This is a genomic window from Paraburkholderia sp. RL17-373-BIF-A (assembly GCF_046030175.1).
Taxonomy (GTDB): domain Bacteria; phylum Pseudomonadota; class Gammaproteobacteria; order Burkholderiales; family Burkholderiaceae; genus Paraburkholderia.
The window spans coordinates 1-56,541 of sequence record NZ_JARESO010000048.1 but is presented as its reverse complement, the minus strand read 5'-3'; the positions used below and the strand labels follow the sequence as shown (position 1 = coordinate 56,541).

Sequence of the window (56,541 nt, the reverse complement as noted above, 5' to 3'; positions counted from 1 at the left end):
TTCAGATCATCCCGGGGGACAACAAACAGACGCTCGCGAAGTACCGCTCGCGCTCGCACGACATCTATATCGGCGAATGGTCTGCGGACTACATCGACCCGCACAGCAATGCGCAGGGCTTCACCTGGAATCCGGACAACTCCGACAAGTCGGCGTACAAGATGCTCGCATGGCGCAACTCGTGGAATATTCCTGATCTGACGAAGGAAACTAACGCGGCGCTCGCCGAATCGTCGACCGCGAGGCGTGCCGAACTGTACCAGACGATGCAGAAGCAGATGCTTGCGAACTCACCCTTCGTGATCATGTTCCAACAGGTCTCTCAGGTCGCCGCACGGCCGGGCGTGACGGGGCTCGAAGTGGGTCCGATCAACGACCTCGTGTCGTATCGCGACCTGAAGAAGCAGTAACGTATGCGGCGAAGGCGAAACTGTCCTGGTTTCGCCTTCGGCCGGGGGACCCATCATGTCGACTCCTCTCACGACTCTCGAACGCATGCGCGCGCTTTCGACTGAAAGCGCCAGCGTGCGCTGGACCTTGCGCCTCGTGCGCTGGATCTTCACGCTCGTGATTACCTTTACCGGCTTGCTGGCCGTCACGTTCGTGATCGGCCGCAAGATACCGATCGACCCGGTACTGGCGATTCTCGGCGATCGCGCCTCGGCGGCGGCCTACGCGGCGGCACGCCTGCAGCTCGGGCTCGACAAGCCGCTCACCGTGCAGTTCCTGATCTACGTGCGCGATGTGCTGCATGGCAACTTCGGCATGTCGCTGCTGACGGCGCACCCTGTCATCGAAGACATCCAGCGCGTGTTCCCCGCGACGCTCGAACTCGCGACCCTATCGACCATCATCGGTGTGCTGATCGGGGTGCCGCTGGGCGTGATCGCCGCCGTGCGCCACAACCGCTGGATCGATCATGTTGCACGTTTTATCGGTCTCGTTGGCAGTTCGGTGCCGGTGTTCTGGCTCGGACTGATGGGACTGCTGTTGTTCTATGCGAAGCTGCACTGGGTAGCCGGCCCGGGGCGCGTCGATCCCGTATTCGACGGTATGGTCGATACGCATACGGGCAGCCTGCTGGTCGATTCCCTCATCGCCGGCGAATGGGACGTGTTTTTCAATGCGTTCTCCCATATCGCGCTGCCTGCGTCCATTCTCGGCTACTACTCGGTCGCTTATCTGAGCCGGATGACGCGTTCGTTCATGCTCGAGCAGTTGAGCCAGGAGTACATCACCACGGCACGCGCAAAAGGCTTGCCCGAGCGCCGGGTGATCTGGCGTCACGCCTTCGGCAATATCGCCGTACCGCTTTTGACCGTCATCGCACTCACGTACAGCTATCTGCTCGAAGGTTCGGTACTGACCGAAATCGTGTTCGCCTGGCCCGGTATCGGCTCGTATCTGACTGGCGCGCTGCTGAATGCCGATATGAACGCCGTACTTGGCAGCACACTCGTGATCGGCGTCACGTTCATTGCGCTAAATCTGCTGACCGACGCGCTCTATCGTGTGTTCGATCCGCGCGCCCGCTGATGCCCCGCCGGTTTCTTTCGTGCTTCCCCCGTTCGATCAATCAACGCAAACGCAGGACTGGCCGATGAATGCCCCGCCCCGACGATGGAAAGACTGGCTGCTGAGCGACACGCCTGCGTCACGCAAACAGGCCGCGCTCGGCCTCGCTTATCGGCGCTGGCGACGCTTCGCGGGCAATCCGCTGTCTGTGTTCGGCTTTGTGATTCTCGCCTTGCTCATCGTCATCGCGGCAATCGGACCGCTGATCGCGCCGCACGATCCGCTGCAGCAGGTCCTCTCCGACCGCCTCCTGCCGCCGGGTTCGCCGTCACACTGGTTCGGCACCGATCAGCTTGGCCGCGACATCCTCTCCCGGCTGATCTACGGATCGCGGCTCACGCTTTCGATCGCGATTCTGGTCGTGGTGATCGTGGTTCCAGTCGGCCTCCTGATCGGCACCACCGCTGGCTTCTTTGGCGGCTGGGTCGATAACGCGCTGATGCGGGTCACGGACGTGGCCCTCGCGTTCCCGAAGATCGTGCTGGCGCTCGCGTTCGCGGCCGCGCTGGGACCGGGTGTCATCAACGCGGTGATCGCGATTTCGATTACGGCATGGCCGGCCTATGCACGTCTTGCGCGGGCGGAGACCCTGCGGCTCGTGCAAGCCGATTTCATTCACGTCGCGCGGTTGCAGGGCGCGTCGCAGATACGCATTCTCTTGCGCTATATCGTGCCGCTGTGCTCGTCGTCGGTGATCGTGCGCGCGACGCTCGATATGGCCGGCATCATCCTCACCGTCGCGGGTCTTGGGTTCCTCGGCCTCGGCGCGCAACCGCCGAGCCCCGAGTGGGGTTACATGGTCGCGTCGGGCCGCAATGTGTTGCTCGATTCGTGGTGGGTAGCCACCGTTCCGGGCTTTGCCATTCTGTTGGTGAGTCTCGCCTTCAACCTGCTCGGCGACGGTCTACGAGATGTCTTCGATCCGCGCCATGGAAACTGACATGCCAGCCGATATGACCCAGCCCCTGTGTGAAATCGACGACCTGCGAATCGGCTTTCGCGGTCACGACGGCGAATTGACGGAAGCCGTACGCGGCCTGTCGCTGACGCTCCATCGCGGCGAGCGGCTCGGCATCGTCGGCGAATCCGGCTCTGGCAAATCGCTGTCCGGGCGCGCGCTGCTCGGCCTGCTGCCGCCTGCCGCGCAATACCATGCGAAGGCGATGAAGTTCGATGGTCACGATCTGCTGGCGATGTCGGCACGCAAACGCCGGCAACTGTGCGGCCAGCAAATGGGCATGATCCTCCAGGATCCAAAATACTCACTGAACCCGGTGATGACCGTCGCGCAGCAGATGCGCGAGGCGTTCGAACTGCACGGCCCGAAGCTCGGCCGCCGCGAGATGCGCGAGAAGGTCATCGCGGCGCTGGCGGCGGTGCACATCCGCAATCCGGAGCGTGTCGCCGATGCCTACCCGCACGAGTTGTCGGGCGGCATGGGACAACGCGTGATGATCGCCATGATGGTGTCGTCCGGCCCACGACTGCTCGTCGCCGACGAGCCGACCAGCGCGCTCGACGTGCTCGTCTCGATGCAGGTGCTCGGAATTCTCGACGAAATGATCGAAAAGCACGACACGGGCCTCATTTTCATCAGCCATGACTTGCCGCTCGTGATGTCGTTCTGCGACCGCGTCGTCGTGATGTACGCGGGGCGCGTGGTGGAAACCTGTGCGGCCCGCGATCTCGTTCACGCCCAGCATCCTTATACGCGCGGCCTGCTCGCGGCGAGTCCACCGCTCATCAATCCTCCCGATGAACTGCCCGTGCTGAAGCGAGACGCAACATGGCTCACGCAATCGACGGGAGCGCCAGCATGATCGACGTCAACGCCCTGACGGTCCGCTTCAGGATTAAGACCGGTTACTTCGACGCAGTACGCGAGGCGAGCTTTCATGTCGGCGCAGGCGAAGTGTTCGGGCTGGTCGGCGAATCGGGTTCCGGCAAGTCGACGATCCTGCGTGCGTTGACCGGACTTGCGCCCATCGCCGGCGGTCATATGAAGGTCGGCTCACATGTTCCTGGAGAGAAGATCAACCGCTCCTTTCGACGCGACGTGCAGATGGTCTTTCAGGATCCATACGGCTCGCTGCATCCGCGCTTTACGGTTGATCAGACCTTGCGCGAGCCGCTGTCCATCAACGGCATCGACCGGCAGGACGAACGCATCGTGGATGCGCTGCGCGAAGTCGGCTTGAGTCCGGCGTATCGCTTCCGCTATCCGCATCAGTTGTCAGGAGGCCAGCGGCAGCGCGTCGCAATCGCACGAGCACTGATTCTCGAACCGCGTGTGCTGCTGCTCGATGAGCCGACGTCCGCGCTCGATGTTTCCGTGCAGGCCGAGATTCTCAATCTGCTGCGACGGCTTCATCGCGAACGCAATCTGACGATGATGCTCGTGAGCCACAACCTGGCCGTGGTCGGCTTTCTCTGCTCGCGCGTCGCGGTCATGCGCAATGGCGAGATCGTCGAGCAGTGCGATGTCGCTTCCATTCGCGCGCAACAGGTCGAGCATGAGTACACGCGCAGCCTGCTTCTCGCGACCGCGGGCTATCAGCGCAAGCCGGTTCAAGCATTATGAAGCGCATCTGTCCACGCGGGTCTTCAGAACGACCCACCGCCGCCCACTACGATATGTTGCCCGGCAATCGACCCACCATCCGGTCCGAGCAGGAATGCGCTCATGTCATTGCGTTGGGACTGATACTCACGACTGCAACACGAGAGAGTTCAGCCCTATGGCGTTCGGCCTCGGACGTCGGCGATCCGTGACCATGCTACGCATGCATTGCCGAATGCCATCGTTCTACAAAAGCCCAGCTTAATCGGCTTCCGCGGCCGCCTCGAAAGTTGCGTGGGCTGCCCTAACGGCATCGGCATGACTAGTAGTCCATTCGAACAGTGCACCGACCTGCTGTTCCAGCGTCCGGCCCAGTTCAGTGAACGCATATTCGACACCGAGCGTGCCCGAGGTCAACACTGTCCGGCGCACAAGGCCATTGCGTTCCAGTCGCCGGAGGCACTGCACCAGACTTTTCTGCGAAATTCCTTCGACGTCACGCCGAATCTCATTGAATCGGCGGCGGTACCCGTGGCCAGCGTCACCTGCACGTTGACAACCAGGCCGTACAGGTTGTCGGTCAATACATGACCCATACAACAGAGCATCGCACCCGTTCCTTTGCTCTTGTGAAACAGGCTTGCTCATTGCGCCGAGATTTACGCTCGCCAACGCGAGCAACAAAGCCAACTTTCTCATGTGTCGAATTCTTGTTAGTCGGCACGACCGGCGCGAGCGCTTTTTGTTATCTTCAGTGCCGCACAAGCGGCGTTACGCGCCAGATGTCACCGTCTCGACTATACGCAATCGCCTGCTCCAAGCTCCGCGCGTCACGCTTTACCATCTGCGATCCGTCACTACAAACCCCATCCCCATAAGGGTCAGCGTACTAAAAGGCTTCCGAATCGCGGCATAGACCTTCACGTTCTCTCGCGCATCTTTACCCACCGGTCAGTCTTGAAAAAGCACGCTGCCTTCAAACTGCGCGGCGACGGCATGCGCCTCGCCCGCATCTTCAGTAACGTGCGCGATCACGAAAGCGTGCTTGCTTGAGTCCCAAGCAAAGCCGTTACGCTACGCGAAACGAACGCGGCCATCGCCGCACTCAAATTTTGAGTCGCGAGACCTTGGTTCCCGAGAGCGACACATCTCCCATTAGACCGGCATTGGTCAGCACGATCGCATTGACTGGTGAAGTTGCCGTTGTCGTATCGATCGAACCGTTCGCACCGACTTTCAACACCGCAACCGACCCTTCTCCACCGACCGACCAGCCTTTGGAGTGGCGAAAGCTGTTGAGCGCATCATGGGTCATGAACAGGAAGATGATGGCCTTCGATTGAGCACCCGCCTGCAGGCCAAATGACCCCGATACCGTGTTGTAGTAGCCAACGGACTTCCCACCTACGCGCAATGCGCCTTCGCCGTACTCGCCACCGGCGACGAAGCCGACCTTGATCACCGATGGGAACACGAGCACACCGTTCGCCTTGTCGACCAATTCCCTGGACCCCTTGACGTTCGCGTACAGCTTCGACAAGGTCCCATGGACCTTTGCATCGATCGCCCGCCGCTTCGAATCGTTGGACTCGTTAGCAATGGCGTCCCTTACCGCCCCTAGGGGCACCGTGAGCGCAAGACCCGCGCCAACTAGTGCTGCGCCTGTCCGTACAAACACTCTCCTGTTCATCGCTACCTCCGTCGTCGTTGTTGGTTTGGCTAACTAATGGCACTGTTCATCCATAGTAAGTGGCTCAGCAGCAGGTGAATAGCCCCTCGAGGAAAACCGCAGTTCGTGTTCAGCCCCTATGGTATCTGTACGGTAGCGAACAGCAGTCACGAGAACTTTGGTGATACTGGCGTGCTTAATAGTGACCTCAAACGCATTTTCAGTAAGCGGTGCATCACGACCGTGGTTGACGGCGATGTGCGTCGCGTGGCGGCATTTGGTTGACGCCGGGCGCAGCAAAGGGGCGACACGCCACCGTAACAACTCGTCAACCCGATTGATCGGATGGTCTGCGATGTGGGTGATGATGACGTGACGCAGATATGCCTCGGGATCGATGCCGACGAGCTTGCAGGTGCCGATGAGGGAGTGCATCGACGCAGCACGCTCGCCTCCGCTGTCGGCGCCCATAAATAAGAAATTCTTCCTTGGCTGACGGTTCGTAGTGCGTTTTCCACGATGTTATCGTCGATCTGTACCACGCCGTCGTCGCAGTAATAGATGAGGGCTGCCACCGGCTCAGGAAGTAATTAATTGCCTTCGCCGTTTCCGACTGCAGCGGGAGGATCATTAGGTGACCCCGCAGCCATCCCCCAAGGTCGTCGAGTAACGGCCTTGCCTGCTCATCACAGTACTGTTTGAACAGCTTAGTTTGATCCCGACTCCACTCCGCTTTTCAAAGCGGTCGCTTGCTGAAATTTGCCGACGATGCGTCTTCGTGCGCACCATTATGGGGCTGAGTCTGCATGACTTCTTTAGGGTCGCGAAAAACCTGATCTGTCGGCTCACTACAACATGCAATCCATCCCGCTATCAATCGGATGGACAACGGTGAATAATAAATTTGCCAAAAAGAAAACTCTATATATGTAAAGGATTGCTGAGTTTATGCTGTCACGACCCAGAGATGCGGTGAGATTGACAGCCCGAGGTTTTCGCGATTTTTGTGCTTCGAGATCTGCGTTCTCCATTTTGTGAAGCTATTTCACCGGTAATTTTCTGGAGTGATGCAATGAAAAGAAACCTTATGGCGGCAGCCCTTCTGGGCGTGCTTGCGAGTGCCGCACAGGCCCAAAGCAGCGTCACGCTATACGGCCTGATCGATGCCGGCATCACCTACACGAACAGCCAACTCACAAGCCAAGGCGGCCGCAGCAACGTGCAGATGACGAGCGGCTCGGTGGAGGGCAGCCGCTGGGGCCTGCGCGGAGCGGAGGATCTAGGGGGCGGTCTGAAGGCAATCTTTACGTTGGAAAGCGGCTTTAACGTGAACAACGGGACCTTTTCACAAAGCGGTCGGGAGTTTGGGCGTCAGGCCTTTGTCGGCCTGTCGAGCGTCGACTTTGGTGCTGTCACATTAGGTCGCCAGTACGACAGCATGATCGATTATGTGGGGCCGTTGGCGCTGACTGGCACGGAGTATGGCGGAACGCACTTCGCCCACCCGTTCAACAACGATAACCTGAACAACAATTCCTTCTCGATCAACAACTCGGTCAAGTACCAGAGTGCGAACTATGCGGGTTTCCAATTCGGTGGGCTGTACGGCTTTTCCAACGCAGCAGGCGCCTTTGCAAACAACCGTGCATACAGCGTGGGCGCGTCGTACAGTTGGGGCCCCTTGAACTTTGGTGCCGGGTACCTTCACCTGAATAACGGCGCGAGCTCGCAGGCGGCGGCCAACTTCAATGCCAACGGCGCCGTGACGGATGGCCAGGCGCTCACTGCCGCGCGCCAACAGACGTGGGGAGCGGGGGTGAACTACGCGTTTGGACCGGCAGTCGTTGGTTTCGTATACACACAGACCAACCTGACTGAGATATTCCAGACTGGCTTGAGCACCCATATCCAGAACTTCGAGGGCAATATCCGCTATAACCTGACGCCAGCGATGAACGTGTCCGGAGCGTATACATACTCACGCGCGGGCGGTAACGCCGGAAGCGGTGCTCCGCACTGGAACCAGGTTGGCCTGCAGACGGGTTACAAGCTCTCCAAACGCACGGACGTGTATCTGCAGGGTGTCTACCAGTCAGTCAGCACGAGCCAGAACACCGCACTCGGGGTGGCGTTCATCAATGGACTGAGCGCGCCTTCATCGACCACCAACCAGGTCGAAGTGACGGCGGGCCTGCGTCATCGCTTCTAGAGCAAGCGCATGCACAAGCGCGACCTGCGAATTCGCCGGGTCGGGCGACATCGTGTATGCACTGCATTTGTGACACGCGGCGGGACACGTCAAGCACGGCCCGCCGTGAAGGCTAAAGGTTGTCAGCCGGGGGCGAACTTCCGTGAGTGAATACGTAGCAATCAGGTTGTCCTACAGCAGATGATGAAAAGACAGTTTATAGGACATGCGCAACGCAGCGGCCAGGCATACCCCGGACGCTTGGTCAACCCCACAATTCGAACGGACCACGCGAAAACGGAGCTTCGCTCAGTTCGCACTGGGCCGGTGGGCCTGCTGGATGATTCCGAAGCTTTCCGTGAAAACAGGCGGCTTCACGGCTTGCTGCAACAGTGCAATGAAGACGGGCGTGTTTGACTGCTTCCGATATTCTCGCGCCACACCTGACGCCCAGTGGTCACCTGCTTGTGGTGCCGGAGGACGCTGCGCCACTATTGACGAATGAAATACGACTGCCTTATTGCCGATGCGCCGCCGATGACGCGCGGGGAGTATCTAACGGCAGATGAGCTGGCCACGCTGTGGCGCGAGATCAATGCTGCCTTGATCCAGGAACTGGCGACCACAAAAGTCTCGCTTCAGGATTTCTTCAGGTTGCGCCACCCGGCCTGGAATCTCGTCAGCCGCGTGCATTTCAACCTCGCTGTCGCTTCGCAAACGTCCGTCCCTTTCTGCTGAAGTACACTATGGCGACATTCCCCAAAGAAAGCCGCTCGCACAAGGGTGCGGACCCCTCGGGCACAGAGGTGTATTCATCGCAGTCCCGGTCGGCAAAAAATCGCCCCGTGGTATGACTGGTCAGTTTCCAGGCATTGACCGATTGTTTAACGCCCGAACGGAGCGAAATCGATCCATGGATATGTTACAGGCCATCCGTGCCTTTTCTCACGTAGCATCAGTTGCCAGCTTTACCACGGCAGCACAAGAACTCAACCTCGTTACATCTCAGGTATCACGCGCTATAGCAGACCTTGAGACGCACTTGAACATACGTCTGTTGCATAGGACGACTCGGCACGTGGCATTGACGGAGGCAGGGGAGCGGTATCTTTCCCACTGCGAAGTGATTCTCAAACATTTGGAACAGGCGGAGGCTGAGGCGTTGGGAGTGAGCGCCGAGCCCTCTGGGACACTTCGGATCGGCGTCTCCGCGAGCTTTGACCGGCACCACCTACCGGGTCTGATATCAGGCTACCTGGAGCGATTTCCGCAGGTTTCGGTGAGCGTTACACTGGTGCAGCAGATACAGGAAGCGATGCTTGGCCATCACGACGTCGTACTTCTTTGCTCATCAGAACCGCCCGTACCCGGCATAAGCTCTGAGTGTCTTGGTGCGATGTCTTCGATCCTCTGTGCTTCACCTGTCTACCTGGCACGTTACGGAGTACCAAAGACACCTTATGACCTTAAGCAACATCGGTGCATTGATCTCGCTGGCGATGTGTCATCTGGGGAATGGCAATTTGAGGGGCCATTGGGTCATGAGGCATGTTCGGTCGGCCACACAGTTCTTCTGAGCGACCTATGCGACGTACTCAAAGATTCCATTCTGGCTGGTCTGGGCGTAGGCCCATTGCCCCTTCGGGTTGGAATGCAAGAACTGCGTGCTGAGTCAGTGGTGCGCGTCCTGCCTGAGTACAGGGTGAACACGCGTAATGTCCACGTGGTTTACTCATCTCCCCTGCCTCTCGATAAAAAAATAAGGACATGGGTCGAGTATCTGCAGGAAGTGTTGCCCCAACGTCTTGCTAGTGATGAGGCCGCGTTCGCGCCTCTTGCTGCGGCGTCGGCTGGCAACGGCATGTCCGCAAACGACATACAAAACTGAGGTACTGACGATACCTCGAAATAAACGCGACTTTTCGATTAGAGGGCTAGACTAGAGAGCCAATACCGGTCTCACTTTGAGTTCTTTGAGTGAGCGGTTATCGCTCACGGAGACGCGCCCTCGTGTGGGTGCAAGGAACATGACAAAACAAAAAAGCCAACCTTTGGGCTTGCACCCGTGGTTGGCTTAAGAGTGCGGCCCGACGTTTCGAGCCGTATGTCATGCGTTCTATTAGAACTTGTGACGGATACCCAGGCTGACGATTTCCTGACTGGACGAACCTGCTCCGAAGCCATACGAGCCAACCGATGCGCCTGCGTCGACGATGGCGCCCGTGCTTTGATCACGCTGATGGCCGCTTGCTTTCTGGTAAGCACCGATCAGGTACAGGTCGGTACGCTTCGACAGACTGTAGTCGCCGCCCAGCGAAACCTGGTTGTAGCTTGCCGACGCATCGCCAGAGCCGTGCGTGTAGGTGTAGCCCAGACCGAGCAGCATTGCCGGCGTGACCTGCCAGCCTGCGTAAGCGCCAGCAACCTGGTACTTCTGCTGCGACGCGAAGCCCGAGAATGCGTCCGGCTTGTACTGCGCGAAGCTGTAACGCACGTTGAACGTGAACGGACCCGTGACAAATTGGCCAGCTGCCGAAGTGATGTCGATCTGCTTGGCAGACTGGTACGCGCCGTTGATGTTCGAGCCGTCAAACGTACCGTCCGACGTCGCGCCCGAACCCCAGACGCCAGCCGGCGTTGCCGGAGTGAAACCGCGGCTTGCCAGCGTGTTGCCGTTTTCCATGCGGAAGTAACCAGCGGCAACGCTGAACGGACCGCCGCTCCACGTTGCTGCGCCTGCCCACGATTGGCCTGAACCCGTTGCGCCAGCGACGCCGCCGAGAGCGTACATGCCTTCGAACTGGAAGCCGCTCCACACCGGCGAGACGTATTTGATGGCGTTGTTCGTACGCGAGCTGTTGTCGTTGTTGTCAACGTCGCCCGGCGTCGCGAACGTGCTGCCGAAGTAGTTGTCAGCCGTCAGCGGCTGGACCATATCGACGAGCGGGTCGTATTGGCGACCCATCGTGAACGTACCGTAGGCGTCGTGCGCCAGACCGACATACGCCTGACGACCGAACAGGCGACTGCTTTGGAGGCTTTTGCCGTTATTCGGATCGAAGCCGCTTTCCAGCTGGAAGATCGCCTTCAGGCCGCCGCCAAGGTCTTCCGTACCCTTCATGCCCCAGCGGCTACCCTGCAGGTTGCCGGCTGCCAGCTGCCACAGGTTGTCGTTGGCCGTGTTGGCGTTGTGAATGTACTGGATCGATTCGTCGATCAAGCCATAGAGCGTCACGCTGCTTTGTGCATGAGCTGCGCCTGCAGCGCCAAGCAATGCCAGCGAGAGGGTCGACAATGCAATTCGTTTCATCCGTTTCTCCGCGCAGAATGATTCGCTTTGTTGTTACGAACGGGAGGGTAACTCGATATCCTTGGATTAACGAAGCGAAACAAAATTGTGTATCAAAATACTGACACCTATGCGCCTCATATTTGACTCGGACTGCTTGCCGTTTATTTTTTTCATGGCAACACGTAGGGATCCTAATAGGGTTTTCCCGGGGAACTTCTTCGCCCCGTTCTGAAAAGACCGCTACTGAAGCCTGTCAGTAGCCCACTAAACCGATAAGTTTGTATGGAGTATTTGCTGAATTTATATGTGCTGAAGTATCTGCTTCGAGTCTATCGGTCCCTAATTGCGCGACATAGGGAGCAACCTATAGGAACCAATGTCCACTGGGAAAGCGGAGCGCTTACTCATCGAGACGACGACCCGAATCTGGTCGAAGCCTACGCGCTGTTTTTCGAGGCGTACGGATACGCCATCCAGCCGGCAGCGGACGGCGTCGACGCGCTCGCCGCGTACTGCGTCTCGCACTGACGTCGTGATTCTCGACATCCAGATGCCAAGTATGGACGGTTGGGCGGTGGCGAGAGAAATCCGGCGCAGACTCTGCGCCAAAGCAACTTTGATCCGACCTATGCCAACGCCCCTGATCGCTCCAGCCGCCATATCCTCTGCGACCCATTCGCCCGTGATACAGCAGTACCTTCAGGGGTGACACTTCAATCCTCAGATGCGGTTTAACAGGTTCGTGTTCCTCAACCGTGCCATGCTCAGTCTGGAGGCTCATCTTGGCGCACCCGCTTCGCCACAAGCCCCGTTTCCCACGGACTACGTCACCTTGCCAGTGTCGGCAAGTCACCGCCGCTTCGGCTCACTTCCTCTCGCAGCAGAGAGACGGCATGCCCCGGTACCGCAACGTCAACTTCTCCGGGTACTGCATTCCAGACATGCTCAAGCAGCTTCGCCCCCATACGGGCGGGCTACGCTGGCTGGGCGTACCGTACGTGAAATCCGAAACCCACAGCTGGTTTGGCCGGTCAGCCCTGAACTGCCGGTTGACACGATCCAGCGGGGCGTGGAGCAGATACTTTGGGGATGGTAGTACGCGCTCACTTACCGCGAATCACGCCGCGCAAACCCTGTAGCTTCATCAGCCGCTCAACTGTGCAACGTGCCACTGCGACACCTTCCCGCTTCATCTGCTTCCAGACTTTGTCCGCGCCGTAGACCCGCATGTTGTCCTGCCAGAGGCGCTTGATCTGCGGCCGCAAAAACTCGTCGCGTTTTGCGCGGCCACATCGCGGCGACGGATCGTGAAGTTGTGCGGCATGACGCCGGTAGCCCGACGGGGCAATCCGCAAGACCTTGCAGATTGGCTCGAGCCCGAAGGCGTCGCGGTGCTGATCGATAAAGGGCAACTCGGCCATTCTGAAGGCACCAGATCGCGCCCCTCTGGACCACGATCTAAGATATAAATGCCACACATGACGGTGACGGCCCTTTGGTTTTTGTTGTTCGCTCACCCGGACCCTAGCGTGATGCCAAACCATAATGCGCGAACGTCCGCACCGGTATCGCCGTTATGCATCGATAGAGTCGGTGCTGGAGGAGCTCGGCTGCAACGGACTCTTCTCTGCCGAGGGCGCAGCGTGGGCGCCTCAACGAAAACTGCTTATGCATTCGTTGTCCATTCCACATATCAAAGCCTTTTATCCCAGTCTTAAGGCCATTACGGAGAGGCTTTACCTACGTTGGCAACGCGCAGCGGCGCACGGAAATGTAGTCGAGATGACTGACGATCTCAAGCGCTACACGGTGGATGTCACCGGTGCTCTTGCTTTTGGTGAAGATCCGAGAACTCTTGAAAAACACCGCGGTGTCATACAAGAGCATCTCGCGCTTATATTTCCGATGTTAACGAATCGTATCAACGCGCCTTTTTCATACTGGCGATATGTGAAACTCCCTCGGGACCGCGAACTCGACCGCTCTCTGATCGAAGTTCACGGATACGTGCGAAATATGATGAGCCGGGCACGTGAACGAATGCGCGATGACCCGTCGGAGTTGCCACGTCATCTCCTTGAAGCGATGCTGGTCATGCGCGACGCGCCGGAGTCCGATGTAACCGACGTCCAGGTCGCTGCAAATGTTCTCACGCTACTGCTTGCAGGCGAAGATACGACAGCGAATTCGATAGCGTGGACGCTGCTAAACGTTGCTGCCGATTCGGCCTTGCAACAGAGACTCTTTGACTCGTCGCGCGGTGTGCTCGGCCCAGCTCCCGTTTGCCCGGACTTTACGTCGTTGAAGCAACTGGATCTGCTCGAAGCGGTTTGTACGGAAACTGGAAGGCTATGTCCTGTCGTCGCGATCAACTCGTTTGAGCCATTGGAAGACGTGTGTCTCGACGACATCATGCTACCGGCTGGTACGAAAATGTTTTTCTTGAATCGGCCCGCCACACTCGACGCGCGCAATTTTCTAATCCTTTGCAGTTCGACCCTGATCGCTGGCTGCATGACGGGAGCCGCCCGCGCACCACGCACGACTCACGTGCATACCTGCAATTCGGCGCCGGGCCACGTGTGTGTCCGGGACGTTACCTGGCCGCTGTGGAAATGCGCCCGGTGCTGTCGATGCTGATGGCCAACTTCTCGATCCGAATGGCTGTCAACCCAAGTACGATTCGAGAGATGAATGCCTTCACCATGGTCCTGAGTGCCATGCCGGTGCATCTGTCAGCACGGACCACGTGAATTTCCTCGGCTCGCGCGCGCACTCGAAACACCAATGCGTATTGGCTTGAACCAGAATTCTTTGTGAACCTCAGTGATGAAACTTGCCGGCCAAGGAAGCTCAGCTTCAGGCTGAGTTCGACCAACAGCCGACTTCCGGCAAAAACAGCAAAGCGGACGTTGCAACGCCTCGCTTTCGCCACGGCGTTCTGCCCTTCGTCGCTGCGCGAAACTCGCCCTCGGTCGCGGGCCCCCCCTTCGCCTGGTTTCGTGACGAAGTAGATACCGACGAACCGACTGGAAGCAAAACGCGACGGTAAACCCCGTCTGCGTATGACCCTTTCGTCAGCAGAGAACCGAGACGGATAAGCACAAGCACGTCCAACACAATGACGTGTACTATCGCCACAGTGTGAATGTTGTCCACTGCTGGAATGTCGCCTCTCTGCCGTGCAGCGCCTTCGACATTAATACCCAATCTGGCAGCGCGGTTCGCAACAGAACGAACTGCATATGGGAGAGCCGAGCGTGATGAGACCTGCGAAGCATTGCGTGGTAATCGCGGCGGTGTGCCTCGTGGCGGTATGCCTGATGGCCGCATGCTCGGGGAACGGCTTGTTGAACAGCAAGTCCACTCTTGCGGCGTCCTTCCGGACCATACCGTGTCCCCAACCGAACATCGCAGGCTTTCCCGAACTCGACTTCCCGTCAGGTGTTCAGTGTGGCTACCTCACCGTGCTCGAGAATCGGGCCAAGCCCGACGGGCGCCGTATCCGTATCTTCGTGATGCGCGCACCCGCTGTCTCGGCGACGCCCAAGCGCGATCCAGTCGTCTACCTCTCGGGCGGCCCCGGCGGGGCCGGGTCGTTCGAGGTGGCGTTCATGGTCGAGCACGGACTCAACGCCGACCGCGAAGTCATCTTCGTTGACCAGCGTGGCACGCACCGCGCCGATCCCCTCCTGCGATGTCCCGGCTGGGAGCAGTTTTTGTTCGACGCGGTCAGCCTTCCCTTCGCGGCGGAATCTAGCACCGCCGCAGACGCCGCGGCGATCAAGGAGTGTCGCGACCAGTTGGCCGCCACCGGCGTCGACCTCGCTGCCTACAACAGCACGGAGAACGCCTCCGACATCGCCGACCTCCGGGTGGCGTTGGGCATCGACAGCTGGAACGTCTATGGGGTCTCCTACGGATCGAGGCTGGCGTTGACCGTCCTGCGAGATCACCCACAGGGGATCCGAAGCGTGGTCCTCGATTCGGTGTCGCCCCCCACGGTCAACATCGTCGAGACGTGGTGGTCGGCTCCGGCCAGCTCGTTCAAGGCGATCTTCGCCGCGTGTGCGGCCCAGACCACCTGCGCCAAGGCTTACCCGAACCTGGAATCGGACTTCACGGCCACGGTGAACCGCCTCGACCAGACGCCGGTGGTTACCCAGGTCAAGGACGAGTCCGGCGCATTGGTGAGGGTCAACGTCGACGGGTTCTCTTTCGCCTATACGATCATCATGGCGAGCGAGCGCGGCGATGCCTCCGGTATCCCCATGATGATGGCCGACATGGCGCGAGGCGACCCCCGCGCGGTCGCGGCCACATATCTCGCCTTACGAGGCCCGCATGATTTCGTCGGACTGGGCGGCGTCGGTCTGGCCCTCGACGTGTTCTGCGCGGAGAGCGCCAATCTCACCACCGAGGCTGCCACGTTGGCGAAGGCGAAGGCGGCGCTCCCCGGGTTCCCGGACCGAGTGCTAAAGGTGCAGCCCAAACAGGGACGACTCTTCACCGAGTGCCCGATCTGGAACGTCGGAAAGGCGGACCCGGCGGTGAGCGCCCGAATCGTGAGCGACGTGCCAGTGCTGATCCTCGAAGGCACCTTCGATGCCGCGACAGCGCCCGAGTGGGTCGACGTGATCACCCCGGACCTCAAGAACGGCCAAGTCGTGCCATTCCCCTTCACGGGCCACTCGGTCCTCGGCAAGTCCACGTGCGCGCCCTCGATCATGGCCGCCTTCCTCGACAACCCGACGAAGCCGGTCGACCCGACCTGCGCCAGACAAATCACGCTGAATTTCACGACAGGTTGATGTCCTACGATGAACAAAAACGCCCAAGGCCGGTGGTGTTCCCGAGTTCCATTCCTTGACCCCATGCATTTCGAAGACGCGAATGCAAACGCCGTTAGGGAACGCTAGATAAAGTTAGATTCGCGATAGTTATCCTATGACTACTTGATCAATGGTGGGGGCAAAGTGATTCGAACACTCGATCCCCTGCACCCCAGGCCGAGGCGCTGAGAGTTATCGTGCTCATCTGAATCGCCTCGCAGCGGAGAGGCACCGAGCCGGGTTATACCCCTTTCTTTCCGCGTGCCCCGAATAGAATGCGGCTCGATCTGCAATGACCGCTTACTAGTAATTTCGGCGACGACAATCACCGATTGCTTCTTTATTTGGGCGGTGATGTCAAGGGTCGATCTCCCCATTGCCATGGTCCTCGTCGCGTTGCCGGTGCTACCAGGCCTCCTCTATTCGACGCATACGGGCGGGGACCGACCGGCTGCTTTCCCGACACCAGGACCCGTCGAGATGTCCCGAAAAGAAGAGGGCCAACTAACAGCAGAAATCTTTGCCTAGATACGCAGCCACCGGTCGCACTCGCTCAAGGCCCGGCATTAACTTCTCACCTTTCCTTTCATGGCTAGAGGATCTTCCGGCTCGCCGCGTTAGTGCGGCTTAGGTCATTCAGCGTCAGTTCACACCACTGCTCGGAAACCGTAGTTTAGCCAGCGGCTGCTCTCGCCCGGGATATTAGGCTGCGCTGGATGCTTTGCCAACGAAATGACTGGCGGCCCGACCTGACTAGTGCGGCCCCCTCATCGATTCCAGTTATCAGGCGACAGAATCGCATCGATTTGCGATTCCGCATCGGCCTGAGCCTTCGAAACAGCTTCCGGACCGTAAGCGATGCCTTCAGCGTAGACGAATTGCACATCCGTCATACCGAGGAACGCGAGCATGGTTCTAAGAAATGGCACCTGGCTGTCTGATGGACCGTCCTTGTGAATCCCACCGCGTGCGAGGGCCACGATGACTTTCTTGTTTTTGAGCAGACCTTCCGGACCGCTTTCCGTATACCGGAATGTAACCCGTGCGCGGGCAATCGCGTCGAGCCAGCTTTTGAGTTAAACGGTCACGCCGAAGTTATACATTGGTGCGCCGATCACTAACACGTCAGCGCTTTGTACTTCTGCAATCAATGCATCGTCGATGGCTACGCGAGCAGCTTGTTCGGCATTACGTTCCTCCGGCGCGGTGAACAACGCGGTAAGGGCAAACTCATCGATATGTTGGAGCGGTGCGCTGGCAAGGTCGCGGCGGATGACTGTCGCGCTGTGTGTCGCCATTTGCAGCCGGGATACAACAATGTCAGCGAGGCGGGTTGATTCCGATCCAGTGCTACGGGCGCTGGAATTGATTTGCAGAATGTTCAATTTAATTAACCTCAAGCAAGCTTCCCTGTTACGAGAGAGCTTTTTCAGTTCTGAATCGATGCGTTGGCCCCGTGCAAGTTGATCATGTGCGACAGGTTGCACGGCACGCCCTCTGTACCCCTTTGCAGCATCGGCATCGCTCTGCCGGCTGCGGCTGCTTCCGCACCTGCCGCTGGGGCGGGTAAACAAAGAGCCCGCGACAGCCGAGGCTGGGCGGGCGAAGCTCGCGACAGGTGACGCACGAGCGAGGAGACACGGTGGTTGCTTGGCCCGGAATCGAGCCGCGCGCTACCATGGAATCAAGATAGACGGACGGCCCAAAAGAAACCATTCTACGAACGGTCGCTGCAGTGTTCCGTATGTATCGTGCGCTTATACGATTGGATAGGCAGGCTTCATCCTAAAGCCTTGCAGCCAGCGCAGCTGGCCCAATCAAAACTGTGCCGCATCGGATGGACTCGTTGAGCGCGAAACCCTTGGACGATTTCCACCGCACGCGCCAAGGGATCTCGACCGCGATGCGACGTGCAGGTAGTACACGCCGCTAAGCGTGGAGGGTTGGTATTCACCTTTGACTTCTCAACCGGATTGAGGCTGCTGGCACTCTGTTTGGAACCAGTAGTCGACCAGGCGCTGTGCCGCTTGTAGGTCATCCGGGTAGTATGGATCGTCATACCACGGTGACGGGTTGTAGCCCGCTTTCCTCAGGGCAGCCAGTTCGCTATGGTGTTGCGCCATCGTAGGGGGCGCGTTGGTCCTGAGCGCCGCTAGGTCGCGGCACTCTGTTGGACTGAGGTGCGGCCCGGCATACGGCCTGCCGCCGGCGGCACAACCGGCGAGCAAAAGCACCAGAGCTGAAAGTATTGACCGTATTCCAGGCGCCCTTCTCATAGTACGTGTCCTTCCCTACGATGGTGGCAGCCCGCCCAGTGGCATGCCGCCGCGCCCGGCGTCTCGTGGTCAAGTCGTTTCGTCCTTCGAGTGACGATGCCGTCTTGCTGCCGACTAATACCTACTTGTCGCCGCTGTCACGCTCGCCGCGCTTGTGCGAGTGCGTCGCGCCGTGAACCAACTCGTAGCGCACACCCTTGCCGCTGCGCGCTGGGGGAAAATGCTCGCCTTCGACACACGTCACTTCGAAGCCGGAGCCACCGTCGCCTTCATTCACCCTTATAGATCCTAGACGTCTGAACCTTCTCGCCGGGTTTGTGCTGTTCGGCCATGTCAGGCTCCTTTTGCCCTGCCTTGCGACACGCAAGCATTGTTCCCGCCTCGCTATTAGCAGCCAGGTCAGGAAAGCGCGCGGCGAATGCTCACGCGAGGCGCGCACCCGAGCCGTCGTCGCTCTTTGAAAGTCTCTTCGACTCGCCACCTTGTCGTCCAGCTTCGTGCTCCAGTCGTTTGCGATCAGCCTCGGGCGCGGCGGTGCCGCGCCGCCGGCGCTCGAAGACGACCACCTACTGCGGTTACCCAAAGGCCGACGGGAGCCGCGCGGTCAGCGCGGCAGAAAAGGGCTTGCGGAAGTGTCTGCGCTGCAATTCATTCGAGCGGTCCGAATGGACTCGCGAACGGATTTGTTCGGGGTGCGGCGACAAACCCCGCGTCGTTGGCGTTTTCCGGCACAACCGCAATCTCAGAGATCCACACGAACGGCGGTCCTTGCTTCAGATCCCTTGAATCACTAAGCAAAGTCCGTCGCCCGGTCTGCGGGTCAACCCGGAAGAGCAGGGTTGGGTCGGTGACCCTATTCGCTGGGTTACCCGCGCCAACGATTATTCCTCCCTCCCTCGGCTGCTCCAGGGCGATGCCGGAAAGGCGCCACCCAAGCGGTCCTTGCGCAGCATTGTCGAAATCGCTGAGGACAGCACGGTTCCCGGTATTGGGATCAATTCGCAGAAGCAGATTTCTGGGGACGGGCGCAATTGACGACCCGTGCGAATTGACCAGGATCTGCCCGGAGGTCTCGACCGCAATACCGGTTGAAGGTACCAAGCCGGTGGCACCCTGTGCCGGGCTGTTGAAATCGCTGAGCAGCGATCGTTGACCCGTAACCGGATCGACCCGGTACATGTCTCCTACGTCCCGGCTGGGGCCGACGGGGACGAACCACGTGACGCTTGCGACCACCGCCCCGGTTTTCTCCAGCCCGAGGTCGGTAAAGTACGCGACGCAACAATTGAACACGTCGCCCTGAGCCGGGTTCGCGAGATCGCTGACCACAACGCGGGTGCCCGTCAGTGTATCTATGCGAACAATTGACCTCGGAGCGCCACCGAATTGCGGTTGCGCCCAATTTGTCATGAGACGTCCGGACGCATCCACTGTCGAGCCAAAGACGTCTCCATGAAATGGCCCGGTGGTGAAGTCGCTCACGAGGGTCCGGTTACCGGTGCGCGGATCGACCGCGTAAATGCCGCTAGTAGCAGCGGTGACGAATATCTGCCCCCGTCCTATAGCGACACCCGCGAGAAACGATCTGTCCACAGGCCCTTGTGTCGGATCCAGAAAGTCACTGATGATAGTGCGGGCGCCGGTATTGGGATCTACAAGGAACAGCTTGCTCGCACGAGCGTCGACAACCAGGATATCGCCTCCATGGATAGTAGCGGCCTGGGCGAAGTTGCCTGCCAGCAGAAGGGCGCAGAGCACGCCGAGCCAAGCGCGAAGGAAGCGCCGACAAGAGACGCGACATGGTGCTTTCCAACTTGAACCGGCGATGCTGTGGCCTAGCACCGTGATCCACTTTGTCGCGTTTGCCATCACTATTCTCCTTTTGAACCGTGGCGCGTGGAAGCCCAGGAGGTCGAACACCGTAAGGCGTACTTCTAGCGTATGAAACTGGCGGTCAATTGCAAGGTTGTGAGCTGCTACAGCAATGTCGGTGCCGGAAGACGTGTTCGGGCGGCCCGCAGCGGAGACGCGCGTGCCCCTCCGTCGCACACAGCGAGCAGATCAAAGGGCAACTCCAGCCAAACCGAATTTTCTCGTGATGGTTTGCGCCCCAATTCAGCGCGTGGTAGACGGCCGCGAAGATCCGTTTGATCATACGCGCCCAGAACACAGCAATGGCTTGCAACCGAGCCGGGCATCACGGCGAAAAAGTTGCATGACCGTGTCGTCGTCATGACATGGCGATTTATGTCCGGAGGCTCGCTCGCCGCAGGTCGCTCGAGGGTCCATTGTCCGGCTCGCAGACGACCGTGAATTTGCTGAGCAGCGACGGGCCAAATGTATTGCTGATCGCGACATCGGCAGCATCGCGGCCGCGCGCCATCAGAATCCGTCCCGTGCGCGGCGCGTTGTTACGCGGATCGAAAGTCTCCCAGCCGTTGCCTAAATACGCCTCGAACCATGCGCAGAAATCCATCGGTGCGTAGGGAGGTGGAAGTCCCACATCGCTGATATAACCCGTGCAGTAGCGCGCCGGAATGTTCATCGCGCGGCACATCGCGACGGCAAGGTGCGCGTAGTCGCGGCAGACGCCCGCACCGTCCTGCCACGTCTGCCACGCCGTTTTCGTCGGGCGGGCGCAGTTGTAGTCGAAGCGGACATGGTTGTGCACGAAGTCGCAAATCGCCTGCACGCGACTACGTCCGAGCGGCGTCTGGCCGAAGAGTTGCCACGCACTCTCGGAGAGCAGATCGGTTTCACAGTAGCGGCTGCCGAGCAGGAACATCATGCATTCGTCGGGGAGTTCTTCTATCGCATGTTGATAGTCGCTGGAGCCGGATAGTTCGTGATTCGGCGGCACCTCGAATAGGCCGCGTGCCGACAGCGTCAGGACGCCTGGCGGCGCAGTCAGACGCGTGCAAAGGTTGCCGAACGTGTCCTGATACTGCCGCAGCGGAACCGACGGTACGGTGTTTATGTGATCCGGAACGAGCATGTCCTGTGCGCGGGAATAGTGCGTGTTAAGCATCAGAAGCATCGGCGTCGGTTGCGGACACTCGTACACCAATTCGTAACCCACGCGAAGTCTCATTCCATCACCCTTATCGGCGGCACTGCGGGCGCCTGACTGACGCCTTGACGAAAGTGAGAGCAACGGCCGTTCCCGAGGCGGCGTTCTCCACGCCGATGCCGGATGCCCCGCGACATTCCGAAGACTCCGAACATGCCCGCTAGCGATACCGGTTCCAACTCGCCTCATCTCGATGACGGCGAGCAGCAACAGGCAGCGCAGCACGCCTCTCCCCGTGCGCTAGTGATTCGTTGAATGCGATGACCGCAAGCAGGTCGCACTACTCCCCGAATGCGTCGATGACTACATCGGACAGGACAACCCGGTCAGAGTCATAGACGCCTTCGTCGACGAGTTGGACGTTGCAGACCTTGGTTTCAACGGTACCATGCCGGCGATCACGGGCCGCCCGTCCTATCACCCTGGCGTGATGCTCCAGATCGGCAATGGGTCGGTCACGGTCTTTCGCGTCAGGCAGGTGCCGGCCATACACGGTCTGTCGCGATCCGTTCGCGAATGTCCGCTGACGAGGGGATAAACTGCCCTTTGACGCGATAGCGTGACCGGCGACTCGCGGAAGCGAGCAGTTGCCCATCGCACCCGGGCCTTGCGACAGACGCGGATGCACGTTAAGCGGGATGGATCATGACATACATACAACGTTGGCGAGAGCGCGCCGCACGGCTGCGCAACGGCGGCATGGTCATTCTGCTGGTGCTGCTCATCATCACGGTGTTCGTTCTGCCGGTCGTTGTTACGTCGAACAGTGTGATCGACAGAATCGCACAAGACGTGCTTCTGTCGTCGATTCTCGTGTGCGGAGTGGCGGCGGCCCCAGGACGCTCGAAAGGACTCGCGTGGATCGCGTTGGTCATGTTCGTCGCGATCGTCGTGCGCTGGATAGGATGGCTATCGCCAAATGGTTCCGGGCTGCCGATCCGTGACGCAGTTGGAATCCTTTCACTTACGCTGCTTGGCGCGCTCATGGGGACGCAGGTGTTCGGAGCCGGTACGGTGACACGCGACCGGATCGGGGGAGCAGTCGCGCTTTACATGTTGGTCGGGCTCGTTTGGGCTGACGCGTATCAGCTCATCAGCATCGTAGTTCCCGGTTCTTTTGTAGGCATTTCGGCGCATGACGGTTCCGTAGCTCGCTCGACGTTGGTGTACTTTAGTTTTGTCACGTTGACAACCGTAGGGTATGGCGATATCACGCCCGTCGCGCACGTGGCGAGGTCGCTTTCGAATCTCGAAGCATTGATCGGTCAACTCTATCCCGCTATCGTGCTGGCACGACTGGTGTCCTTGCAAGTCGCAGGGAGCGGGTCCGGTTCGAACAAATCCTGATGCCACTGTGCCGACCCTGAGGGTCAGGTTTCGCCGATTGTGCAAAGGTTCTCTTAGGACGGAACCGCTTCCCTTCAATTTTAGTGTTGCCCCTGCGGACGACGGTCAACACGGATTCATGCTCTTCTGGAAGGACTTCGGCCGCAAGCGCCAAGGCAGCGACATCGCGCCGCCAGTGAGGCGAGACGTCACTTCAATGCCAAGGCTGGCGCGGACCTTCTTTCCAGCATCTTCCTTGAACACCAGGCCGCCGCGTCATATCGTATGGAAGGCGCTACTCGGCTCGGAAAAAGTCGTGCTGGCCGGCTGGAGCGGTGGCGGATTGCTACTGGTGATTGAAAACAGCGCCGACGACGCCGTGCCGCAGCCGCATTCGAAGATGCTGCATGATGCCGCGCTATCGACCGACAACATCTTCCACGTTGTCAAGGGAGCGACCCACTACTACGCCGGGCAACGCGCGTTGCTGGCCGAGGCGACCTCCCTGATTTTCGACTGGCTGTCGGCGCGCCGTATGGGCGTGCATTGATTTTCCCCGGAGATTGCAAGTGAACCTCTTCCACCTGCTCGACGGTTCCGCGCGGCGCTTTGCCGACCGCGAGGCGGTTTTCCACGGCACGGAACTGTTTGCCACCTATGCGGAACTGCACCGGCGCGCACTCGCGCTGGCGAATGCACTGGGCAGCATGTACGAACCCGGCAGCCGCATCGCCATCGTCAGCGAAAACCGGCCGGAATATGTCGAGCTGATGTTCGGCGTTTGGGGGGCCGGCATGGTGGCCGTGCCATTGAACGCCAATCTGCATGCGAAGGAAGTGGCGCAGATCGCCGAGGATGCGCAAGCCGCCGTGGTGTTCGCCTCGCCGAAACATGCGCTGCCGCTGGCAGGGCAGTTGCGCGCACAGCGTCCGGTAGTGGCCATCGGCGAGACGGCTTACCAGCAATGCCTGGATGCCGCCCCTGCCATGCCGGTCGAGGTGCGGCCGGAGCAGCTCGCATGGCTGTTCTACACCAGCGGCACGACCGGTCGACCGAAGGGAGCCATGCTGTCGCACCGTAACCTGCTGGCGATGGCGGTGGCGCACCTGGCCGACATCGAGCAGATCGACGAGCACGCATCGCAAATTCATGCCGCGCCGATGTCGCACGGCTCGGGCATGTACATACCGGCCTACATCGCGCGTGGCGCGCGGCACGTGATTCCCGCTTCGGGTGCGTTCGAGCCGGACGAATTCCTCGCGCTGTGCAACGTGCATGCATCATGCGGCGCTTTTCTCCCGCCTACGATGGTGCAACGCCTGCGGCAGGAGGTCGAGCGCAGCGGGCTGCGTCCCCGCCACCTGCGCTGCATCGTCTATGGCGGCGGACCGATGTACGTCGATGAGCTGACAAAATCCATCAATACCTTCGGCCACGTACTTGCACAAATCTACGGCCAGGGCGAAGCGCCGATGACGATCACCGGCATGCGCTGTAGCGACCACGTGGACGCCGGCGAGAACGTGCTCGGTTCGGTTGGTTGGCCGCGCACCGGCGTCGAGGTCAGGGTCGTCGATGGCCAGGACAGGGATCTGCCCGCCGGCGAAATTGGCGAGATCGTCTGCCGCGGCGACGTAGTGATGGCGGGCTACTGGAACAATCCGGCGGCGACGGCGGACACCTTGCGCGGAGGATGGCTGCATACCGGCGACATGGGCTCCTTCGACGAGCGCGGCTGCCTGACGCTGCGTGACCGCTCGAAGGATGTGGTGATCAGCGGTGGCAGCAATATCTATCCGCGCGAAGTCGAGGAAGTGCTGCTGCGTCATCCCGGCGTGGCCGAAGTATGTGTGGTCGGCGCGCCGGACCCGGAGTGGGGCGAGATCGTCGTCGCCTTCATCGCGCTCAGCGGCGGCGCGTCGGTGACGCAGGAAGAACTGGACGCGCATTGCCTGGCCAACATCGCGCGCTTCAAGCGACCCAAGCGCTACCTATTCATCGACGAGTTGCCCAAGAACAGCACGGGCAAGGTGCTGAAGCGCGAATTGCGCAAGCAGATCTGAGTACCGGAAGAGTCTACATGGCAACCGGAATCGCCGGCTGGGCGCATACGCCCTTCGGCAAGTACGACAACGAGAGCCTGATCGCTTCATCGCAGGGGACCGGGCTCGGCCAACAAGGGACGTTCGCGTCAATGCAACGAGCGTCCGCTTAGGGTCGATGGTCCGCCAAGGCGGGATTTTCGGCTACGATTTTCACCAGGAAGTCCATGACTGCCCGTATTTGCGGCGAACGGCGCAAGTCTCGATGAACAGCCATCCAGATATCTCGCGAAAACGCTTCGCCACCGTACGTGAGGCGCTGCAGCTTCGCATCGGTATCCGCCAGGAAATCTGGGAGACCCGCCACGCCCGCGCCTGCCCGCGCCGCTACCAGATGGCCATTGATATCGCTGATTTCGCAGGCAATAGGCCTTTTCCCTGCAACGCTCGTCAACCACTTCTGCTGTGGCACGCCGACGAAGCCAGCGTCATAGGCGATGAACTCCCAGGCGGACGGATCGTGCAGATGAGGATAGTCCTTGCTCGCGTACAGACCAAACGACACGCGCCCCAGCTTCCGCGCGACGCTCGTGAGTTCCTCCGGCCGAGTCAGTCTCAGGACAACATCTGCCTCCCTTCGGCTTAGGGAGACCTGACGTGCTTCGCACGAAACGGACAGTTGTACGCCTGGATTTGCACGACGAAAGTCTGCTAGATGCTTAACCAGAAAATTCGCCACGAGGACGGGCGGTGCGCTGAGCGTGACCTTGCCGCTCAGCGGCGAACGGCTGGCGTCCAGGAGTCGTTCGACAGCGTACGCGCCTTCTTCCATTTCCTGCGCCAATTCGAACACGCGCTGGCCGATCGGCGTGAGCCTGCAAGTCCTGGGCTGGCGCTCGATCAAGCAGGTCTTGATTTCGCTCTCCAGTGCGCTCAAACGCCGACTCACCGTCGCGTGATCAACCTTGAGGCTTCGGGCGGCGCCCGACAGCGTCCCGATGCGAGCAATAGCCAAGAAATATCGAATGTTTTCCCAATCGAACATCGGTGCATTAACGCAAGGTAGGGTTGCAGATACGGGGAATATTCGCACAAATCCGAAATCCCTATCATCGGACTATGCAAGCCGGTAGGGTTTATTTCTGATGAGCATTTCCATGCGCCGCGACCGACGTGGCACGTTCACCGACGCATTGATCCTTGGGCCAGTGCTTTCGGTTGTCCTTCTCGCTGCTGTCGCGAAGGCGGCGCTTTTGACTGGCGCGTTCTACGTTCTTTTTCCCGAACTGGCCGCGTTGAGCTATGACGTATTCACGCGCCCCGCGGGAGAGTGGGCACGCTCGCCGGTCATGCTGGCGATCACGCCCTCTGTGACCGCGGCACTGGGCACCGCGCTCACGCAAGCGATGGTGTACAGCCTATGGTCGGTGGCGATGACCATTGCCGGCGCGATACTGATCATCGGTTTGATGCGTTCGCCCATCATGCCAGCCATTTCCGCAGCCTTTCTGCCCCTCGTGTTCGGTATCACGAGCTGGTGGTATCCAATCTCCATCGCTGCCGTGATGGCGATTCTGGCCCTCGTCTCCACGATCTATGGCCGTATATTGGCTTCGGGCGATGTTGGTCAGGCGCCCGCGCTCGATACCGTGGCCCAAGCCGATGAAATTCAGCGTGCGCCCCGGCTCAGGATGTGGCTACCCATTTTCATTTTCTTCGGGTTTGTTCTCGTGGCGTACGGATTAGCCCGCGTCACCGGTCTACGGCTGATCCTGTTTCCCCCACTTGTTATGACCGCATTCGAGATCTTCACCAACGCTAACATCCGTCCATGGGCGAAGCGGCCCCTCACTTTGCCCCTTGTCTGCACGATCACCGCCGCTGTGGGGCTCGCCGCGCTTTTGTGGTTCGGCGCCGGCCCGTTGTCCGTCGTCGTTTCGTTGCTGGTCGGAATCGTGACGTTACGTGCACTGCGACTCCACTTTCCACCCGCCCTGACGGTGGGTCTTTTGCCACAGATCATGCTGCACCCTGATTGGCGTTTCGTGCTCGCTGTCACACTGGGTAGTGCGGCGCTTGTCGGCGCATTTCTGCTCGCTCGTCCCCTATTGCTTGATCAAAGCACACGCTCACAGCGGATGACTGATCAGGTTCACTAAGCTTCACGCGCCATCCGCCCGCTATTTGCCTATTTTTCACCGCCCCAAAGGAATACAACATGCCTCGCTTCCATACTATCTCAGTGTCTGAAGCCACCGGCCACACGGCCGAATTGTTTAAAGGTGTCAAAGCGGCTGTCGGCAAGGTCCCGAATTCATACATTGGAATCGGTGCTAATAGCCCGGTCGCGCTGGAGGCAGTACTGAGTCTTGAGGCATCGCTCAAAAAGAGCAACTTGAGCGCACGGGATATCGAAGTCGTTAAACTGGTCGTCAGCCAGACAACCGGCTGCGGCTATTGCGTCGCCGCACACACGCTGTTGAGCAAAAAAATGGGCCTTGACCGTGAGGCCATTCTGGCGTTGCGTCAGGCCCGGCCGTCGGGCGACGCGCACGATGATGCGTTGGCCAAGTTTGTGCTGCATCTAATCACAACGAGCGGCACAGTTCAAACCGATGTGATAACCGAGGTCAAACAGGCCGGTGTCACCGATGCACAAATCGTCGATGTCGCGATGGCCATAGCCAGCATTGCATTCACCAATCTGTTTAACCGTATCAACGACACTACGCTCGACTTCCCTGCTGCGGACTAGTGCGAAAGCATCGGCTCCTTCCATTCATAGTACTTGCGTGAGCCCAAGCGAGCGCAAGCGCTGCTGAAAATTGCTCGATGTTCGCGCTGACGGCGATCAACGGGTAGCAACAACTGAGGACGCAACGTCTGTGGCGATAAAGCTTTCGTTTGAAGTTCTTGCGGTCTTGGACGCGATTGACCGCACTGGCACATTCGCTGAAGCAGCAACGTCGTTGCATCGAGTTCCTTCGTCACTCACGTACCTCGTGCAGAAGCTGGAAGGCGATATGAACGTCGAGCTTTTCGATCGCAGCGGCAGACGAGCAAAACTCACGCAAGCCGGTCGCTTCCTTGTCGATGAAGGGCGGCAACTTTTACACGCTGCTCGACATCTGGAAATCAGAACAAAGGGAATACAGGACGGCTGGGAATCGGAGTTGCGGATATGCCTCGACGCAATCTTGCCTTCCGCATCTTTGTGGCCGTATGTACGTGCCTTCTACGATCTCGAGATGGTTACCCAACTACGCCTTTCCACCGAGGTGCTTGGGGGAGTCTGGGATGCGCTGATTACCCGACGGGCCGATCTGGCCGTGGGTGCATTTGGTGAGCCGCCGCATGCCGCCAACATCGCAGCTCGACCAATCGGCACGCTCCGACACGTGTTCGTCGTTGCACCGGACCATCCACTAGCAGGCATCCTCGAGCCGTTGCGAAGCGAGACGATCGCAAGATACCGAGGTGTTGTCATAAGCGACACTTCGCGCAAGCTGCCACCTCAATCGGTGGCCAAACACGATGGACAGATGGTGATTGTCGTGCCGACACTGGGCGCGAAGGTTGAAGCGTTGTGCGAAGGTATCGCTGTCGGAATGCTGCCCGAGCGCGTAGCGGAAGGGCCGATCCATGAGGGGAGACTCGTCGCCCGACACATTGTCGGCGTGCGTGAACTGACAAATTGCTACCTGGCCTGGCGCGAAGACAAGGTGGGGCGAGCATTGGAGTGGTGGATCGAGCGACTGGACACATCCGATTTGGCTGAGCGGTTCCTGGCGGGACTTGGTGACACGAAAGAACGGCAATCGTCCGGTCAATAGGCACGACCCGGCCGCGAGGAGACAGTCGTCCGGCGCTACCGAATGGCCGGTCACGACGTGAGCGGACGTTCCTGTTTTGCGGACGCAATGGCTCCTCAGGGTGGCGGATTCAACCGGTGGATGCAATAGTTTGCAGGAATCAGTTGACTGCCGAGTTGCAAAGTAAAACGCCAGTTTCAACGAATACAACGGGGCGAGCCGTCCCCCCCGCCGGGAGAACCGTGCATGGACCGCCGCTCACAGAACGCTAGTGAACCGTCGAAGCCACCGCTGACTGCGGCGTGCTAGGGTTTGTTTACATTTGAAAAAATGTGTTTGCATCCTGTCTTTTGCGCTGCGACACAGGATGGTACGAACGTTACTGCGCGACGAAGTATGGAACAAAGTCCAAGCTATCCTGCCGGGCAAGGAAGGCGACCCTGGCCCAACGGCATTCAACAATCGCTGGTTCCTCGAAGCGTTGCTATGGATTGCCCGAACCGGCAGTCCGTGGCGTTAAAAAAGCGGGCCGCAAGCGCTCGGACGTTCCCGAGGCGGACTGAGCACCAAACTACATCTGGCGGTGGATTCGAAGGGTCGCCCGTTGCGACTGATCGTCACTGAAGGACAGGTCGTCGACATCACGTGTGCCGCGCAACTGGTCGAGTATCTGCACACGGGAGCGGTTATCGCAGACAACGGCTACGATGCTGACCATTTCGCAACGGATTCGGGCTACCCGCGCAAAGGTCGTGATCCCCCCGCGTTCAAATCGCAACACAAAGCGCCGCTACAACCGTGTCCTGTACCGTACACGCAACCTGGTCGTGCGGTTCTTCAATCGCATCAAGCATTGTCACCGCGTCTCCACTCGACATGACAAGCTCGCGGAGAGCTATCTCGTGTTTGCATCGCTTGGCTGCGCGTTTGGCCCAGTCGTAAATGTAAACAGACCCTAATAAAACAGTTCCCGATGTCGAGCTATGAGTTGCTCACTCTATCGTTCCCAATCTCTTCCGAGGATGAGCCCCACGGTTACGTGGCATTTCCATGGTGGCTAATGCGTCTTTAAAGTATTCCTGAAGTTTTGATGCAATCGGTGGAAGTTTACGTCCGCTTTGTTCAATGAGTAATAGACGTTCAGTCAACTTTTCCACGAGTGGCCGAAAGATAAGCTCGTTATTCCGAATCTCTCGCTCGATTCCAAGCCGGCTTTTGAACATGAGGCCGGCCCCGTCCCGCACTAACGCTTTCAACGTCTCCACCGAGTTACACATGATAAACGGTTCGAGGTCGATGTTCTGTTGCGACAGAGCGTCGTTGACGACGGACGTAACTGAGATAGAGGTTGTAGCAAAACAAATCGGATAGTGCGCACAATCCACGACCCTGATCGATTTCTTTGAGGCCAATGGATGATCAGGGCGCATAACCACGCCTATCTCAAGTTCGGCCGAAGCGATGCGACGCACCCCACGAGTTATCGGCGAATTAAACGACACGCCAATATGGGCCTCGCCTGACGCAACCAGGGTTGGTATGGCAGCCGAGGGAGCAACGGTGATGGAAAAGGTGATGTGGGGATAACTCTTGCCGAATTCAGTGAGCACTGTTGAAAGTAGATCAATTGCCACCCCCTCAATGACCGCAATAGAGACTCGTCCTCGGCGCAGGCCTCGCAAATCCTCGATCTCGGATCTGGTGCGCTCCAGATCCTGCAGTGTCCGTCGGATATGTTGAGCCAGTATCTCGCCGGCGGCCGTCAAGCGTAAGCCAGATGCATGACGTTCATAGATCGCCGTGCCGAGTTGCTCCTCTAGCAACAGTATCCGCCGGTCGATTGCGGAAGGGGTGACATGCAAGGACATCGCCGCTTTGCGGATCGAACCAGTGCGCGTGACTTCGTCAAGATATTTCAAGGCTCGGCTATGCAGGTGCATGGGGGGCTCCTTTCATGCAATGTGGCGTCCAGTCGGGATGGGTGTATACAAAAAGTGGACACCCGAGACTAAAAATTGCGCTTTTAATCGACACCGAGTCCGCCCAATATTGCCCTACCGAAGCTCAGATATACAAGGATTTCAATATGAAATCGGATACCTCGATCCTGCGGGGGGCACACGTCATAGACCCCAAGCAAGGAATCGACGCCATTGCTGATGTTGTCGTCGCGAATCAGCGTATCGAATTCGTTGGTGATGCATCGCACGTTGATGGCGAAGTGCTTGATTTGACCGGCCATTATCTATCGCCTGGCTGGATTGATATTCACGTTCATACATACGGCACGCTTGGTTTTTCGGATCCCGACGCAATTGGTGTCTACCAGGGGGTTACCACCTTTGTGGATGCGGGAGGCGCAGGTATCGGTGTGCTCGACGAGTTCGTGGCAACAATGGATGGTCTCCATACGAGCCTTTACGCTGGTCCGTTCGTGCGTCCACTCGGGTTGATCGCGTTGAACTTCCTTGAGGGTGAGATACGTAGCTTGGGAAATATTCCCCTGTCCGAATGGGTGGATTTCATGAAGCAGAAGCGAGGCATGCTCCGCTATCTCAAATGCAACGCGATGGGCAACTATGGGCCAGGGTCGCTCAAGATCTCGAAGGGGCTGGCGCAGGTTCTTGGCGTACCTCTCTACATGCACATTGGGGAGTTTCAGCAGCACAAGGTCGAAGAGACTCTGGCTATGGAGGCTTTCCGGATTGCAGAGCCGGGTGACATGATTACGCATGTCTACCACGGAAACATGGGAAAGGTAGTCGACGACCACGGTAAAGTCCTCGATCTTGTCCGTCGAGCGCAGGACCGGGGCGTGCTTTTCGATGTTGGTTTCGGTGGCTACAACTTTGCCTGGAAAGTGGCTGAGCAGGCGTTCAGTCAGGGATTACTGCCGGACACCATCAGCTCCGATCTGCAGCAGTTCAACGTTGTCACCCCGGTCAAGTCTCTGGCGAACGTGATGACGGCAATGATGATCTTGGGAATGGGCTTGTACGACGTGATCTCAAGAGTGACCGACCGAGCCGCGCGGGCTATCTCCTTGCAGGATGAGGCAGGTACTCTCGCTCCAGGTATGCCCGCGGATATCACGGTGTTCGACCTGGTCAAAGAGCCCCTTGTGGTAACCGACTGCATTCTGCATAAACGCACAGCTTCCGCGTATCTGAAACCTCTGATGGCGTTCAAACACGGGCAGCGTTTCGACTGTGACATGGAACGAGCAAAGAAAGAGAGTAACTGGCTGGTCCAGTACTCTGACGAAAAGGTTCCACAAAGGGCGAAGTGGCTAACTGCTCCACAGAAACAATTTCTGAGTGATCTGGTCAATGCGCTTGCTCACGTGGAGTGGAGTATCACACCAGAGGAAGAATTCGATTACGACAAAGCATTGGAGCTACAGCGAATCTTCCATTTGGTTAGGAAACGCCACGTTTTGACGCTCAAGGCCTGTTTGGATTCACTCTATTCCAGTTTCACCGATCACCAATTCCCGATACAGGCTGGGCTATTCATCATGTGTCAAGAGCGCGACTTCTTCTTCTCGCGTATTCGCGAGATCCTTGCCAACCAAGCTTCTGCTGAGATCCTGTGAACTGCGAGCAAGCACATAGTGCTGATGCTGAATGGGCTATAGCATCACCGGTACCAATTGGTGACCTCAAGTTTCCGCTGCGCGTGAAGATCGGTGATGAGACGATCGTGATTCACCGGACCAAGGCCGGTTTCCGGGCGGTGGATAGAGGTTGCCCACACCAGGGCGCTTCTTGGACGCAGGGGGACCTCATTATGAACGAATCTATGATCAAGTGCCCACTCCATGCCTTTACTTTCCGACTCTCCGATGGAAAAGGCGTGAACTGTCCTGGATTTCGGATCAAGGTTTTTGATGTGAGGGAAACCGACGGACTGCTCTATGTTCGAATCCCAAAAAAGGTTGTCGTGAAGGATGCTTAATCGATTTGATTGCATCTTGCTACGGGAAATTGGCCTCGTGATCGATCTTTTTCGCTTATTCCGATAAGCGCAAAGCGAACCACGTCGAGCGTCCACATGCCTGGTTGCATAACTTCCGCCGCCTGCGTATTCGCTTTGAACATCGTGGGGACATTCACGATGCGTTCCCCAAACTGGACTGTTGCTTGATCTGCGGAACATTCTTCAGCGAGTTCAACAGCGTTTATAAAAACCGTCTCTTACTACACGTTTCTTTTGCCATGAACGTTGTCGTCTCCCGTATTGAGGATGTCGCTGTCGACATCCGCGCGTTCGAATTCACGCCGCTCGACGGACAATCATTGCCCGGTTACGAAGCGGGCGCGCATATTGACATCTGTCTGCCGGGCGTAGTCCGTCAGTACTCGCTATGCGGCCGTCGAGAAGCCACTGGCGCTTATATGGTCGCGGTTCAGCGCGATGCCGCGTCGCGAGGCGGATCAATCGCGATGCATGCGCTAAGGGTTGGCGACGTGCTGCGCATTGAAGGTCCGCGCAATCACTTTCCGCTCGAGGCGGCCGCTACGGAGTCGATCCTGTTCGCCGGTGGTATTGGCATCACGCCGCTGCTCGCGATGGCCGAACATCTTGCCGCGCTGAACTCATCGTTCGAGCTTCACTATTGTGTGCGGGAGCGCTCGCGTGCCGCGTTTCGTGACCGGCTGGATTCGCCGGCGTTGCGCGAGCGTTCATTTCTGCATGTCGACGCGGAGCGGGGAAGCCCGGCGCTCGATGCGGCGCTTGCGATGGGTGCGCCCGCGCCGGGAAAGCATCTGTATGTCTGCGGCCCGGGCGGGTTCATGACCCATGTGCTGACTACCGCGCAACAGGCGAGATGGGACGACGCGCATCTTCACCGCGAATATTTCAGTGCGCCGGCGCAAGCGTCCGACGCCGCTTCGCCGCACGACGCGTTCAACGTGCGGCTCGCGAAAAGTGGTCGTGTCATTCCGGTCAGCACGTCCCAGACCGTCATCGAGGCACTTGCCGCGCATGGGGTCCGCCTCGAAACGTCGTGCGAGCAGGGAGTTTGCGGTACCTGCCTGACACGCGTGCTCGAGGGCGAGCCCGATCATCGCGACGTGTACCTCACGGAAGCGGAGCGGGCAGGAAACGATCAGTTTCTGCCGTGTTGTTCGCGCTCGCGCACGCCGGAGTTGCTGCTCGATCTGTAAGCGGCTGCGCGCTCCAGCAAGCGGGAGATGTCGTCTTGCTCGACCTTCGAGCGCCTCCTCTCGTCGGCCAACGGCTGATGAAGCGCCGTCTGCTGTCGCACGCCTAACGCCTGCTGCTCGCGCAGTTGTTTGGTCGCGTCACCCGCCTCGGCAACGAACCGCGCGTTGTCCTTGTTCAATTGACTGATCGATGATGGGCGCTCCTTCTGCGGCCCCCCGGAAGCTACTCAAAGAACAGCGCGGCGAGGCGAAGTCCCTTGCCGGCCACAGTTATATTTTTTTCGACAAAATTACTGGAGAATCCATGAAGCCTCTCGTCCACCGTACGCTAAAAACCGCAGTCAAATTCACAGCCCTCGCTAGCATATTCGGGTTGTTGGTCACAAATTCAGCACATGCGCAATCAAGCGTGCGACTGTATGGTTTGGTCGACGAATGGGTTGGCGAGCAGAAATTCCCGGACGGCAAGGGTGCAGCGGTGGTGTCGGGCGGTGGTATGGCCACCTCTTACTGGGGTTTGGGTGGAGTGGAGGATCTGGGCAACGGCTACAAGGCGATCTTCGCTTTGGAAGGCTTCTTCCGGGCTCAGAACGGCGCGTACGGCAGCTTCACGGGCGACACGTTCTTTTCGCGTAACGCGTATGTCGGTATCGCATCGCCGTACGGCATCGTCACGGCCGGACGTCTGACGACACCGCTATACGTCTCGACGATCCAGTTCAACCCGTTCGTCAACTCGTACACGTTCTCGCCGATGGTCAAGCATACGTACCTCGGCCTCGGCTCCTTTCCGACGTACACCACCGACATGGGCGTGGTCGGCGGCTCGGACTGGAACAACGCGGTGGAATATTCGTCGCCGAACTTCAATGGCTTGAGCGCCAACGTGGTGTATGCCCTCGGCAATACGGCGGATGAGAACGGTGCGAAGAAGTGGAGCGCTCAGTTCCTCTACTTCCATGGTGCGTTCGCGGCAACCGGCGTGTATCAGTACGTGAACTTCAACGGCGCCCCGGGCGACCTGACCAGCCTCGCGCAGAGCGTCGGGCTCGCGGGCATGAAGAGCCAGAGCGTCGCTCAACTGGGTGCGACCTATGACCTGAAGTACGTCAGGTTCTTCGGTCAGTACATGTACACCGACAACGCGCAGGACACCGGCAGCTGGCACGTGAACACCGCACAGGGCGGCCTCACGGTTCCGGCGGGCCTGGGCTGGATCATGGCGTCGTTCGCGTACTCGCGCGACGGCGGCGGTCTGGACCAGACGCGTCAGACGACGTCAATCGGCTATGACTATCCGCTATCCAAGCGCACTGACGTCTACGCAGCTTACATGTACGACCACCTCAGCAACCAGACTTCGGGCGACACGTACGGCGTAGGTATCCGCACGAAGTTCTGAATCTCACAGAACGACTTCTGCAATCGGCTTCTCGAGTCCGTGCGTCGAGTGTCCGTACCGACTGACAGCGAGGGGCCATCTTCGAACTAGGTACCGGATGAATCAAATTTGCAAACATGGATGGTTGATCGGGCATATCCAGCGCCGTCGCCTCGAGCAGCTGTCAAATCCCTGTGATGTGCAGCACAACGCCGGGCAGACGGCAGCTCAGATGCTTGTGGCCGACCGATTTCCCCCCAAATTTTTCACGACAACATAGAAACACCGTACAGGACTGGAGAATCACGATGAAGATGACATGGCTGAATGCGCCACGAGTCGCCCGTTTAGCACTTGTGCTGTCAGCAGCGATTGGTGCATCAGGCGCTTCGGCAACCGACGCCCCCGGCGTCGCATTTGTCTACCTTGGCAACCCGGGAGACGCCGGCTGGACCTACGGGCATGACCAAGGTTCGAAGGAAGTCGAAGCGAAGTTCGGCAACAAGATCAAGATCACACGCGTGGAGAACGTGCCGGAATCGGCCGACTCCGAGCGCGTGTTCCGCGATCTGGCGAACAAGGGCAACAAGATCATTATCGGTTCGACCTTCGGCTTCCAGGATTTCGAACTGAAGGTTGCGAAGGATTTCCCGGACACGGTGTTCCTGCACGCAACCGGCTACAAGAAAGCGCCGAACTTCGGCACCTATGCCGTGCGGATGTATCAGGGAGCGTACCTCGCGGGCGTCGCCGCAGGCTACGTGACGAAGACCAATACGCTCGGCTTTGTCGCGTCGGTGCCGATTCCCGAAGTGGTCCGCAACATCAACGCGTACACCCTCGGCGCGCGCTCGGTGAATCCGAAGATCCATACCAAGGTCATCTGGATCAATAGCTGGTTCGATCCGGGCAAGGAAAAGCAGGCGGCGGAAACGCTGATCGGCCAGGGCGCCGACGTGCTGCTGCAGAACACTGATTCGAGCGCCACGCTCGCAACCGCTTCGGAAAAGCACGTGCATGCGTTCGGCTGGGATTCGGACATGAAGAAATTCGGCCCCGACGCCCACCTCGGTTCGGTGGTCGCGCATTGGGGCGTGTACTACACCGCGGCGATCCAGCAGGTGCTGGACGGCAAGTGGAAGAACGATCCGGTGTGGTGGGGCATTCCGCAGAAAGGGGTTAGCCTAGATGACCTGAACACGTCGGCGCTTCCGGCCAATGCGCTGAAGGACGTGGCGACAAAGCGCGACCAGATCGCGAGCGGCAAGTGGGATGTGTTCACCGGTCCGCTCAAGGATCAGGCGGGCGAAGTAAAGGTGCCGGCCGGCAAGACGCTCAGTGATACAGACCTTCAGCGCATCAACTGGTACGTCGATGGCGTCGACGGTTCACTGCCGAAATAGACGTTGGAGTTTCGGGACTGCTTAGGCCATCCCGGCGCTTCCTGCTGATTGTCTGAATCGTCGCGATGTCCAGTCGCGGGGCCACCACTGCACGGATCGTCGAATAGGCACCGGTCGATGAGCGCCGTCATTGCGTCATCGGATGATCGGCGCGTAGCCGCTGCATGACGCTGCTCTGCCCGCAGGGGAAGTAGCGTGGTCGGGACGCTCATAAAGGTCCCCTTTCAACTGACCGGTGAAGGCTCGGGCGGCCAAACAACCAGGGCAAACGACTGCGGACTCCGACGCGGCCGCCGAGCCTGGCGACGATTCGGAGCCGATGGAGCACGCCGAACTCGGCGCACGCCTATCGGTCGTTTGACCGATGCCATCAAGACAGGCCGAATGCCATGATCTCTACCAACACAGGATTCTTGTCGCGATGACGCTGGTGTGATCCTGCCGACAGCTCATCGCGACGAGAGCCTGGCGCGTCGTTCAAGGCGACGCGGTCGACAAAATTTTGAAGGAGTTCCAATGGCTGATCATCTTTCAGATACCACCCGCCTTCAGGGTGAGCAGTGGCTCAAACACTATTATTTTATCCGTGCCGCATTTTCTGTCGTGTGGGTCGCGCTCGCGTTCGCCATCGGGCAGCATGCCACGGCGATCGGAGCAGCACTGCTCATCGTCTATCCCGTATGGGATGCGCTGGCTAACTATGTCGACATGTCGCGTAGCGGTGGGATGCGCGAAAACCCTACTCAGGCTTTCAACGTCTTCGCTAGCGCGGTGATAGCGATTGCGGTGATTGTAGTATTGAGCGTCAACACAAGCCTGGTCCTTGATGTATTCGGAGTCTGGGCCATTCTGTCCGGATTGCTTCAGCTCGCCACCGCCGTTCGCCGCTGGAAGCGCTTTGGTGCGCAATGGGCAATGATTTTGAGCGGGGGCCAATCGGCGCTGGCGGGCGCGTTTTTTATCGCGCAGGCCCATGCATCAGTGCCTCCGGCGATTGTCAAAGTGGCCGGCTACGCAGGTGTCGGCGCGATCTATTTTCTTGTCTCCGCGTTGTGGCTATCGGCCGGCCAACTGCGGCGCAAGTTTGCATCGACGCATTAAATGACCGGATTATCGTGGCCGTATTTTGCAGGTGCTGCGATTTGGCGACGACTACAAGGTCAACGCTGGCATAAGTCGAATAGGCTGCTGAGCAATGGTACGTCTTACGTGTTAGCGGCGTGGTGCTGCAACCCTCGGTCGCCGCCTCTCGCTTGCGCTCTCATCCGATTGATGTCGATACAGGTGCGCCCCTATGAATTTAACAAGATGACCGGTGGCTGTACCGCTGAAGCGGTCGTTCCGACCGCGCGTGTTGGAGTAACGGCTCCGGGTCGACTTCGTCGGGTGCAACCACTGCACTTTCAGACTACCCGCCAAAGACAACACCCAGAAATCCCAGGCGTTAGACTTTCAGCACAGGCTGTAACCGTAACCGCTAGAATTGCGGCTTTAGCCCGGAATACGCCAATGTCTTTTGCCTCGCTTGGCCTGATCGATCCCTTGCTGCGTAATGTGCAGGACCTCAATTACCAGACACCTACGCCGGTGCAGGTCAAGGCGATTCCTGCTGTGCTCAGTGGCAAGGACGTCATGGCTGCGGCACAGACCGGCACTGGCAAAACGGCGGGTTTTGCGCTGCCGCTGTTGCAACGGCTGGTGCAGCACGGCCCCGCGGTGTCCAGCAACCGCGCGCGTGTTCTGGTGCTGGTGCCCACGCGTGAACTGGCCGAACAGGTGCTGCAAAGCTTTATCGCTTACGGCAAAGGCCTCGACTTACGGTTTCTGGCCGCCTACGGCGGTGTGAGTATCAACCCGCAGATGATGAAGTTGCGCAAAGGCGTGGATGTGCTCGTTGCCACGCCGGGCCGTTTGCTAGATCTCAATCGCCAGAACGCAGTGCAGTTTGATCAAGTCCAAACGCTGGTGCTGGATGAAGCCGACCGCATGCTGGATCTGGGCTTTGCGCGCGAACTCAACGCCGTCTTTGCTGCGTTGCCCGCTCAGCGCCAGACCCTGCTGTTCTCTGCCACGTTTACGGATGATATCCGCGCCATGGCGGCCGGCATTCTGCGCGGCCCGGTCAATATCAGCGTCAGCCCACCCAATGCCACGGCCGGCAAGATCAAGCAGTGGGTGGTGCCGGTGGATAAAAAGAACAAGCCTGACCTCTTCATGCACCTTGTGGCTGAGAACAACTGGGAGCACGCGCTGGTGTTCGTCAAAACCCGCAATGGCGTGGATTACCTGGCGGCCATGCTGGATGAAGCGGGCTATGCGGTCGACACCATCCACGGCGACAAACCGCAACCCGCGCGCCTGCGTGCGCTGGAGCGCTTCAAGACGGGCGAAGTACATATGCTGGTAGCCACCGATGTGGCTGCGCGCGGGCTGGATATCGACGACCTGCCGCTGGTGATCAACGTTGATCTGCCGATCGTGGCGCAAGACTATGTGCACCGTGTTGGCCGTACCGGCCGCGCGGGCGCCAGCGGCGCGGCGGTGTCCCTTGTGTGTGCCGATGAAGCGCCGCAACTGGCCGCGATTGAAGCGCTGATCCGGCAAACGCTGCGCCGTGAAGAAGTGCCGGGTTTTGAAGCCGAACACCGCGTGCCGCAAACTAGCGCGACGGGCCAGATCATCAAGAAACCCAAAAAACCTAAGAAACCGAAAGTGCCGCAAGCTACGCCGGGTGCCGTGCAGGTGCCCAGCAAAAAACCGCGACCGCAGAGTGGCGAAAACAAACGCAAGCCTGCAGCGCAGCGCGCTGTGGCCTCGGGTAAAGGCACAAACTTGTCCAGCGGCAACCCATTCAGCGTGCAAAAGCCACGCAGCAAACCCGCCAGCAAGCCAGCTGCGGATTCACGTAAGCCGGCTGGCAAACCCGCTGGTGGCCGCGGCAAACGCCAACCCTGATCCATGGGGATGAGTAACGCCAGGCCCTGGAACAGGCTGGCGGTTTGCGGCCCGCTGACGGGCAGCGGCGCGGCTGCGGCGTGCATCAGGTCGGCGGGTAACGGCGCACTGAATCCCGGATCGATAACAACTTCGGGGCCGAGCGGACGTTGAAATCGCGCGCAGCGAGCGTTCGATCGAGGTCGTCTCTGGTGAATGTGTCCGCTTCTCAAACGAAAGCCGTCATTTGATTCCCTCAACGCGAACTACCGCCTTGAGTCTGGTACGGAAGTCCAGACCAGGTCGGCGGCCGCGCTTTGCAGCGCTGACCTCGTACTTCCGAATTCGGCCCGGAGTGTGTCAAAACGCGAAGGAGAAACGATTCGGGAGGTTTCCGGCGGGGTCGTGGCTTGGTAGCTCTCGCAAGGCTATGGCGGTCTGCCTTTCGCGTGCTCCGGTTTGCCGGGAACAGCGCCACGTCGCGTCTAGGAGGGCAGTCGAGTTTTCTGCTGGCCCTTAGGCCCGAATAGCTTTCATCAGCGCGACCGCGCCGAGTAGCTTGATCGTTCGCTTCATGTTGTACGCCTGCACGTGCAAGCGATTTCCGTGACCACACGGTTGAGTGTTCTGGTCAGGAAATGGGTGGCTCCCATCCACGACTTGATCGTGCCAAATGGATGCTCGACCGTTCGGCGGCGGATGAACGCTCTCTTCACCAGCGAGATGGAACTCAACGGGTCGAGCACAATGGTCCAGAGGATGATGGCGCTTTGCCACGACGCACTCTGAACACGTTTCGAGCTCAAGCTCGTAGCAACTGCTTTCAAGTCGCGGGCAACAGCGACTGCGCTTGCTCCGCGCCGAAATCTCTACATATCACGTTGGGAAAAGCGGCCGCAGTTGGACATCTGTTTGAGGGCCTTGGAGGCTACGCTTAATAGACGAAGCGCGCGGCGATGACTGGCGTCAACGTCGCCGCGCTGGTCGCACGTTTAGAACTGTTGGAACATCTCCTGCACGCGAGCAGGGTCGTTCGTCACCGTCAGCGCGAGCATCAGGAGAACGCGAGCTTTTTGCGGGTTGAGGTTGTCGCCGAGAAGACCGATATAAGCCGAGTCTTCGGGGACATAGCCACTGCCGGTTCGCGACGAGCGGACCACGACGACTCGTTTATCTACAGCCTTCTTGATAGACGGCAGCGTGAGAAGAGACTCGCTACCCGCGCCGACGCCCGCCACGACGATGCCGCGAGCGCCGTGAGCCACCGCAGCGTCATACATGTACCCCCCGTCGTTCTGGTGCCCATAGACGATGTCGACTTCCGGCAGAGAATCCAACTTCGATACGTCGAACGGAGTCTGCGTTGTTTGCAGCTTGGCTACAGCTGTTTCGAAGTGCGGCACCTGGTCAATCAACGTGCCGATAAATCCATCGTCCGAACTCTTGAACGTGTCGAGCGTGTTCGCGTTCGTCTTCGTCGTATATCGAGCCGAGCCGATGCGGTCGTTGAGGACAATTAGTACGCCACGTCCTCTCGCAGTTGGGGAGGCGGCAACTGTTACGGCTTGAAGGATATTGCTGGGACCGTCGGCGCTAATTGCTGTCGACGGGCGCATCGAGCCAGTGAGGACCACCGGCTTGTCACTTTTCACCACCAGGTTGAGGAAGTAGGCCGTTTCTTCGAGCGTATCTGTTCCATGCGTGATGACCACGCCAGCGATGTCAGGTTGAGCAAGAAGTGTATTTACCCGCTTGGCCAGCTTCAGCAAAATTTCATTAGTGATGTTCTCGCTGCCGACGTTCGACACCTGCTCGCCAGACACCCGCGCCACCTTTCCAAGCGACGGAACGGACTTCAATAGAACGTCCGCAGTGAGGACGCCGGACTTGTAGCCGGTGGTTTGCGTTTCGCTCGCGCCGGTTCCAGCGATAGTGCCACCCGTCGCCAGCACGGCGACATGGGGCAGCGTCGTCTGTGTTTGATTTTGAACTTGCGCTATCGCCTTTCCTGACGAAATAAAGCCAAATACCAAGGCCGAACAGAAAAGATTCCTGTACTTGCTCATCTGAGCACTTATGTCTCGCACCATGGACTCCAGATTCAAAGTGTAAATGTTGCCTGCGCCTCCGCGGATGACGCGGGAGAGGATAATCGGACCTTGGGGACTGCCGGCATTACCACCTCTGGGGACACCGGAACTCGATTAGTTATCGGTCCAATGGCAAGAGTTTAGTGACCAACAGAACAAAGCCAATCGGGGTCTCCTGATTATTAAAAAACTTGATACTGCGCTATGGATAAGCTGACAGCGGGCTTTTCCTCGGGGAATTTCGGTTGCGCAAATCTTTTTGAAGAGACGTGCGTAGAGGACAAACTCGATATGAACCGCAGCCTTCCAGCGCCGAAAACCAGAACCCGCTACTGACTCCGTCTTCGACGGCGGTCGCCGCGTTCGCGCTCCTGCTGGCGCTTCGCCAAGAACAACTTTGCGTCTCTTGAGAGCACGCGCACGATGGCGTTGGAGTTTGGTCGTGGTATGAATTGGACGTGACGCCACTGGCAGCGGCTTCGTACGGCGACAGTTTCCGTGGATTGGACAGCGACGTGTTACGTGGCCCTGGCAGAGAACATCCCAAGGATTTCAACGGCTTCCACCAACAGCAGTATCTGGTCGCCGTCTCTATTGTTGTCGTTTTGAAAACTGTGAATTCACCGTGGCTGCGTTGATGTCCAGTGCATAGTGCTTAAAATGGATTGTGTGGGCAAACGGCTCGCGCGCATCAGAGTGGTAACAGAATCGCATGATTCAACGATGTGGAGCATCAGATGGACATCCTTGACCTGGCTCGGAAATCGGGCATGACAGTGGTGCTTGACGCGAAGATTGGCCGTCAGGAGTACCGCACAGTGCACGGCTCAGTCGCGGCGCTCGAGCGCTTCGCCGAGCTTCTCGCCGCGTCCATGCACGATGAGCTGGCGGAGCAGGATTGATACGCGTTGACAGCAACCTCAAACAGGAATCGCAATGAACTACGACTCATCGAAATCCAGAAACATCGGCCGCGCTGAGCGCACGAACGACAATTACGACGGAGGTTCGCCCTCCGAAGAGGTCGCACAGGCGGTCGCCAAAAAAAGTGACGCAGCAAGGAACTGGGCGTGGGCGCACAGCAACGAATCGTACGATTGGATGGACTCTCATAGTCTCTTCAACACCCGGGACTCGATTCATTGAGCGATTTACCAGGGGGCAACGGTTTTGCGCGATCGCAGCGTTGAACTGTATCGATCTTTGAAGTTGGCTTAACCCATCTCGAGCAGCAGACTGTCGGCGTTCATCTCGATCTGTCTGACGTAGACGGATGCAAAAGTGTCACTATTTCGAGACCGATCAAAAGTTGAGGAGGTCGATTTCGTCTGACCGCACTGGCTGATGGCAGGGTTACAGGGTCTGTTCTGTTCGTTGCTCGGTCCCGGCCTGGTCATGGTACCGCGGTGCATTCACCGTGTCGCGAGGCGGCTATCTTGAACCCCGAGATGCGATGTGAAGAGAATTCCCCGTTCAAAACCGTGACTCTGACCTGCGCCATGCAATGCGCTCCTTTGTCAGTCCAGCGCATCTGTCGCTTCGTGGCCATACGGTAGCTGACAACCTGGTTCACCGCAGACTCGGCGATGCTGCTGCTGATCGGCAAGGCCTGACGATGCCGCGCGCTGTAGTTGACCAACGTGCGCGTGTTGTTCCTCAGGTAACTGGAGACGGTATTCAGATTCCACCACAGCGTTTTGAATTCGTATCCTTCTCTCGCCAGCAACCGACTGTCGAGCGCCTTGATCCGCTCGACCGCCTTGCTGCCCTTGCCATGCCAGACCAACCACTTCGCGTGCGTGATTTCGGTCTCCACTGACTCCTGGTCCATCGAGTCGATCATCTTGCTGCCGAACACGGAACGCTGCGTCGCCTGGAACTTCATCGCAATGTGGAACCAGTCGAAGATCCGGCCCCGAGCCGGTTGACTGCCCTCGACCGTCTTTGCAAATTCACCAGCGTCGTCGCTGATCACGGTCACGCGTTCATCGCTCGCCACACCGTTCCAGCTGAGGAACTGATCGAGTCGCGCTGCAGCCGAGGTAACCTCCCTGTGCGCAATCACAGCCAGAACTCCGTCACCTTCCTCGACCGTATCATTGTCTCCGTCGGCCAACCTTGCTTCGATGATCAACCGCATGGCTTGCTCCCACCGTTGCGAGACCGATCAGCCTACTCCAGACGAAACCGATGCCGCTGTCGGAAGCAAAAACGCTCCTCCGCGGGAGCCTCCCCAACTTTTTGCACGCTCTCCTTTACGACCACGCGCCGATGGAAAGCTTCTGGGGCTCGCCCAAGACCGACCTCGCCACGCGCCAGGACGCCCGCGAACAGGCTCGTCTGGGCTACCTGTCTCCTGCCGCCTTCACGCAGCCGTTATTCAAAAATCAACCCGCTGCTTAACCGGTTGGCCTCCGCCATTGGCGACCGACCTCAATAATCCCGCGGCGCAATGTGAGCGAGGCGGGTCAGCAGATCGGACGTTGTGCCCACGTCAGCATATTTTTCGGACATGTCGAACAGGTTCACCGCATGTGAAGTCAGGCTACGGTCATACACGCAGTCTTGCGGGACGAACACTCGAAAGTTCAGCGAAAACGCGTCGACAACGCTTCCGCGCACGCATCCACTCGTGGTGCAGCCCGTCACGATCAAAGTATCAGCCTGCGCGTCGATCAGATGGCTGGCGAGCGCGGTCCCAAAAAACGCGCTCGGATGTTTTTTTGGCAGCAGAACGTCGCCGTCGCGCGGCGCAACCTCTTCGACGAAATCGTAGCCCCGAGCGGGAATGTTCATTATTGACGGGATTTTTTCTGCCAGTCGTCCGCCCTCTGTGGACTTTTTGGGCGCGACATGCGGGTACAGTACGGGCCAGTTTTTCGCCCGGAACACTTCGAGCAACTCTGCAATGTGGTCCACCGCGGCCCAACCCACGTCCCCGCAACTCGTCGGGAATTCCTTGATCGATTCCCAGAAGGGCTGACGTTTGGTGCCGACAGTTCGGTACTGTACGTCAATGATCAGCAAGGCGGGACGCTTGCCCAGGCCGGACGGACGCCCGAAACCGGCAGCACGGTATTTTCGCTGCTCGTCATCCGAGATGATGTTTTCCCAAGGTTTCATGCAAATGCTCTCCGTATTCTCCATGGTTCAAGTAGGGCCAGCACGTCACGGCTTAAGCGCCGATCCCGCGGTTTCTTTAAGCGTGAAGGCTGAAAAAAGCGTCACAACGGCCGTGCCGATAAGAAAATAGGCTGGGGCGATCGACGAACCCGTCACAGATACGAGCCACGTGCAAATAAGCGGCGCAGTTCCGCCCGCGACGACGCCGCCGATGTTGAATCCCAACGCAACGCCGGTATAGCGGACGCGGGTCGGAAACAGCTCGGCCATCGTTGAAAACGCGACGCCCATCAGGGCCGATTCAATCAGACCCAGTACAATCTGCATGCCAACGGCAGTCAAGCCGCCAGCATTCATCAAGTTGAAGCACGGTACCGCGAGCACCAGTGCGGCCAGGCTCGACACGACGAAGACTGGCCTGCGCCCTACCCTGTCTGACAGCGCACCAAACAGTGGCATGCAAACGACAGAGACGGCCAGCGTCAGCGTCGTAGACCAGAAAGCAAGCTTCGAACTCACTCCGACCACGCGCTGCAAGTGGATGTTCACGTACACGTACGCGATGTAGTAAAGCGAGAACAGCAGGATCGATAGCCCTATGCTTTTGGCAAGGGGCCCACTATAAGACCGGAGCAGTTCGATAACCGGCGCGGATTCGGTCCTGTCGCTCTCAGACAGCACCTGAAACGATTTGGCCTCTGTGAGTCGGGAACGAATCCAAAGTCCGATCACACCAATCGGGATCGCCACCAGGAAAGGGACCCGCCATCCCCATGTGGTCATATCAGCTTTCGAAAGAGTCTGGTTCAATGTGGCAACGACAATCGAGGCCAGCAGAATGCCCGCAAGCGCGCCGGTCTGAGTCGTCGAACACAGAAGTCCCCGCCGGTGTGCAGGTGAATGCTCCGCGACAAACGCGATTGCGCCGCCCAACTCGCCGCCCGCAGCAATGCCCTGCATGCATCGCGCAAGAACTAACAGGGCACTTGCGCCTACGCCAATCGCCGCATAGGTGGGAAGAAAACCAATCAGTCCACTTGCCACAGACATCAACAACACGGTCGCGGCGAGTGCGTTCTTTCTGCCGAAGCGATCACCAAAATGACTGAATACCAATCCGCCAACCGGTCTCAGCACAAACGCAATCGCGAAAGCTGCCAGCGTGTTCAAGATTGCGGAGGTTGGATTGCCGGAAGAGAAGAACTGGGTAGCGAGGATCACTGCGACGTAGCCGTACACGCCAAAGTCGAAGTACTCCACGATCGAGCCCACCGCGCCCGCGACAACAATACGCGGGGAAATTCGCGCTGAAAAAGGCGCATCCAATTCGGACGTGCGATCGATGTCCAGCGCGGGCAGGCTTTGAGTGCCAAGACTTGCTTGTGTTTCCATGATTCTTTTCCTTGCAAGCGTTCGTTACGATGAACTTGCTTAACGCGACGTCAACGGACGCGACAGGTAGCGCCCATACCCGGGCTTTCCAACGATCTCGCCGTCCAGCATGATCGTCTCTCCACGCACAATCGTGCGCACGGGCCAGCCTTTCAGCGACCAGCCGTCATAGAGGCTGTAGTCCGAGTACGAACCGAGCTCTTCTGCACGCACTACCCGACTGAGGTTGAGATCGACAAACGTCAAATCAGCGTCGGCGCCCACCGACAGTGAGCCTTTCGCCGACGCCATGCCGAAGATTTGCGACGGAGCTTCAGTCAGTACCTCGGCTATTCGTGACAAACTCAGCCGGCCCTTGTGGTAACCCTCGCTGAGCAGCACCGGCAAGATTGTCGCCGTGCCGGGGAACCCTTGCGAGGCAAGCCAGAAAGGACGCTCCTTGGTGGCTTTCTTGCGCGGCACATGGTCGGAGGCGACTACGTTTATGCTGCCATCCTGCAGGCCTTCCCACATCGCCGCCACGTCGTCCTTGCTGCGAAACGGCGGGTTCGCGCGACCCAATGAGCCCAGTTGCGAATCTTCATCGTGCGTCAGATAGTGCGGGCACGTCTCGACATATACATGTGGATAGCGCTCACGCCAACGACGTACTTCATCAAGCGCCATACGCGTGCTCAGATGCGGGATATAGATGTGCGCGCCGAAATGCTCGGCAAAATACATCGCACGGATACAACTCTCGGCCTCGGTGAAAGGTGGCTTGACGGACGCCCAATCCTTGAGCGTCGGTGCGTCGAGATCCTTCATCGCCGTACGCAGACGGTTGACGATCTCGATGTTCTCGGTATGGCACACGACCTTTACCCCGTCCATACAGCCCGCCGTCCTGAGCAAATTGAACAGATACCCGTCGTCCGTTCCGTCGAGACCGAGATAGCGTCCTTCCTCGCCCTTGAAGTTCATGAAGTACTTGAACGACGTCACGCCGTAGTCGCGCACGTAGGCCGCCATGTCGCGCACGTGTTCTTCGTTCGCGACACTGAAGTGAAATCCGTAGTCAATATGTGCGCGAGCCCGTGCGTATTCCTGTTCGCGCTCGAAAACTGCGCCGTACGCTTCGTTGTTCAGGAAGTAGCCGAGAATCGACGTAAAGCCGCCTTGTGCGGCATACGCGGTCTCCGTCGAATACTCGGTGATCTTCTCGCCGAATCCGAAATGGACATGTGCGTCGATCAGGCCCGGGAAGATATGCAGGCCCTGTGCCTCTATGACAGATATCGACGCATCCACCGGTGTTCCCGGCAAGAACCGGTCGGCAATCTTGCCGTCCCGGATCAGCAGGTCGAGCGGTGCCGGGTCCTTTCCCGCCTCGACGATCTGCGCATGGCGTACGACGAATTCCTTACTCATCTTGAAGACTCCGCAAATACTGTGATCAATGTTGTCCGGGCAATATACGGTCGAGTTCGTCCAGATTGCGGGGCAGCAATCCCGCCTCATCTATCCGCAAAGCACGCAAGCTCGACGCCAGCCAGTCGCGTTCGAGCGCCTCGCCGATAACCGTCAATCGCGCACGGTTATCACCGATGGGCCAGCGCAAAAGCGTCTCCGGCGGATAGAAGTGCGTGCCGACACCCTGAATCAGCACGGCCGCCTGAGTCTCTTTCAGGCGAAATAATCCCTTGCAGCGCAGCAACCGTGCGCCGTATCTTTCGACGACCAGTTGCCACCACGCCGCGATGCCGGGCCACGAGGTGTCTCCATCGATCCAGAAGCTCTCTGCGCCTACTAACGTCTCATGCACGCCACGGGCGTGATCGTGGTGCCCGTGCTCATGCTGATGGGCCAGCGCTTCCAGCGGCGCAATCGGCTCTCTGTCGGGCGTCGCCTCGCAGAAGGCGGCGTGAAGCGCGTTATCGGCTGCCGCATCGATCCGGCGTGCTCGCGGATTCATCGCGATCGTCATAGTGCCCACAGCGGACACTTGCGCCGCGTCCACCAGATCCGTCTTGGTTATCACCAGCACGTCCGCCACCGCGACTTGCCGAGCGGTCTCGCGCTGCATCCTGATCTGCTCTGCGGCCAATCGGGCGTCGACCGTGGTGATCACGCGTCCGAGTGCAAAGTAGCCCGCGAGCGCCCTATCACCGATCAGCGAATGCAGGACGGGCAATGGCTCGGCGAGTCCTGTCGTTTCAACAACCACCTTGCGCAGTGGCATACCGATCCGCTTTGCCTGTGCGGCAATATTCAGCAAGGTCTCGCGCAGCGCGCCATTCAATGAGCAGCACAGGCAACCCGAGTCAAGCAGCAGCACGTTGTCCGACACCTCACCGAGGATCACCTGATCGATACCGATTTCACCCACCTCGTTGACCACGACGGCCGTCCCCAGAGCCTCGGAGCTCTTCAGGAAACGATTCAGGAAGGTTGTTTTGCCGCTGCCGAGGTAGCCGGTCAGCACGTCGCAAGGAATCGGCGCGCCTTGCTGAGACACTTCCCCGGCTACATCGTGGAGTTTTTCCATGGCCACTTAAATCGTTACGTTTAGCGATACATCGTTACGATCAGCATAACACGCTAATTTTTTTGTTTGCAACTGGCCGCAGCGAAGTCGCTTGATGGGCGTCGCGGCCTGCTAATCTCTCGTTTCACGCGTGAAAAAGAGAAGGACGTATGACGGAGAAGAAGCTGAATTCGGTGGATGCGGTCAAGGTATCGGTGCGCATCATGGAAGCAATGGCGCTGGCTCAACGCGCTATGGGCGTGACTGAACTGGCGGACTTGCTTTCAGAAACGAAACCGCGCGTGCATCGACATCTCGTGACGCTGAAGGAAGTCGGCATGATTGAGCAGGACGCCTCCAACGATCGGTACCGACTGGGATGGAGAATTTTTCAGCTGGGCGAAGCGGCTGGAAACCAGTTTGATCTACGCCGCCTCGCTCAACCCTATCTGCTCGACCTGCGCGACGCGTTGCATGAAACGGTCGTGTTGGCCGTACCTACCAATGGCCTGCCGATGGTGATCGACTCGGTCGACAACATCTATGCGCGCATCTGCGTGAGCGTCAAACCGGGGAACCGGCCGCCACCGCATTGCTCAGCGCTTGGCCGCGTCACAATGGCATTTGCCACTGAGACTGAGCGTCAGGCGCTGGTCGGGGATTTACTGAAGGAAGACTCAAGCTTTTCCAAAGCGGCGCTGACGCGACTCGAGAAGCGCCTTGCACGCATTCGCTCAACGCGGTTCGATGTTTGCGCCGGAGAAATGATGCCAGGTATCAATACACTGGCCGTGCCGGTCTTCCGCGACGGCGCGACGCTCGCCGGCGTGATCGCAATCATCGGCTCCGTCGAGAGCATCACTGAGCCGCCTGCGGTGAAACAACTCAGTCTGCTGCACCATGCTGCATCCGAACTATCGCGACATCTTCACGGCGACGTCTATGCCCTCGATGTCGGCGGCACGCCTGCCTAAACGCTCAGCACGTTCCGCCAGCTGTTCAGGCACATGACTGGCCGGACGACTTAGGCGGGCGACTCGGAAGTCGTCGCTGCCGCTATTTATACAACTCCGACTCCGCCGTCAGTGTCAGCGTACCGATGACCTCGTTAATCCGAGGATCCGGCCGCGAGCGAGTTGACTGCCCCCGACCGTCTTTGCAAATGCACCAGCGTCGTCGCTGATCACGGTCACGCGTTCATCGCTCGCCACACCGTTCCGGCTGAGGAACTGATCGAGTCGCGCTGCAGCCGAGGCAACCTCCCTGTGCGCAAGCGTTGCGCGTCGGTGGCGACAACCCGGTACGTCGTGTTGAAGCCCTGCTGCGTATAGGTCGGATTCGTCGCTGCCTGCGAGATCTCGACGATGCCGCCATCCTTGTAAATCCGCGACGCGGGAATCGAGGTGCCGGAATTCAGGTGACCGACGACGCCGACTACCTTGTGGTCGACGAGTTTCTGCGCAACCTGGGTGGCAGTACGCGGATCGCCCGCATCGTCTTGTGCATCGATCTGCAATGTGATTCGCTTTCCTCCAATCACGAGGCCCTGTGAGTTGATTTCTTCGACCGCGAGCCGCGCGCCGTTTTCGCTGCCCTTACCCAGGTGCGCGATGGCGCCTGTGAGCGGCGCGACGTGACCGATTCGCACGACCTCCTCGGCGTGAACAGCGAACGAGCAAGCGATTGCGGCAGCCGCGACCGCGATTTCCTTGTAATGCTGAGTCATGTCCCCTCCTCTTCATGCGGCGCCAAAGGCGCCTGTTCAATCAATGACGAATCGTGTCAGCCGGCGCGGTATCGACGCGCTTCAGCGGTTCACACGAGGCGCTACCGATCGCCACGTCATAGAGATTCTTCGGGTCAGGCGGCGTGGGAATAAGACCGAGTTCGATGCCGATGTTCCGTTCGCGTGACGCGGCATTGAGGTAGCGCAGCGCGGAGAAGTCTTCCAGCGCGAAACCGACCGAGTCGAACACGGTGACCTGCGAGGCGGATTCGCGGCCTTTATCCGCGCCGGACACGATCCGGTGGAACTCGACAACAGGAAAGTCCGGCGTGAGCTGCTGAATATCGCCTTCGATGCGCGTCTGCGGCTCGTACTCGACAACGACACGTGCGCGCCGGAGAACATCGGCATGCAATTCGGTCTTGCCCGGACAATCGCCGCCGACGGCGTTGATATGCATGCCGTCTTCGATCATCTCCGGCGTCAGAATCGTCGCGTTTGTCTTGTCCGCGGTAACCGTGGTTACGATGTCCGCGCCGCGGACCGCGTCCGCCGCGGAGTCGCTCCGGATCACTCGAAGCGTCCCGTACGGCGCGAGGTTGTGCACGAGCTTTTCCGTCGCGGTCTCGTCGACGTCGAAGACTCTGATCTCGTCGATGCCCAACATCTGGTGAAACGCTATGGCCTGAAATTCGCTTTGCGCGCCGTTGCCGATCATGGCCATCGAGCGCGAGTCCGTCGTGCAAGGTAGCGTGCAAATAGCACTGAAGTCGCGGCCGTCCGAATCGCCGTAGTCAACGTCATCTCGCTCAGGAGCAACGGATAGCCCGTGTCCACATCCGCCAGCACGCCGAATGCCATGACCGTGAGCAGATCAGACTGTGTATTCTTCGGATGCCCATTGACGTACTTGAACGAATACAGCCGGTTATCCGACGTCGGCATCAGTTCAATCACGCCATCGGTCGAATGGCTTGCCAGCCGGGCAGTCTTTTCGAACGTATCCCAACGACGATAGTCCTGTTCGATGTAAGACGCCATGGTCGTCAGGACTTGTGTCATGCCGACCTCGGCGACCAGCTTTGAAACATCGTTTACATCTATGTATCGCGTCATGCTTTTAGCTCCTTGTATGCGGGCGACGGTCAGATCGCAAAGCGACGAATCGGTAAAACAACATCAGGCTCTGCCTTCAAAGCCCAACAGAACGTTGACCGCGTTGATTCCAATCTCGTCGACCATATATCCGCCCTCCATCACGAAAAGCGTGGGGACGTTGAAGCTTGCGATCGCCTCGCCGATGCGCAGATAGTCTGGCGTGCGCAGGCGGAAGTGGCTGATGGGGTCGTCTTCGAACGTGTCGACCCCGAGAGAAATGACCAGTGCGTCGGGTGCATGCTGCCCGATCGCCGTGCCGGCGTGGCGCAGCGCGCGGTCGAAGCCTTCCCAGGCCGTTCCCCTCGGAAGGGGCAGGTTCAGGTTGAAACCCTCTCCCGCGCCGACGCCACGTTCGTCGGCATGGCCCGAGAAATATGGATAGGACACCGTGGGATCGCCATGAGTCGACACGAATAGAACATCAGGTCGATCGTAGAAAATGTCTTGCGTGCCGTTGCCGTGATGGAAGTCGATGTCGAGAACGGCTACGCGCTTTGCGCCGCCGCCGATGCAATGCTGGGCCGCAATCGCCGCGTTGTTCAAGTAACAATAGCCGCCCATGTATTCACGACCAGCATGGTGACCGGGCGGGCGGCAAAGCGCGAATGCGGCGCCCGCGCCACCCAACAACGCATCCATGCCGGTCAGTGCTGAGTTGGCACTGGAACTGATCGCGGCCCACGTACCCGCGTTGATGGGGGAACCGGCGTCCATCGAAAAGAAGCCAAGCTTGCCATCGATGAATTCGGGCAACTCGTGACTGGGCAGTCCCCTCACGGGCCAGACGAGTGGCAGAGCCTGACAGGTTCTGCCCGTTGCAAGCCACTCGTGCCACGCTCCTGCCAGAAAGTCGACGTACCGCTGGCTGTGCGCGCCTGCATAGTCCGCGCATTGGTAGGCCTTCGGGCTGATGACATCGCCGAGTCCGGTTGCCCTCACTTGCGCAAGCACCGTCTCGGCGCGGAGGGGCTTCTCGAAGGAATCGGAGATGGCGCCGTCCTTTAGTTCGACGCCATGGTGCAAGCGATGATCGCTACTGTAAATGGTGAGCATGGTTGACTGCCGCGTTGAAGACAGCCAACAGTTTATTGAGCGGCGGCCGCATTGATTTTGCTTTCGGATGCGGAAAAGCCTAATATTTTGGGAAATTTGTCTAACAGGAATGAAAGATGAGCACAAATCGCCCAAAAATAGAAATGGACGCGGTCGACCGCTCGATGTTGCGCCTGCTTCAGGACAATGGTGCCGTGTCGAATGCCGCACTCGGGGAGAAACTATCGCTGAGCGTGACGCCATGCTGGAGGCGGCGCAAGCACCTGGAAGACGAAGGTGTGATTACCGGTTACCAGGCGAACATCGACCGGCGCGCGGTCGGCCTGAATCTTCTTGCGTTCGTGCATCTCCGGTTCAATGTGCACTCGGACAAAACCGCGGATAACTTCGAGGCCGTCATCCGCGGTCGACCGGAAGTCCTCTCCTGCCACAAAATCACAGGCGATGCGGACTATATTCTGCAGGTGGTCGCCGCTGATCTGGACGCATACGGTGAATTTGTCGAGCGGGTGCTACGACGGCAGCCGGGCATCGCGTCGATACAATCGAGTCTTGCGCTACGCGAGGTGAAGTTTTCGTCCCGGGTTCCGATTCCTGACGCCTGAACACATCACTCAAAAGTGGGCTGCCGATTCGCCACTCGTTGCGACTCAACTCGGAGCGGGCTGTCAACGCGCGCTCGACCGCCACGCGCTGCACCCCGTTGTGGACCCTCGCCCTGGCCGCGCGTGCGTCCGATATCCGTTCGGAAGAGCGTTCTCTCGATGATTTCCGCCCTGCTTGCTGGCCGCATTGAACTACCCCTCGAGATGTCCCGAAAGGAAAAGGGCCAACTAACAGCCGAGATCTCTGCCGAGATAGGCAGCGACCGCCCCTGTCAGCGCGATGCCGTGCAATTCCTCCGGCGATACCAGATGCGCGGCGATAATCTCACGATTATCAAGCCGCAACTCGGGTATGCAATCGAGGTGCAGTTCAAAGAAATGCACCCGGTCTCTTCGCCCGTCCCAAATGCCGCAGGCGCTGCCCGCGGGAAGTAATGGGTGCGACGAGAGACCAATCTCCTCCTCCATCTCGCGCTGCGCCGCTGCATCTGGCGTCTCACCGGGCTGGACACTGCCGCCGGGAAAATTCCACTCGGCCCGGTACGATGACTCCACCAGTAACAGCGCCCGCCCGACGTAGATTGCTACTAGCGCTCCCTCATGGCGAGGCCGTCGAAGGTGCCACCAGGCGCGAGCGAACGGGAATCCAAGACGAAGCACCATGCGCCAGACAGAGTCGATAGGCATAGCTGGTCGCACTTGCTCAAGGCTCCGCATGAGGTCTCCCCTCCCTTATAATCCCTGCATTGATAGTGATTTCACCGGCGGAGAGCCCCACTTTATGAGTCAAGCACACGGGCGATACTCGGGATCTCGGGACAAGGGCCCGCGTCAGTCGCGCCAACCTTCAAAAACGACATCTTACCGACAGAACAAATCATACGTAAAGGCGCCACCTGCCCGAGACCCGGCCCAGACGGCGTCTATTTTCAAAACGCGTTCCTTTAAATTTTTGGTCGATGCAGTGGGCGCGGAGAACATCGCACTAGGACTCGATTCCAACCTGACGCGCGTAACCGAATTGATGAATGGCGAGAGATTCACACCTGAGACGGCCTTCCACATCGAAACGACGCTCGGGCTACCGGATGGGTTTTTCGATCAACCTCATCCCACCCTCCCGTCCGAGACCATCAGTCGCTTGAGGGCGCCGCTCGACTTTATTCACCCGAATGCTGAACCGGAATCAGCGCACGGGCAGGTATTGGAGACGGCTCCCGCCACACAGGCGAATTCCCGCCCTACCCCCACAGATCGTTTGCCCAGGGAATCAGAAATGTCAAAGAGGACAGATGGCAGTTCGCCAAAGGCCGCCGCGAAGAGTAATCCCGCAGGGGCAAAGCCTGCCACGACCCCCCCGTCGAAATCTGCGTCAACGAAAGCCAAAGCGTCTCCAAAGTCAGGGACTCAGCAATCGTTGCCACTGAACGACGTCGCAGCGTTGGAAAACATCCGTCGTGCCAATCTGCATGTGCTTACCCACCGTAAGGGATCGAAGGTGCGGCTCAGCGCGGTAGTGAGTATCAGCGCCTCCAACCTCGACAATCGTCTGTATGGACAGAAGCGCATGGACGACGCAGAAGCCAACCGCTTCACCGAACGTCTTGGTCTGCCAACCGCGTGGCTGGACGTTCCCCGTTCAGTCAGAGACATCCCTGAATCGGTCTCGGCTCTGCTTGATCCAGATCCACGGTCCGGTCGACATGCGACTGATCAGCAGGAACTACCAGCTGCTTTAAAACCGGAAGCTACGGTGGCAAGAAAGTCTGCGGTTAAGAAAGCGAAAACCGCGCGCCGTCGAAACACCGACCCGTCGGAGGCAGATCAGACGGGCGTCGCCGCCGAAACGAAGTCAGTTGTGGAGCAACAGGATGCGGTGCTCCCATCAGCCGCCGATCTGGACGTTCGGCAAGCTGTTGACCGCGATGTCCCGTCGTCCGCCTCTCACCCGCAGCCTGCGCTGGCCTCCGTCACAGAGGTTATCGCGGAGCCACACCGTTATGCTTCCGTGACGAGCCTGGACGATCTGATGGGTATTGAACCGATAGCAGAGGCGCTGATCAAGACGCTCGCGGGTAAGGCACGCACCGGCCGCCTGGACGAGATGAAAGCGTTGGAACTCTTGCGGCAGATCGTGGCGCTCTGACCTCAATCGACAATTCACCGGTATTCCACGGCCGCCGGAGATTCCGCCGGAACGGAGTGCCTTTCCAGCAAACGCTGCGTATCCGATCATTGAGATGGGAACTGCGCCTCGTCACATGGCGGGTTTGCTGGAGTGTCGTGCGAGATATTCGCGAACGTCACTTAACCCGGTAAGCGCCCGCCGCCATGATACCCAGCGGTCACTTACTGCTTGCCGGAAGCGAGCTGCTGGTTGCGCTCAGCAAGAAACTGGATCAGACCGTCAACACCGCTTTCCTTGATCTTGTCACTGAACTGCTGCCGATATGTCTGGATTAGCCAGACGCCGAGCACATTCAGGTCATACAACCGCCAGCCCTGCGGCGTGCTGTACAGCCGGTAGTCGATCTCTGCTGGTTCGCCGTTCCTGGTTGCAACCGTGCGCACCACCACGTCCGTATCCGTTGGAGCGATGTGTATCGGCGGGTAGTCGATCCGTTGGTCTGGACGGAGCTGACCGATAGCACCCGAATAGGTGTGGATCAGGAGCATCTTGAACTGTTCGACCAGTTGCTGCTGCTGCGCGGGCGTAGCCGTCCGCCAGTAACGGCCCATCGCCAGTGACGTGGTGCGGTGAAAATCGGTGTAAGGAAGAATGTCCCGATTTACGATATCAATGATGCGAGGAATATCGTCTGGCGCGATCGCTCGGGTCCGCACCTCGTCGAGTATCTGTTGCGTCGCGGTCTTGATCAGCAGCTGAGGCTCAGATTGGTCGACTTGCGCGTACGCCGCACCGCCGAACGACAACAACGCTGCGCAAAGAGTCAGTAGAGAAAGTGTCTTCATGTGCAGAATCCTGGCTGGACGCGTTGGCTTGCTGCTACGAAGTATCCTCCATCTACGCCCGAATGCGTCGCGGCAGCACTCGTCGCTGTTTCAAGTCCGAAGGCCATCATGCACTCGCTCACAGGCACTAACCGAATCTCGGTCAGATCACCAGCACGCGTTTAGCGATGCGCGTGGCCGCTGTCTTCGTCGTGATGCGCCGCTATTTGAACTTGACGAGATCCTTGAAGATCAGTTGCCCCCAGGTATTCCCCCTACCTTGGACAAGCAAGCCGCCATCCTTGAGCGGTCCTAGCGCAATCGGCGCGAAACCGAGTTGTTCGGCCAAAGCAGCGACCGGTGCCACCGCATTTTCGTCATCGCTCGACAAAAACACGACGCGGC

50 protein-coding genes, 12 pseudogenes and 1 other annotated feature (1 of these 63 only partly in view) are annotated in these 56,541 nt (G+C 58.8%); of the genes and pseudogenes, 35 read left to right on the top strand and 27 right to left on the bottom strand.

Going from position 1 to position 56,541, the window contains the following annotated elements; all coding sequences use genetic code 11:
- From P0D80_RS37200 to P0D80_RS37180, 5 genes are all read left to right on the top strand, one after another.
- Window positions 1–410, top strand: partial view of an ABC transporter substrate-binding protein gene (locus P0D80_RS37200; protein WP_408291253.1) — the final stretch only. It extends 1,198 nt beyond the left edge of the window; 410 of the gene's 1,608 nt are visible here — the last part of the coding sequence; its start codon lies beyond the left edge, outside the window; it ends in the stop codon at window positions 408–410.
- 55 nt (window positions 411–465) lie between these two features.
- Window positions 466–1,536 carry an ABC transporter permease gene (locus P0D80_RS37195; protein ID WP_408291251.1) on the top strand — a complete coding sequence of 357 codons (1,071 nt, stop codon included), beginning with the start codon at window positions 466–468 and terminating at the stop codon, window positions 1,534–1,536.
- A gap of 64 nt (window positions 1,537–1,600) precedes the next feature.
- The gene (nikC, locus tag P0D80_RS37190; protein ID WP_408291249.1) at window positions 1,601–2,515 is read left to right on the top strand and encodes a nickel transporter permease; all 915 of its coding nucleotides are present in this window, start codon (window positions 1,601–1,603) and stop codon (window positions 2,513–2,515) included.
- Between the two features lies 1 nt (window position 2,516).
- A complete protein-coding gene (locus P0D80_RS37185; RefSeq protein WP_408291247.1) occupies window positions 2,517–3,395 on the top strand; it encodes an ABC transporter ATP-binding protein in 879 nt (292 codons plus the stop codon).
- Complete coding sequence (locus P0D80_RS37180; protein ID WP_408291245.1) at window positions 3,392–4,156, top strand: ABC transporter ATP-binding protein; 765 nt, start codon at window positions 3,392–3,394, stop codon at window positions 4,154–4,156. Before P0D80_RS37185 ends, P0D80_RS37180 begins: the two co-directional genes overlap by 4 nt.
- A 240-nt stretch (window positions 4,157–4,396) precedes the next feature.
- On the opposite strand, the gene P0D80_RS37175 is transcribed toward P0D80_RS37180, so the two are convergent.
- The 4 genes and pseudogenes from P0D80_RS37175 to P0D80_RS37160 all read right to left on the bottom strand — a co-directional run.
- Window positions 4,397–4,603 (bottom strand): winged helix-turn-helix transcriptional regulator, encoded by a 207-nt coding sequence (locus tag P0D80_RS37175; protein WP_408178771.1) that lies wholly within the window; start codon window positions 4,601–4,603, stop codon window positions 4,397–4,399.
- Window positions 4,604–4,626: 23 nt separating this feature from the next.
- Window positions 4,627–4,779 (bottom strand): annotated as a pseudogene (locus tag P0D80_RS37170) (IS5/IS1182 family transposase); the annotation flags it as partial.
- 461 nt (window positions 4,780–5,240) lie between these two features.
- Entirely contained in the window at window positions 5,241–5,825 is a 585-nt protein-coding gene (locus P0D80_RS37165) for a BPSL1445 family SYLF domain-containing lipoprotein (protein WP_408291242.1), read from the bottom strand.
- 282 nt (window positions 5,826–6,107) lie between these two features.
- Window positions 6,108–6,486: pseudogene (locus tag P0D80_RS37160) on the bottom strand (IS66 family transposase); the annotation flags it as partial.
- A gap of 390 nt (window positions 6,487–6,876) precedes the next feature.
- Between P0D80_RS37160 and P0D80_RS37155 the strand changes: the two are divergent.
- From P0D80_RS37155 to P0D80_RS37145, 3 genes are all read left to right on the top strand, one after another.
- The gene (locus P0D80_RS37155; protein ID WP_408178695.1) at window positions 6,877–8,013 is read left to right on the top strand and encodes a porin; all 1,137 of its coding nucleotides are present in this window, start codon (window positions 6,877–6,879) and stop codon (window positions 8,011–8,013) included.
- A 480-nt stretch (window positions 8,014–8,493) separates the two neighbouring features.
- Entirely contained in the window at window positions 8,494–8,730 is a 237-nt protein-coding gene (locus P0D80_RS37150; protein ID WP_408291240.1) for a hypothetical protein, read from the top strand.
- A gap of 112 nt (window positions 8,731–8,842) precedes the next feature.
- Window positions 8,843–9,880 (top strand): LysR family transcriptional regulator, encoded by a 1,038-nt coding sequence (locus tag P0D80_RS37145; protein WP_408291238.1) that lies wholly within the window; start codon window positions 8,843–8,845, stop codon window positions 9,878–9,880.
- 231 nt (window positions 9,881–10,111) lie between these two features.
- On the opposite strand, the gene P0D80_RS37140 is transcribed toward P0D80_RS37145, so the two are convergent.
- The gene (locus P0D80_RS37140; protein ID WP_408178692.1) at window positions 10,112–11,302 is read right to left on the bottom strand and encodes a porin; all 1,191 of its coding nucleotides are present in this window, start codon (window positions 11,300–11,302) and stop codon (window positions 10,112–10,114) included.
- A 273-nt stretch (window positions 11,303–11,575) separates the two neighbouring features.
- On the opposite strand from P0D80_RS37140, the gene P0D80_RS37135 reads away from it, so the two are divergent.
- Window positions 11,576–11,812 (top strand): hypothetical protein, encoded by a 237-nt coding sequence (locus P0D80_RS37135; RefSeq protein WP_408291235.1) that lies wholly within the window; start codon window positions 11,576–11,578, stop codon window positions 11,810–11,812.
- 466 nt (window positions 11,813–12,278) lie between these two features.
- Here P0D80_RS37135 and P0D80_RS37130 read toward each other — a convergent pair.
- Window positions 12,279–12,690: pseudogene (locus tag P0D80_RS37130) on the bottom strand (IS3 family transposase); the annotation flags it as partial.
- Window positions 12,625–12,758, bottom strand: a sequence feature (AL1L pseudoknot). Its footprint overlaps the pseudogene before it by 66 nt.
- A gap of 71 nt (window positions 12,759–12,829) precedes the next feature.
- On the opposite strand from P0D80_RS37130, the pseudogene P0D80_RS37125 reads away from it, so the two are divergent.
- From P0D80_RS37125 to P0D80_RS37115, 3 genes and pseudogenes are all read left to right on the top strand, one after another.
- Window positions 12,830–13,666 (top strand): annotated as a pseudogene (locus tag P0D80_RS37125) (cytochrome P450); the annotation flags it as partial.
- A gap of 14 nt (window positions 13,667–13,680) precedes the next feature.
- Window positions 13,681–14,037: a cytochrome P450 gene (locus P0D80_RS37120; RefSeq protein WP_408291233.1), complete on the top strand. Its 357-nt coding sequence runs from the start codon at window positions 13,681–13,683 to the stop codon at window positions 14,035–14,037.
- Between the two features lie 597 nt (window positions 14,038–14,634).
- On the top strand, window positions 14,635–16,095 hold the full coding sequence (locus P0D80_RS37115; RefSeq protein ID WP_408291230.1) for an alpha/beta fold hydrolase: 1,461 nt from the start codon (window positions 14,635–14,637) through the stop codon (window positions 16,093–16,095).
- Window positions 16,096–16,883: 788 nt separating this feature from the next.
- Here P0D80_RS37115 and P0D80_RS37110 read toward each other — a convergent pair.
- The 5 genes and pseudogenes from P0D80_RS37110 to P0D80_RS37090 all read right to left on the bottom strand — a co-directional run bounded on the left by P0D80_RS37110 (window position 16,884) and on the right by P0D80_RS37090 (window position 21,483).
- Window positions 16,884–17,501, bottom strand: a pseudogene (locus P0D80_RS37110) (FMN-dependent NADH-azoreductase).
- Window positions 17,502–18,080: 579 nt separating this feature from the next.
- Window positions 18,081–18,392 (bottom strand): DUF4148 domain-containing protein, encoded by a 312-nt coding sequence (locus P0D80_RS37105; protein WP_408178689.1) that lies wholly within the window; start codon window positions 18,390–18,392, stop codon window positions 18,081–18,083.
- A 121-nt stretch (window positions 18,393–18,513) separates the two neighbouring features.
- The gene (locus P0D80_RS37100; RefSeq protein ID WP_408291228.1) at window positions 18,514–18,669 is read right to left on the bottom strand and encodes a hypothetical protein; all 156 of its coding nucleotides are present in this window, start codon (window positions 18,667–18,669) and stop codon (window positions 18,514–18,516) included.
- A 371-nt stretch (window positions 18,670–19,040) separates the two neighbouring features.
- Window positions 19,041–20,261, bottom strand: coding sequence for an NHL repeat-containing protein (locus P0D80_RS37095; RefSeq protein ID WP_408291225.1), 1,221 nt, complete (start codon window positions 20,259–20,261; stop codon window positions 19,041–19,043).
- A gap of 376 nt (window positions 20,262–20,637) precedes the next feature.
- Window positions 20,638–21,483: a transglutaminase-like domain-containing protein gene (locus P0D80_RS37090; protein ID WP_408291223.1), complete on the bottom strand. Its 846-nt coding sequence runs from the start codon at window positions 21,481–21,483 to the stop codon at window positions 20,638–20,640.
- Between the two features lie 241 nt (window positions 21,484–21,724).
- Between P0D80_RS37090 and P0D80_RS37085 the strand changes: the two are divergent.
- From P0D80_RS37085 to P0D80_RS37070, 4 genes and pseudogenes are all read left to right on the top strand, one after another.
- Window positions 21,725–21,904 (top strand): annotated as a pseudogene (locus P0D80_RS37085) (transposase); the annotation flags it as partial.
- A gap of 203 nt (window positions 21,905–22,107) precedes the next feature.
- Complete coding sequence (locus P0D80_RS37080) at window positions 22,108–22,809, top strand: potassium channel family protein (RefSeq protein ID WP_408291221.1); 702 nt, start codon at window positions 22,108–22,110, stop codon at window positions 22,807–22,809.
- Window positions 22,810–23,044: 235 nt separating this feature from the next.
- Window positions 23,045–23,338: a hypothetical protein gene (locus P0D80_RS37075; RefSeq protein ID WP_408291219.1), complete on the top strand. Its 294-nt coding sequence runs from the start codon at window positions 23,045–23,047 to the stop codon at window positions 23,336–23,338.
- A gap of 19 nt (window positions 23,339–23,357) precedes the next feature.
- The gene (locus tag P0D80_RS37070; protein ID WP_408291217.1) at window positions 23,358–24,851 is read left to right on the top strand and encodes an acyl-CoA synthetase; all 1,494 of its coding nucleotides are present in this window, start codon (window positions 23,358–23,360) and stop codon (window positions 24,849–24,851) included.
- A 148-nt stretch (window positions 24,852–24,999) separates the two neighbouring features.
- On the opposite strand, the gene P0D80_RS37065 is transcribed toward P0D80_RS37070, so the two are convergent.
- Complete coding sequence (locus P0D80_RS37065) at window positions 25,000–25,875, bottom strand: LysR family transcriptional regulator (protein WP_408178681.1); 876 nt, start codon at window positions 25,873–25,875, stop codon at window positions 25,000–25,002.
- Window positions 25,876–25,975: 100 nt separating this feature from the next.
- Here P0D80_RS37065 and P0D80_RS37060 point away from each other — a divergent pair, with 100 nt between their 5' ends.
- The 4 genes and pseudogenes from P0D80_RS37060 (at window position 25,976) to P0D80_RS37045 (ending at window position 29,601) form a co-directional block, all read left to right on the top strand.
- On the top strand, window positions 25,976–26,989 hold the full coding sequence (locus P0D80_RS37060; protein ID WP_408291215.1) for an HPP family protein: 1,014 nt from the start codon (window positions 25,976–25,978) through the stop codon (window positions 26,987–26,989).
- Between the two features lie 59 nt (window positions 26,990–27,048).
- A complete protein-coding gene (locus tag P0D80_RS37055; RefSeq protein WP_408178679.1) occupies window positions 27,049–27,585 on the top strand; it encodes a carboxymuconolactone decarboxylase family protein in 537 nt (178 codons plus the stop codon).
- Window positions 27,586–27,721: 136 nt separating this feature from the next.
- On the top strand, window positions 27,722–28,663 hold the full coding sequence (locus P0D80_RS37050; protein ID WP_408178770.1) for a LysR family transcriptional regulator: 942 nt from the start codon (window positions 27,722–27,724) through the stop codon (window positions 28,661–28,663).
- A 346-nt stretch (window positions 28,664–29,009) separates the two neighbouring features.
- A pseudogene (locus P0D80_RS37045) lies at window positions 29,010–29,601 on the top strand (IS5 family transposase).
- Between the two features lie 33 nt (window positions 29,602–29,634).
- Here P0D80_RS37045 and P0D80_RS37040 read toward each other — a convergent pair.
- Window positions 29,635–30,582 (bottom strand): LysR family transcriptional regulator, encoded by a 948-nt coding sequence (locus P0D80_RS37040; protein WP_408178678.1) that lies wholly within the window; start codon window positions 30,580–30,582, stop codon window positions 29,635–29,637.
- Between the two features lie 146 nt (window positions 30,583–30,728).
- Between P0D80_RS37040 and P0D80_RS37035 the strand changes: the two genes are divergently transcribed.
- From P0D80_RS37035 to P0D80_RS37020, 4 genes and pseudogenes are all read left to right on the top strand, one after another.
- On the top strand, window positions 30,729–32,237 hold the full coding sequence (locus P0D80_RS37035) for an amidohydrolase family protein (RefSeq protein WP_408178677.1): 1,509 nt from the start codon (window positions 30,729–30,731) through the stop codon (window positions 32,235–32,237).
- Entirely contained in the window at window positions 32,234–32,599 is a 366-nt protein-coding gene (locus tag P0D80_RS37030) for a Rieske (2Fe-2S) protein (protein ID WP_132380096.1), read from the top strand. Before P0D80_RS37035 ends, P0D80_RS37030 begins: the two co-directional genes overlap by 4 nt.
- A gap of 83 nt (window positions 32,600–32,682) precedes the next feature.
- A pseudogene (locus tag P0D80_RS37025) lies at window positions 32,683–32,805 on the top strand (IS5/IS1182 family transposase); the annotation flags it as partial.
- 54 nt (window positions 32,806–32,859) lie between these two features.
- Window positions 32,860–33,813 carry a PDR/VanB family oxidoreductase gene (locus tag P0D80_RS37020; RefSeq protein ID WP_408291211.1) on the top strand — a complete coding sequence of 318 codons (954 nt, stop codon included), beginning with the start codon at window positions 32,860–32,862 and terminating at the stop codon, window positions 33,811–33,813.
- Here P0D80_RS37020 and P0D80_RS37015 read toward each other — a convergent pair.
- Window positions 33,756–33,992, bottom strand: a complete 237-nt coding sequence (locus P0D80_RS37015) for a hypothetical protein (RefSeq protein WP_408291209.1) — start codon at window positions 33,990–33,992, stop codon at window positions 33,756–33,758. The two genes, P0D80_RS37020 and P0D80_RS37015, sit on opposite strands and share 58 nt — an antisense overlap.
- 125 nt (window positions 33,993–34,117) lie before the next feature.
- Here P0D80_RS37015 and P0D80_RS37010 point away from each other — a divergent pair, with 125 nt between their 5' ends.
- The 4 genes from P0D80_RS37010 (at window position 34,118) to P0D80_RS36995 (ending at window position 39,552) form a co-directional block, all read left to right on the top strand.
- The gene (locus P0D80_RS37010) at window positions 34,118–35,215 is read left to right on the top strand and encodes a porin (protein ID WP_408178674.1); all 1,098 of its coding nucleotides are present in this window, start codon (window positions 34,118–34,120) and stop codon (window positions 35,213–35,215) included.
- A gap of 287 nt (window positions 35,216–35,502) precedes the next feature.
- Window positions 35,503–36,597: a BMP family ABC transporter substrate-binding protein gene (locus P0D80_RS37005; RefSeq protein WP_408291207.1), complete on the top strand. Its 1,095-nt coding sequence runs from the start codon at window positions 35,503–35,505 to the stop codon at window positions 36,595–36,597.
- A gap of 516 nt (window positions 36,598–37,113) precedes the next feature.
- A complete protein-coding gene (locus P0D80_RS37000) occupies window positions 37,114–37,698 on the top strand; it encodes a DUF308 domain-containing protein (RefSeq protein ID WP_342960633.1) in 585 nt (194 codons plus the stop codon).
- A gap of 408 nt (window positions 37,699–38,106) precedes the next feature.
- A complete protein-coding gene (locus tag P0D80_RS36995) occupies window positions 38,107–39,552 on the top strand; it encodes a DEAD/DEAH box helicase (RefSeq protein WP_408291205.1) in 1,446 nt (481 codons plus the stop codon).
- A gap of 495 nt (window positions 39,553–40,047) precedes the next feature.
- Here the strand turns inward: P0D80_RS36995 and P0D80_RS36990 are convergent.
- Both P0D80_RS36990 and P0D80_RS36985 read right to left on the bottom strand, forming a co-directional pair.
- Window positions 40,048–40,232 (bottom strand): annotated as a pseudogene (locus P0D80_RS36990) (transposase); the annotation flags it as partial.
- A gap of 291 nt (window positions 40,233–40,523) precedes the next feature.
- On the bottom strand, window positions 40,524–41,597 hold the full coding sequence (locus P0D80_RS36985) for a type II asparaginase (protein WP_408291203.1): 1,074 nt from the start codon (window positions 41,595–41,597) through the stop codon (window positions 40,524–40,526).
- Between the two features lie 482 nt (window positions 41,598–42,079).
- Here P0D80_RS36985 and P0D80_RS36980 point away from each other — a divergent pair, with 482 nt between their 5' ends.
- The 3 genes from P0D80_RS36980 to P0D80_RS36970 all read left to right on the top strand — a co-directional run bounded on the left by P0D80_RS36980 (window position 42,080) and on the right by P0D80_RS36970 (window position 42,767).
- The gene (locus P0D80_RS36980; RefSeq protein ID WP_408178670.1) at window positions 42,080–42,259 is read left to right on the top strand and encodes a hypothetical protein; all 180 of its coding nucleotides are present in this window, start codon (window positions 42,080–42,082) and stop codon (window positions 42,257–42,259) included.
- 99 nt (window positions 42,260–42,358) lie between these two features.
- Entirely contained in the window at window positions 42,359–42,523 is a 165-nt protein-coding gene (locus tag P0D80_RS36975) for a hypothetical protein (protein WP_165923964.1), read from the top strand.
- Between the two features lie 34 nt (window positions 42,524–42,557).
- Window positions 42,558–42,767: a hypothetical protein gene (locus tag P0D80_RS36970; RefSeq protein ID WP_408178669.1), complete on the top strand. Its 210-nt coding sequence runs from the start codon at window positions 42,558–42,560 to the stop codon at window positions 42,765–42,767.
- A gap of 247 nt (window positions 42,768–43,014) precedes the next feature.
- On the opposite strand, the gene P0D80_RS36965 is transcribed toward P0D80_RS36970, so the two are convergent.
- Window positions 43,015–43,761 carry a hypothetical protein gene (locus P0D80_RS36965; protein ID WP_408178668.1) on the bottom strand — a complete coding sequence of 249 codons (747 nt, stop codon included), beginning with the start codon at window positions 43,759–43,761 and terminating at the stop codon, window positions 43,015–43,017.
- A 50-nt stretch (window positions 43,762–43,811) separates the two neighbouring features.
- Between P0D80_RS36965 and P0D80_RS36960 the strand changes: the two genes are divergently transcribed.
- Window positions 43,812–44,024, top strand: a complete 213-nt coding sequence (locus P0D80_RS36960; protein ID WP_459252079.1) for a hypothetical protein — start codon at window positions 43,812–43,814, stop codon at window positions 44,022–44,024.
- A 30-nt stretch (window positions 44,025–44,054) separates the two neighbouring features.
- On the opposite strand, the gene P0D80_RS36955 is transcribed toward P0D80_RS36960, so the two are convergent.
- From P0D80_RS36955 to P0D80_RS36940, 4 genes are read right to left on the bottom strand one after another with little or no spacing between them, the layout of a single operon-like run.
- Window positions 44,055–44,744 (bottom strand): isochorismatase family protein, encoded by a 690-nt coding sequence (locus P0D80_RS36955; protein ID WP_408178667.1) that lies wholly within the window; start codon window positions 44,742–44,744, stop codon window positions 44,055–44,057.
- Between the two features lie 45 nt (window positions 44,745–44,789).
- Window positions 44,790–46,136, bottom strand: coding sequence for an MFS transporter (locus P0D80_RS36950; protein WP_408178666.1), 1,347 nt, complete (start codon window positions 46,134–46,136; stop codon window positions 44,790–44,792).
- Window positions 46,137–46,175: 39 nt separating this feature from the next.
- Window positions 46,176–47,546 (bottom strand): dihydroorotase, encoded by a 1,371-nt coding sequence (locus P0D80_RS36945; protein WP_408291198.1) that lies wholly within the window; start codon window positions 47,544–47,546, stop codon window positions 46,176–46,178.
- Between the two features lie 25 nt (window positions 47,547–47,571).
- Window positions 47,572–48,663, bottom strand: a complete 1,092-nt coding sequence (locus tag P0D80_RS36940) for a CobW family GTP-binding protein (protein WP_408178664.1) — start codon at window positions 48,661–48,663, stop codon at window positions 47,572–47,574.
- A 149-nt stretch (window positions 48,664–48,812) separates the two neighbouring features.
- Between P0D80_RS36940 and P0D80_RS36935 the strand changes: the two genes are divergently transcribed.
- Window positions 48,813–49,616 carry an IclR family transcriptional regulator gene (locus tag P0D80_RS36935; protein ID WP_408291195.1) on the top strand — a complete coding sequence of 268 codons (804 nt, stop codon included), beginning with the start codon at window positions 48,813–48,815 and terminating at the stop codon, window positions 49,614–49,616.
- A gap of 299 nt (window positions 49,617–49,915) precedes the next feature.
- Here P0D80_RS36935 and P0D80_RS36930 read toward each other — a convergent pair.
- The 3 genes and pseudogenes from P0D80_RS36930 to P0D80_RS36920 form a co-directional block, all read right to left on the bottom strand.
- Window positions 49,916–50,368 (bottom strand): annotated as a pseudogene (locus P0D80_RS36930) (branched-chain amino acid ABC transporter substrate-binding protein); the annotation flags it as partial.
- Window positions 50,369–50,408: 40 nt separating this feature from the next.
- Window positions 50,409–51,484: pseudogene (gene ocd / locus P0D80_RS36925) on the bottom strand (ornithine cyclodeaminase).
- A gap of 63 nt (window positions 51,485–51,547) precedes the next feature.
- The gene (locus P0D80_RS36920; protein ID WP_408291193.1) at window positions 51,548–52,579 is read right to left on the bottom strand and encodes a histone deacetylase family protein; all 1,032 of its coding nucleotides are present in this window, start codon (window positions 52,577–52,579) and stop codon (window positions 51,548–51,550) included.
- 116 nt (window positions 52,580–52,695) lie between these two features.
- Here P0D80_RS36920 and P0D80_RS36915 point away from each other — a divergent pair, with 116 nt between their 5' ends.
- Window positions 52,696–53,184 carry an Lrp/AsnC family transcriptional regulator gene (locus P0D80_RS36915; RefSeq protein WP_408291191.1) on the top strand — a complete coding sequence of 163 codons (489 nt, stop codon included), beginning with the start codon at window positions 52,696–52,698 and terminating at the stop codon, window positions 53,182–53,184.
- A gap of 228 nt (window positions 53,185–53,412) precedes the next feature.
- Here P0D80_RS36915 and P0D80_RS36910 read toward each other — a convergent pair whose 3' ends face one another.
- On the bottom strand, window positions 53,413–53,901 hold the full coding sequence (locus tag P0D80_RS36910) for an NUDIX domain-containing protein (protein WP_408291189.1): 489 nt from the start codon (window positions 53,899–53,901) through the stop codon (window positions 53,413–53,415).
- Window positions 53,902–53,965: 64 nt separating this feature from the next.
- On the opposite strand from P0D80_RS36910, the gene P0D80_RS36905 reads away from it, so the two are divergent.
- Window positions 53,966–55,330 (top strand): hypothetical protein, encoded by a 1,365-nt coding sequence (locus P0D80_RS36905; RefSeq protein ID WP_408291187.1) that lies wholly within the window; start codon window positions 53,966–53,968, stop codon window positions 55,328–55,330.
- A 203-nt stretch (window positions 55,331–55,533) separates the two neighbouring features.
- Here the strand turns inward: P0D80_RS36905 and P0D80_RS36900 are convergent, their stop codons facing one another.
- Complete coding sequence (locus P0D80_RS36900) at window positions 55,534–56,157, bottom strand: MlaC/ttg2D family ABC transporter substrate-binding protein (protein WP_132380017.1); 624 nt, start codon at window positions 56,155–56,157, stop codon at window positions 55,534–55,536.
- A gap of 202 nt (window positions 56,158–56,359) precedes the next feature.
- Window positions 56,360–56,541 (bottom strand): annotated as a pseudogene (locus P0D80_RS36895) (NADP oxidoreductase coenzyme); the annotation flags it as partial.

Excerpts from the sequence above, each read along its gene's own strand:
- P0D80_RS37195 (WP_408291251.1), top strand. The coding sequence starts at position 466 with ATGTCGACTCCTCTCACGACTCTCGAACGCATGCGCGCGCTTTCGACT.
- nikC (WP_408291249.1), top strand. The coding sequence starts at position 1,601 with ATGAATGCCCCGCCCCGACGATGGAAAGACTGGCTGCTGAGCGACACG.
- P0D80_RS37185 (WP_408291247.1), top strand. The coding sequence starts at position 2,517 with ATGCCAGCCGATATGACCCAGCCCCTGTGTGAAATCGACGACCTGCGA.
- P0D80_RS37180 (WP_408291245.1), top strand. The coding sequence starts at position 3,392 with ATGATCGACGTCAACGCCCTGACGGTCCGCTTCAGGATTAAGACCGGT.
- P0D80_RS37165 (WP_408291242.1), bottom strand. The coding sequence starts at position 5,825 with ATGAACAGGAGAGTGTTTGTACGGACAGGCGCAGCACTAGTTGGCGCG.
- P0D80_RS37155 (WP_408178695.1), top strand. The coding sequence starts at position 6,877 with ATGAAAAGAAACCTTATGGCGGCAGCCCTTCTGGGCGTGCTTGCGAGT.
- P0D80_RS37150 (WP_408291240.1), top strand. The coding sequence starts at position 8,494 with ATGAAATACGACTGCCTTATTGCCGATGCGCCGCCGATGACGCGCGGG.
- P0D80_RS37145 (WP_408291238.1), top strand. The coding sequence starts at position 8,843 with ATGACTGGTCAGTTTCCAGGCATTGACCGATTGTTTAACGCCCGAACG.
- P0D80_RS37140 (WP_408178692.1), bottom strand. The coding sequence starts at position 11,302 with ATGAAACGAATTGCATTGTCGACCCTCTCGCTGGCATTGCTTGGCGCT.
- P0D80_RS37105 (WP_408178689.1), bottom strand. The coding sequence starts at position 18,392 with ATGAGAAGGGCGCCTGGAATACGGTCAATACTTTCAGCTCTGGTGCTT.
- P0D80_RS37095 (WP_408291225.1), bottom strand. The coding sequence starts at position 20,261 with ATGGCAAACGCGACAAAGTGGATCACGGTGCTAGGCCACAGCATCGCC.
- P0D80_RS37090 (WP_408291223.1), bottom strand. The coding sequence starts at position 21,483 with ATGAGACTTCGCGTGGGTTACGAATTGGTGTACGAGTGTCCGCAACCG.
- P0D80_RS37080 (WP_408291221.1), top strand. The coding sequence starts at position 22,108 with ATGACATACATACAACGTTGGCGAGAGCGCGCCGCACGGCTGCGCAAC.
- P0D80_RS37065 (WP_408178681.1), bottom strand. The coding sequence starts at position 25,875 with ATGTTCGATTGGGAAAACATTCGATATTTCTTGGCTATTGCTCGCATC.
- P0D80_RS37060 (WP_408291215.1), top strand. The coding sequence starts at position 25,976 with ATGAGCATTTCCATGCGCCGCGACCGACGTGGCACGTTCACCGACGCA.
- P0D80_RS37055 (WP_408178679.1), top strand. The coding sequence starts at position 27,049 with ATGCCTCGCTTCCATACTATCTCAGTGTCTGAAGCCACCGGCCACACG.
- P0D80_RS37040 (WP_408178678.1), bottom strand. The coding sequence starts at position 30,582 with ATGCACCTGCATAGCCGAGCCTTGAAATATCTTGACGAAGTCACGCGC.
- P0D80_RS37035 (WP_408178677.1), top strand. The coding sequence starts at position 30,729 with ATGAAATCGGATACCTCGATCCTGCGGGGGGCACACGTCATAGACCCC.
- P0D80_RS37020 (WP_408291211.1), top strand. The coding sequence starts at position 32,860 with ATGAACGTTGTCGTCTCCCGTATTGAGGATGTCGCTGTCGACATCCGC.
- P0D80_RS37010 (WP_408178674.1), top strand. The coding sequence starts at position 34,118 with ATGAAGCCTCTCGTCCACCGTACGCTAAAAACCGCAGTCAAATTCACA.
- P0D80_RS37005 (WP_408291207.1), top strand. The coding sequence starts at position 35,503 with ATGAAGATGACATGGCTGAATGCGCCACGAGTCGCCCGTTTAGCACTT.
- P0D80_RS37000 (WP_342960633.1), top strand. The coding sequence starts at position 37,114 with ATGGCTGATCATCTTTCAGATACCACCCGCCTTCAGGGTGAGCAGTGG.
- P0D80_RS36995 (WP_408291205.1), top strand. The coding sequence starts at position 38,107 with ATGTCTTTTGCCTCGCTTGGCCTGATCGATCCCTTGCTGCGTAATGTG.
- P0D80_RS36985 (WP_408291203.1), bottom strand. The coding sequence starts at position 41,597 with ATGAGCAAGTACAGGAATCTTTTCTGTTCGGCCTTGGTATTTGGCTTT.
- P0D80_RS36975 (WP_165923964.1), top strand. The coding sequence starts at position 42,359 with ATGGACATCCTTGACCTGGCTCGGAAATCGGGCATGACAGTGGTGCTT.
- P0D80_RS36970 (WP_408178669.1), top strand. The coding sequence starts at position 42,558 with ATGAACTACGACTCATCGAAATCCAGAAACATCGGCCGCGCTGAGCGC.
- P0D80_RS36965 (WP_408178668.1), bottom strand. The coding sequence starts at position 43,761 with ATGCGGTTGATCATCGAAGCAAGGTTGGCCGACGGAGACAATGATACG.
- P0D80_RS36960 (WP_459252079.1), top strand. The coding sequence starts at position 43,812 with ATGCCGCTGTCGGAAGCAAAAACGCTCCTCCGCGGGAGCCTCCCCAAC.
- P0D80_RS36955 (WP_408178667.1), bottom strand. The coding sequence starts at position 44,744 with ATGAAACCTTGGGAAAACATCATCTCGGATGACGAGCAGCGAAAATAC.
- P0D80_RS36950 (WP_408178666.1), bottom strand. The coding sequence starts at position 46,136 with ATGGAAACACAAGCAAGTCTTGGCACTCAAAGCCTGCCCGCGCTGGAC.
- P0D80_RS36945 (WP_408291198.1), bottom strand. The coding sequence starts at position 47,546 with ATGAGTAAGGAATTCGTCGTACGCCATGCGCAGATCGTCGAGGCGGGA.
- P0D80_RS36940 (WP_408178664.1), bottom strand. The coding sequence starts at position 48,663 with ATGGAAAAACTCCACGATGTAGCCGGGGAAGTGTCTCAGCAAGGCGCG.
- P0D80_RS36935 (WP_408291195.1), top strand. The coding sequence starts at position 48,813 with ATGACGGAGAAGAAGCTGAATTCGGTGGATGCGGTCAAGGTATCGGTG.
- P0D80_RS36920 (WP_408291193.1), bottom strand. The coding sequence starts at position 52,579 with ATGCTCACCATTTACAGTAGCGATCATCGCTTGCACCATGGCGTCGAA.
- P0D80_RS36915 (WP_408291191.1), top strand. The coding sequence starts at position 52,696 with ATGAGCACAAATCGCCCAAAAATAGAAATGGACGCGGTCGACCGCTCG.
- P0D80_RS36910 (WP_408291189.1), bottom strand. The coding sequence starts at position 53,901 with ATGCGGAGCCTTGAGCAAGTGCGACCAGCTATGCCTATCGACTCTGTC.
- P0D80_RS36905 (WP_408291187.1), top strand. The coding sequence starts at position 53,966 with ATGAGTCAAGCACACGGGCGATACTCGGGATCTCGGGACAAGGGCCCG.
- P0D80_RS36900 (WP_132380017.1), bottom strand. The coding sequence starts at position 56,157 with ATGAAGACACTTTCTCTACTGACTCTTTGCGCAGCGTTGTTGTCGTTC.